48 protein-coding genes (1 of these 48 running past the window's edge) are annotated in these 57,671 nt (G+C 65.8%); 22 read left to right on the top strand and 26 right to left on the bottom strand.

The features are described 5' to 3' along the window. The 4 genes in view from K1X74_19385 to K1X74_19370 are tightly spaced (at most 30 nt apart) and all read left to right on the top strand, a layout consistent with a single transcriptional unit that may run on beyond the window. Window positions 1-294, top strand: partial view of a Gfo/Idh/MocA family oxidoreductase gene (locus K1X74_19385; GenBank protein ID MBX7168509.1) — the 3' portion only. Its footprint begins 948 nt before the window's first position; the window shows 294 of its 1,242 coding nt (coding positions 949-1,242); its start codon lies off the left edge, out of view; it ends in the stop codon at window positions 292-294. Further along, window positions 287-1,732: an aminotransferase class III-fold pyridoxal phosphate-dependent enzyme gene (locus K1X74_19380; GenBank protein ID MBX7168508.1), complete on the top strand. Its 1,446-nt coding sequence runs from the start codon at window positions 287-289 to the stop codon at window positions 1,730-1,732. Before K1X74_19385 ends, K1X74_19380 begins: the two co-directional genes overlap by 8 nt. A 30-nt stretch (window positions 1,733-1,762) precedes the next feature. After that, entirely contained in the window at window positions 1,763-3,106 is a 1,344-nt protein-coding gene (locus tag K1X74_19375; GenBank protein MBX7168507.1) for an FAD-binding oxidoreductase, read from the top strand. Then, window positions 3,103-3,945 carry a hypothetical protein gene (locus K1X74_19370; GenBank protein ID MBX7168506.1) on the top strand — a complete coding sequence of 281 codons (843 nt, stop codon included), beginning with the start codon at window positions 3,103-3,105 and terminating at the stop codon, window positions 3,943-3,945. The genes K1X74_19375 and K1X74_19370 overlap by 4 nt, the downstream gene beginning before the upstream one ends. A 29-nt stretch (window positions 3,946-3,974) precedes the next feature. On the opposite strand, the gene queF is transcribed toward K1X74_19370, so the two are convergent. Beyond that, window positions 3,975-4,334, bottom strand: a complete 360-nt coding sequence (queF, locus tag K1X74_19365; protein MBX7168505.1) for a preQ(1) synthase — start codon at window positions 4,332-4,334, stop codon at window positions 3,975-3,977. Window positions 4,335-4,396: 62 nt separating this feature from the next. Between queF and queC the strand changes: the two genes are divergently transcribed. Further along, the gene (queC, locus tag K1X74_19360) at window positions 4,397-5,098 is read left to right on the top strand and encodes a 7-cyano-7-deazaguanine synthase QueC (GenBank protein MBX7168504.1); all 702 of its coding nucleotides are present in this window, start codon (window positions 4,397-4,399) and stop codon (window positions 5,096-5,098) included. Next, window positions 5,095-5,781: a 7-carboxy-7-deazaguanine synthase QueE gene (locus K1X74_19355; GenBank protein MBX7168503.1), complete on the top strand. Its 687-nt coding sequence runs from the start codon at window positions 5,095-5,097 to the stop codon at window positions 5,779-5,781. Before queC ends, K1X74_19355 begins: the two co-directional genes overlap by 4 nt. Before the next feature lie 8 nt (window positions 5,782-5,789). Here K1X74_19355 and K1X74_19350 read toward each other — a convergent pair whose 3' ends face one another. The 14 genes from K1X74_19350 to K1X74_19285 form a co-directional block, all read right to left on the bottom strand. Beyond that, window positions 5,790-6,341 carry a hypothetical protein gene (locus tag K1X74_19350; protein ID MBX7168502.1) on the bottom strand — a complete coding sequence of 184 codons (552 nt, stop codon included), beginning with the start codon at window positions 6,339-6,341 and terminating at the stop codon, window positions 5,790-5,792. Window positions 6,342-6,444: 103 nt separating this feature from the next. Continuing rightward, entirely contained in the window at window positions 6,445-9,876 is a 3,432-nt protein-coding gene (locus K1X74_19345) for an ABC transporter permease (protein MBX7168501.1), read from the bottom strand. Continuing rightward, window positions 9,873-10,574 (bottom strand): ABC transporter ATP-binding protein, encoded by a 702-nt coding sequence (locus tag K1X74_19340; GenBank protein MBX7168500.1) that lies wholly within the window; start codon window positions 10,572-10,574, stop codon window positions 9,873-9,875. Before K1X74_19340 ends, K1X74_19345 begins: the two co-directional genes overlap by 4 nt. 170 nt (window positions 10,575-10,744) lie before the next feature. Beyond that, entirely contained in the window at window positions 10,745-11,167 is a 423-nt protein-coding gene (locus tag K1X74_19335) for an acyl-CoA thioesterase (protein MBX7168499.1), read from the bottom strand. Window positions 11,168-11,171: 4 nt separating this feature from the next. Next, the gene (locus K1X74_19330; protein ID MBX7168498.1) at window positions 11,172-12,512 is read right to left on the bottom strand and encodes a glycosyltransferase family 4 protein; all 1,341 of its coding nucleotides are present in this window, start codon (window positions 12,510-12,512) and stop codon (window positions 11,172-11,174) included. A gap of 10 nt (window positions 12,513-12,522) precedes the next feature. Beyond that, window positions 12,523-13,098, bottom strand: coding sequence for a hypothetical protein (locus tag K1X74_19325; protein ID MBX7168497.1), 576 nt, complete (start codon window positions 13,096-13,098; stop codon window positions 12,523-12,525). Between the two features lie 124 nt (window positions 13,099-13,222). Beyond that, window positions 13,223-15,166 (bottom strand): squalene--hopene cyclase, encoded by a 1,944-nt coding sequence (locus K1X74_19320; protein MBX7168496.1) that lies wholly within the window; start codon window positions 15,164-15,166, stop codon window positions 13,223-13,225. A 261-nt stretch (window positions 15,167-15,427) separates the two neighbouring features. Further along, on the bottom strand, window positions 15,428-16,732 hold the full coding sequence (locus K1X74_19315; protein MBX7168495.1) for a coproporphyrinogen III oxidase family protein: 1,305 nt from the start codon (window positions 16,730-16,732) through the stop codon (window positions 15,428-15,430). Between the two features lie 96 nt (window positions 16,733-16,828). After that, entirely contained in the window at window positions 16,829-18,112 is a 1,284-nt protein-coding gene (locus tag K1X74_19310) for a PQQ-binding-like beta-propeller repeat protein (GenBank protein ID MBX7168494.1), read from the bottom strand. A 103-nt stretch (window positions 18,113-18,215) separates the two neighbouring features. Continuing rightward, a complete protein-coding gene (locus K1X74_19305) occupies window positions 18,216-19,382 on the bottom strand; it encodes an iron-containing alcohol dehydrogenase (protein MBX7168493.1) in 1,167 nt (388 codons plus the stop codon). 69 nt (window positions 19,383-19,451) lie between these two features. After that, complete coding sequence (locus tag K1X74_19300; GenBank protein MBX7168492.1) at window positions 19,452-20,897, bottom strand: aldehyde dehydrogenase family protein; 1,446 nt, start codon at window positions 20,895-20,897, stop codon at window positions 19,452-19,454. A 58-nt stretch (window positions 20,898-20,955) separates the two neighbouring features. Continuing rightward, window positions 20,956-22,071: a hypothetical protein gene (locus tag K1X74_19295; GenBank protein MBX7168491.1), complete on the bottom strand. Its 1,116-nt coding sequence runs from the start codon at window positions 22,069-22,071 to the stop codon at window positions 20,956-20,958. 168 nt (window positions 22,072-22,239) lie between these two features. Further along, window positions 22,240-23,121 (bottom strand): alpha/beta fold hydrolase, encoded by an 882-nt coding sequence (locus tag K1X74_19290; protein MBX7168490.1) that lies wholly within the window; start codon window positions 23,119-23,121, stop codon window positions 22,240-22,242. Window positions 23,122-23,210: 89 nt separating this feature from the next. Beyond that, window positions 23,211-23,585: a hypothetical protein gene (locus tag K1X74_19285; protein MBX7168489.1), complete on the bottom strand. Its 375-nt coding sequence runs from the start codon at window positions 23,583-23,585 to the stop codon at window positions 23,211-23,213. 294 nt (window positions 23,586-23,879) lie between these two features. Here K1X74_19285 and K1X74_19280 point away from each other — a divergent pair, with 294 nt between their 5' ends. Together K1X74_19280 and K1X74_19275 are read left to right on the top strand one after the other, a co-directional pair. Next, window positions 23,880-24,455 (top strand): hypothetical protein, encoded by a 576-nt coding sequence (locus tag K1X74_19280; protein ID MBX7168488.1) that lies wholly within the window; start codon window positions 23,880-23,882, stop codon window positions 24,453-24,455. Further along, a complete protein-coding gene (locus K1X74_19275; GenBank protein MBX7168487.1) occupies window positions 24,452-26,242 on the top strand; it encodes a DEAD/DEAH box helicase in 1,791 nt (596 codons plus the stop codon). The genes K1X74_19280 and K1X74_19275 overlap by 4 nt, the downstream gene beginning before the upstream one ends. Before the next feature lie 11 nt (window positions 26,243-26,253). On the opposite strand, the gene K1X74_19270 is transcribed toward K1X74_19275, so the two are convergent. Beyond that, on the bottom strand, window positions 26,254-26,637 hold the full coding sequence (locus K1X74_19270) for an STAS domain-containing protein (GenBank protein MBX7168486.1): 384 nt from the start codon (window positions 26,635-26,637) through the stop codon (window positions 26,254-26,256). 136 nt (window positions 26,638-26,773) lie between these two features. On the opposite strand from K1X74_19270, the gene mnmG reads away from it, so the two are divergent. From mnmG to K1X74_19255, 3 genes are all read left to right on the top strand, one after another. Continuing rightward, a complete protein-coding gene (gene mnmG, locus K1X74_19265) occupies window positions 26,774-28,624 on the top strand; it encodes a tRNA uridine-5-carboxymethylaminomethyl(34) synthesis enzyme MnmG (GenBank protein MBX7168485.1) in 1,851 nt (616 codons plus the stop codon). A gap of 544 nt (window positions 28,625-29,168) precedes the next feature. Beyond that, window positions 29,169-29,750, top strand: a complete 582-nt coding sequence (locus tag K1X74_19260; protein MBX7168484.1) for a response regulator — start codon at window positions 29,169-29,171, stop codon at window positions 29,748-29,750. A gap of 91 nt (window positions 29,751-29,841) precedes the next feature. Beyond that, the gene (locus K1X74_19255; GenBank protein MBX7168483.1) at window positions 29,842-31,224 is read left to right on the top strand and encodes a HAMP domain-containing histidine kinase; all 1,383 of its coding nucleotides are present in this window, start codon (window positions 29,842-29,844) and stop codon (window positions 31,222-31,224) included. A 105-nt stretch (window positions 31,225-31,329) separates the two neighbouring features. Here the strand turns inward: K1X74_19255 and K1X74_19250 are convergent, their stop codons facing one another. Next, window positions 31,330-32,352, bottom strand: a complete 1,023-nt coding sequence (locus K1X74_19250) for a dihydrodipicolinate synthase family protein (GenBank protein ID MBX7168482.1) — start codon at window positions 32,350-32,352, stop codon at window positions 31,330-31,332. A gap of 180 nt (window positions 32,353-32,532) precedes the next feature. Here K1X74_19250 and K1X74_19245 point away from each other — a divergent pair, with 180 nt between their 5' ends. Next, a complete protein-coding gene (locus K1X74_19245) occupies window positions 32,533-34,647 on the top strand; it encodes a phospholipid carrier-dependent glycosyltransferase (GenBank protein MBX7168481.1) in 2,115 nt (704 codons plus the stop codon). A 33-nt stretch (window positions 34,648-34,680) separates the two neighbouring features. Continuing rightward, window positions 34,681-35,550, top strand: a complete 870-nt coding sequence (locus tag K1X74_19240; protein ID MBX7168480.1) for a hypothetical protein — start codon at window positions 34,681-34,683, stop codon at window positions 35,548-35,550. A gap of 31 nt (window positions 35,551-35,581) precedes the next feature. Here the strand turns inward: K1X74_19240 and K1X74_19235 are convergent, their stop codons facing one another. Continuing rightward, window positions 35,582-37,522, bottom strand: coding sequence for a hypothetical protein (locus K1X74_19235; GenBank protein ID MBX7168479.1), 1,941 nt, complete (start codon window positions 37,520-37,522; stop codon window positions 35,582-35,584). A gap of 278 nt (window positions 37,523-37,800) precedes the next feature. Here K1X74_19235 and K1X74_19230 point away from each other — a divergent pair, with 278 nt between their 5' ends. The 4 genes from K1X74_19230 (at window position 37,801) to K1X74_19215 (ending at window position 42,955) form a co-directional block, all read left to right on the top strand. Then, window positions 37,801-39,423: a glycine--tRNA ligase gene (locus tag K1X74_19230; protein ID MBX7168478.1), complete on the top strand. Its 1,623-nt coding sequence runs from the start codon at window positions 37,801-37,803 to the stop codon at window positions 39,421-39,423. Between the two features lie 207 nt (window positions 39,424-39,630). Next, a complete protein-coding gene (locus K1X74_19225; GenBank protein ID MBX7168477.1) occupies window positions 39,631-40,776 on the top strand; it encodes a beta-lactamase family protein in 1,146 nt (381 codons plus the stop codon). A 116-nt stretch (window positions 40,777-40,892) separates the two neighbouring features. Beyond that, window positions 40,893-41,714 carry a sugar phosphate isomerase/epimerase gene (locus tag K1X74_19220; GenBank protein MBX7168476.1) on the top strand — a complete coding sequence of 274 codons (822 nt, stop codon included), beginning with the start codon at window positions 40,893-40,895 and terminating at the stop codon, window positions 41,712-41,714. 140 nt (window positions 41,715-41,854) lie between these two features. Then, a complete protein-coding gene (locus K1X74_19215) occupies window positions 41,855-42,955 on the top strand; it encodes a tetratricopeptide repeat protein (protein MBX7168475.1) in 1,101 nt (366 codons plus the stop codon). An 18-nt stretch (window positions 42,956-42,973) separates the two neighbouring features. On the opposite strand, the gene K1X74_19210 is transcribed toward K1X74_19215, so the two are convergent. The 3 genes from K1X74_19210 to K1X74_19200 all read right to left on the bottom strand — a co-directional run bounded on the left by K1X74_19210 (window position 42,974) and on the right by K1X74_19200 (window position 46,152). Continuing rightward, on the bottom strand, window positions 42,974-43,900 hold the full coding sequence (locus K1X74_19210; GenBank protein ID MBX7168474.1) for a hypothetical protein: 927 nt from the start codon (window positions 43,898-43,900) through the stop codon (window positions 42,974-42,976). 166 nt (window positions 43,901-44,066) lie between these two features. Beyond that, on the bottom strand, window positions 44,067-44,489 hold the full coding sequence (locus K1X74_19205; GenBank protein MBX7168473.1) for a secondary thiamine-phosphate synthase enzyme YjbQ: 423 nt from the start codon (window positions 44,487-44,489) through the stop codon (window positions 44,067-44,069). A gap of 43 nt (window positions 44,490-44,532) precedes the next feature. After that, window positions 44,533-46,152: a Ppx/GppA family phosphatase gene (locus K1X74_19200; GenBank protein ID MBX7168472.1), complete on the bottom strand. Its 1,620-nt coding sequence runs from the start codon at window positions 46,150-46,152 to the stop codon at window positions 44,533-44,535. A 289-nt stretch (window positions 46,153-46,441) separates the two neighbouring features. Between K1X74_19200 and K1X74_19195 the strand changes: the two genes are divergently transcribed. Continuing rightward, window positions 46,442-47,392 (top strand): bifunctional riboflavin kinase/FAD synthetase, encoded by a 951-nt coding sequence (locus K1X74_19195; GenBank protein ID MBX7168471.1) that lies wholly within the window; start codon window positions 46,442-46,444, stop codon window positions 47,390-47,392. A 63-nt stretch (window positions 47,393-47,455) separates the two neighbouring features. Continuing rightward, on the top strand, window positions 47,456-48,445 hold the full coding sequence (locus K1X74_19190; GenBank protein MBX7168470.1) for a DHH family phosphoesterase: 990 nt from the start codon (window positions 47,456-47,458) through the stop codon (window positions 48,443-48,445). A gap of 58 nt (window positions 48,446-48,503) precedes the next feature. On the opposite strand, the gene K1X74_19185 is transcribed toward K1X74_19190, so the two are convergent. The 5 genes from K1X74_19185 to K1X74_19165 form a co-directional block, all read right to left on the bottom strand. Then, the gene (locus K1X74_19185; GenBank protein MBX7168469.1) at window positions 48,504-50,189 is read right to left on the bottom strand and encodes a TlpA family protein disulfide reductase; all 1,686 of its coding nucleotides are present in this window, start codon (window positions 50,187-50,189) and stop codon (window positions 48,504-48,506) included. 126 nt (window positions 50,190-50,315) lie between these two features. Then, window positions 50,316-51,629 (bottom strand): 6-phosphofructokinase, encoded by a 1,314-nt coding sequence (locus K1X74_19180; protein MBX7168468.1) that lies wholly within the window; start codon window positions 51,627-51,629, stop codon window positions 50,316-50,318. A gap of 134 nt (window positions 51,630-51,763) precedes the next feature. Beyond that, window positions 51,764-53,107, bottom strand: coding sequence for an acetyl-CoA carboxylase biotin carboxylase subunit (accC, locus tag K1X74_19175; GenBank protein ID MBX7168467.1), 1,344 nt, complete (start codon window positions 53,105-53,107; stop codon window positions 51,764-51,766). Window positions 53,108-53,168: 61 nt separating this feature from the next. Then, a complete protein-coding gene (accB, locus tag K1X74_19170; protein MBX7168466.1) occupies window positions 53,169-53,648 on the bottom strand; it encodes an acetyl-CoA carboxylase biotin carboxyl carrier protein in 480 nt (159 codons plus the stop codon). Window positions 53,649-53,758: 110 nt separating this feature from the next. Next, window positions 53,759-54,847 (bottom strand): Xaa-Pro peptidase family protein, encoded by a 1,089-nt coding sequence (locus tag K1X74_19165; protein ID MBX7168465.1) that lies wholly within the window; start codon window positions 54,845-54,847, stop codon window positions 53,759-53,761. A 375-nt stretch (window positions 54,848-55,222) separates the two neighbouring features. Here K1X74_19165 and K1X74_19160 point away from each other — a divergent pair, with 375 nt between their 5' ends. The 3 genes from K1X74_19160 to K1X74_19150 all read left to right on the top strand — a co-directional run bounded on the left by K1X74_19160 (window position 55,223) and on the right by K1X74_19150 (window position 57,655). Next, window positions 55,223-55,960, top strand: coding sequence for an FCD domain-containing protein (locus tag K1X74_19160; protein MBX7168464.1), 738 nt, complete (start codon window positions 55,223-55,225; stop codon window positions 55,958-55,960). A 130-nt stretch (window positions 55,961-56,090) separates the two neighbouring features. After that, the gene (gene larB, locus K1X74_19155; GenBank protein MBX7168463.1) at window positions 56,091-56,909 is read left to right on the top strand and encodes a nickel pincer cofactor biosynthesis protein LarB; all 819 of its coding nucleotides are present in this window, start codon (window positions 56,091-56,093) and stop codon (window positions 56,907-56,909) included. Beyond that, a complete protein-coding gene (locus tag K1X74_19150) occupies window positions 56,906-57,655 on the top strand; it encodes an NAD(P)H-hydrate dehydratase (GenBank protein MBX7168462.1) in 750 nt (249 codons plus the stop codon). Before larB ends, K1X74_19150 begins: the two co-directional genes overlap by 4 nt. Window positions 57,656-57,671: the final 16 nt, after the last annotated feature.

The raw sequence follows: 57,671 nt of genomic DNA, 5'->3' as shown, positions 1-57,671 counted from the left end.
GGCTACGGCATCGAGACCATCGAACGATTCTTTCGCGAGGTGGCCTACGTCGAGTTCGGCGGTTCGCCCGACACGCGCGTCGAACGTCGGCAGGCCATGCGACAATTGGCCTATGACGATCTCGCGGCCGACCGGCAAACCGTCGCCGCCGTGCAGGCGATGGAAGCACTTCTGGCGTGCCACGCGGCCGGCCAGCCGAACTGCCTGGTGACGGTCAACGGTCCGGCCGGTGGGCTGGCGCTGTGGCAGCCCGGCCGCGCTGCGCCGGAAGTTATCTACCATCCAAGTGTATAATCCGCACGCGGCACGACTCACGGGCCCCTTGAACATGCACGAGCAATATCCGGCGAACCCGGCCATTCAGCATCCGGGCGAAACGCAGTCGAATGAGTTGCGGCGACGTCTAGTCCGGGTCGAGCCCTTGGCCCAGCGGACCTATACGCCGAGCCTGGCGGCATTGGCCCGCAGCGCCGGTGCCTATCACTGGACGCCCGAGGGCCGCAAGCTGGCCGACTTCACATCCGGCGTGCTGGTGGCAAACCTGGGCCACAATCCGGCGCGTTGGTGGCAGCGTGTTTTCGGCTACCTGGGGCTGCCCCAGGCACTGCCGGACGGGGATTATTTTTCCGCCGCTCCGCTGACCGCTTACAACGCCTTGACCGAACTCGAGGTGCAGGCCTCGGAACGACTGCTGGCAAATCTGCGTAGCCAGCCCGGCGGGGCGCGGTGCGAACAGGTCGTCTGGTCGGCCAGCGGCAGCGAAGCGATCCAAAAGGCCCTCTGGACGGCTCTCGAGCGACGCCCCGGACCGCAAAACGTCATCCTGGCGACCCGCGCGGGCTTTCACGGCAAAAAGGGACTTGCCGGGGCGGTGACGGGCACCGAGAACGATCCGGATCGCGACCCGCGCGTGCGATTCATCAGCTTTCCCACCGCCGAGTGCATCAGCGTCGAGCGCCGGCGCCAGCCGCTCGACTTGCGGCCCTACGAGGCCGAGTTGCAGGCCCTGGTCGAGGAGTTCGGCGACCGCATTTGTTGCCTGATCACCGAGCCGTATCTCGGCGGCGGCGGCTCGTTCCATCCGCAACGCGAGTACCTGCAATTGCTCGAGCAGTGGTGCCGGCGGCACGATTGGATTTTGATCCTCGACGAAGTGCAGGCCAACTTCGGCCGGACCGGATCGATGTATGCGTTTACGCACTACGGCGTCGAGCCCGACATCGTCGTGCTCGGCAAGGGGCTGGGCAACGGCGTGCCGGTGAGCGCCGCGGTCGGTCGCGCCGATTTGTTTGCCGCGCTGCACTATGGCCAGGCTTCGGACACCTGGAGCGCCAACCCGCTGGCCAGCGCCGCCGTCCTGGCCACGCTGGACGAATTCGAGACCGGCGGCGTACTCGAAAACGCAGCCGAATTGAGCCTGGCTCTCGAGCGCGGGCTGCTGCGCCTGACCGAGTTGGGCCTGGTCGCCAACGTCCGCGGCGAGGGTTGCGTATGGGGCATCGAATGTGCGGGCGTCGGCACGCACGATGCCGCACATGTGGCTAACGCGTGCGTCGAGGCCTGCTACCTGGGCGATCGCTCAGGCCGGGCGATTCATCTCCTGGGGCCGCTGGCCGGACGCGTGCTGCGCGTGAGCCCACCGCTGACGATGGCCCCGCGCGACGCGACCTCCTATCTCGACGCGATGTACGAGATCTTTGCCGAGGTCCAACGGCGACTGTCGCCCGGCTGAGTTGTTCGACCCTTCGTGCCGGAATTCGTCATGACGACACAAGCTCGCCAGGCACGTGGCCACACCTATCGCCGCGGCGAAGCGGGTTATGAAGCCGCACGCCAGGCGGTGATGTGGAATCGCCGGGTGCCCGACCGGTTTCCCGACATGATCGTGCAAGCGAACGACGTCTACGACGTCGTCGCGGCAGTCGCTCTGGCCCGGCGCGAGCGACTGCGGCTCAGCGCGTGCTCGGGCGGCCATAGCTGGTCGGGAAACCATCTTCGCGAGGGCGGCCTGTTGCTCGACTTGTCCCGGCTCGACGAGGCGCATGTCGACGCGCAGCGACTGCGTGCCACGGTTGGGCCCGGGTGCACAGGCGCCGAGCTGGCCGGGATGCTCGTGCGGCAAGGGGTGTTCTTTCCGGCCGGACATTGCCGTGGCGTCGCCGTGGGGGGCTACCTGCTGCAAGGCGGTTATGGCTGGCACAGCCGGGCACTCGGTCCAGCATGCATGAGCGTCGAGGCCGTGGACGTCGTGACGGCCGACGGCGCGCTGGTTCATGCCAGTCCCGCGCAGAATGCCGAGCTGTATTGGGCCGCGCGCGGCGCAGGTCCAGGGTTCTTCGGCATCGTCACTCGATTTCACCTGCGGCTGTATCCACGGCCCAAGGTGATCGGGTTTGCCGCACAAACCTATCGCATCGAGCTGCTCGAGGATGTTTTCGGGTGGATGCACGAAGTCGGACCGCAGGTGCCGGTCGAAATCGAGCTGCAGGCGCTCATGTCGCGTCACACGCCGGGCGTGCGCGGCGCGGGGTTCACGGTCGTGGCCCCCATCTTCGCCGATGGCTATCGCCAGGCCTGGCGATTGTTGTCGTTTTTCAATCGCAATCCGCATCGCCGCCGCGCGAATTGGGCCGTGTCCTTCGTTCCCTCGGGCCTCGGACCGATGTACCGCGGTGTGATGTCGCACTATCCCGACGGCCATCGCTATGCGGTCGACAACATGTGGACTCACGCGACGTATGCCGAATTGCTGCCGGGATTGCGGCGGATTGCCGACACCTTGCCGCCGGCGCCGTCGCACATGCTGTGGATGAATTGGGCTCCGCCGAGCGAGCGCCCCGACATGGCCTATTCGATGGAAGACAACATCTACCTCGCGCTCTACTCGGTTTGGAAACACGCGCACGACGACCTGCAGTTCGTCGATTGGCCCGTCAGCCGGATGCGTGAAATGGAGCATCTGGCCACGGGCTGTCAGTTGGCCGACGAAAACCTGGGCCAGCGACCGGCGCGCTTCGCCACGGATAAGAACCTGACACGGCTCGACACTGTGCGCGCTCAATATGATCCCGACGGGCGATTCTATCCCTGGATGGGCCGGCCATGAGCAACACCCATCTGGCCGGACCACGCTACCTCGGCATGCGCCCTGGAGATCTTGACGGCAAGCCTTATGCCCGTCATTGGAACCCGACGTTGGGACCGCTCCCGTCGCATATCCACGAGGCGCTGCTCCAGGGTCCGATCGCTGGGCCGCTGTTGCCGCCCTGGGACGAAGCACCACGGATTTTCGAATCGGGCGAGCCGCTCGTGGACAACGCCTATTGCGTCGGGCCTGACGGCGCTCAGCGGATTGCGCTCGTGACCGACATGCCCGGCGTGTCGCCGAACATGATCGATTGGTGGTTCGGATGGCACAGCGACGAACCGCAGCGCTACAAGCTCTGGAACCCGCACGCCCATGTGCATGCCGAGTGGCGGACGCGGGCGGGGCGCGGCGCAGCCGGCCGTGACCGCTATGTCGGACAAACCTCGTGCGTCGACGAGTACGTCGGCAGCGAACTGGGCAGCTACGCGATTCAATTCCGGCCGCCGGAAGAATTCGGGCTCGATCCTCGCCTGCTGGCCGATCCGGCGCTCGCGACCGCCGTGTGCGCTCGCGTGGGCTTTGCCCGCGCGCCGATCGACATCGGCTATTTGATGCACTATGTCACGCGGACCGCGACGGGCTCGGTCATGCGTTCGCGGTTCTGGCTGGCGGGCTCGAATGCCGGCGCGCGAAGCGGCGGGCCGGTGGGAGCGCTGATGGTCGCGGCAGCCAAACGCGTGCTCAAGGCCCCGCCGGCGCTGAGCAGCGCTCTCTTGGTGCATTGCTCGCAGGAGATGTCGCACCTGGCGATCTTCTTGCCGGCGCTCTATGCAGAACTCGGCCAGGGCTCCTCCTAGCAGTCCGGCGCACGCTCCCCCGGGGGCTGCTAGGCTCCGCGGCGATACTCGACCACCACGCGGGTGGAAATGCCGCCGCGCGGCGTGAAGGCCGCGGTGAGCTTCATCCGCCGCGGCTGCGTGACACCGGCCACGTCGTCCAGAATGCGGTTGGTGATATGCTCGTAGAATACGCCCTCGTTGCGATATTGCTGCAAGTACAGCTTCAAGCTCTTGAGCTCGACGCACCGCCGGTCCGGCACATACTCGAACGTCAGGGTGCCAAAATCGGGCTGTCCCGTCTTGGGGCATACCGACGTGAACTCGGGACAAACGATTTCGATCGTGTATTCCCGCTCGGGGAACTGGTTGTCGAAGGTTTCGAGCATCTGGCGGAAGTCGGCGGGCATGCAGCAGGGCTCCTTTTCGGCTCGCGGCCATTCTGGCATGATGGCGCGCAACTGTGCAAACGATGACGACGAATGCTCCTCGAGCCGTGGTGTTATTGTCCGGGGGCCTCGATTCGGCCACCACGGCGGCGATTGCGCGCGCCGCGGGGTTCGAACTCGTCGCCTTGAGCGTCGATTACGGCCAGCGGCATCGATTCGAACTCGACGCGGCGCGGCGCGTGGCGCAGTCGCTGGGCATCGCCCGGCACCTGGTGCAGCGGCTTGACCTGTCGGCCTTTGGAGGCAGCGCGCTGACCGACGCGGCCATCGCGGTCCCCAAGGATCGAGCCGACGAAGAACTGACCGCCGGAATCCCTGTCACCTATGTGCCGGCCCGGAATACGGTGCTGCTGGCCTTGGGCTTGGCGCTGGCCGAGACGTGCGGCGCCGGCGACCTGTTCGTCGGCGTCAACGCGGTCGATTACAGCGGGTATCCCGACTGCCGACCGGAATTCCTCGCCGCGTTCGAGCGGCTGGCCAACCTGGCCACCAAGGCGGGCGTCGAGGGCCGGTTGCAGTTCCGCATTCATGCCCCCCTGGTGCATTGGACCAAGGCGCAGATCATCGAGCGCGGCACGCAATTGGGCGTCGATTATTCACTGACCCATACCTGTTACGACCCGAACGCACAGGGAGTGAGCTGCGGTCGCTGCGATGCCTGCGTCTTGCGGCTGCGCGGCTTTGCCGAAGCGGGCTTGACGGATCCGGTCCCTTACGCCCAATGAGAATCGCCGAAATCTTTCGTTCGCTGCAGGGTGAAGGACAATGGGCCGGCTCCGACAGTGTCTTCGTGCGCACCAGCGGCTGTAACCTGCGCTGTGGGTTTTGCGATACGCCGTATACCTCTTGGGAGCCCGAGGGCGACGATCTTGCGTTCGAAGAGATTCTCTCGCGAGCGTTGGAATTGGATGCCCAGCACGTGGTCATCACGGGCGGCGAACCGATGCTGCATGCCGAGCTGGTCCCGTTGACTGCGGCACTGCGCACCGCGGGGCGTGTGATCACGATCGAAACGGCCGGCACGCTCGATCTGCCGGTCACTTGCGACCTGATGTCGATCAGCCCCAAGCTATCGAACTCGACGCCCGATCCGTTGCGCGCTCCAAAGTGGCGCGAGCGCCACGAACGCACGCGTCAGCGGCCCGACGTGCTTCGCCGGCTGGTGCGGGACTACCCGTTCCAGTGCAAATTTGTCGTCGCAGCCGAGACGGATCTGGCCGAGATCGAAGACTTTCTCACGCGCATCCCGGAAATCGAGCGCGACCAGGTGTGGCTCATGCCTGAGGGTACCAACACGACTCGGCTGGCGGCGATCGGCACCTGGCTCGAACCTTACTGCAGGGCGCGTGGTTACCACTTCTGCCCGCGGCTGCACATCGCCTGGTTCGGGCCAGGCCGCGGCGTGTAGACCCGCACTCAGTGCGCCGAAGTATCGGTTGGTTGCGCTGCGTTCGAGGCCTCGGGTGCGGCGGCCGCCGGCTTGGGCCCATGTGGCACCAGCCGCGTCGCCGTCGTCAACACGAGGAATGCGCCGATCCCCACCAGGAGCAATCCCGCTAGATGCATGCCCAACAGCATGGGCTCATTACGATTCAATCCCTTGGTGGCGAACGAGAACATCGCATTGATCAGCGGGGCGAACCCAAACACCATCGGCATGACGTAGGCCGGCTTGCCACCGTAGTTGAAGGCCAGGATGATCCCCAGGGCCCCCACGGCGCCGGCGGTGCCCGCCAACAGGCTCCAACTCGTGCCCGAAAACGTCCAATGGCCCTGTTCGCCGCGCGTCATGAGCACGGCAATCGGCACCACGACGGCGATGATGAAATAGGCGATGCCCACGCACAGCAAAGGCCGCAACCGGCTGCCGGACATGCCCACCTGGCCGTTGTGCAACAGCGGTCCATAGAGCCCCCAGCACAACACCGTCAAGCCGATCGACGCCACCACCAGCACGGAATCTTTCATCGCTCTCTCGCAGATGGGTAAAGGTTCGGCGGGCGATTCTACCACCGCGGACGCCCGCTGGCGAACGCCAGGCACACGGCGGGAGGCCACGCGCCGCAGGGCGTTAATCTCCGCGCAGCGCCGCAATCAGTTGCTCCGACATCGCCGCTCGGACGGCGAACAAACTTGCCAGGAGTCCTGCCACGACCACGGCCGCCAGCGTCAGGCCAAGCGACTGCCAGGGCACCGTGGCGCGATGCAGGAGCCAGTGCGGCAGAACCGCCACGAGCGCCGCCACGACGCCGACGATCAGGCCCGTCGCCAGCAGCCACACCTGCTCCCAGAGGACCAGCTCGGCCACGCGTCCGCGGGCAAAACCGACGGCTTGCAACAGCGCCAGCTCGCCGCGCCGCTCCAGAACGTTGCGAAGCTGCACGGTGGCCAGACCGAGCGTGCCCAGCAGCAGCCCCAAGCCGCCGAGGCTTTGGAAGGTCGACAGGTACGTGTTCTGCACCGCCGCAAACCCGGCCAACCGGGTCAAGGTAGGCTGCGCGTCGACGCCGAAATCGCTCAAGTTCGATTCGAGGGCTTGTTGCACCGCCGCCGCATCCTGCGGTGGGGCGTCGACGAGCAAAATGCGAAACCCGCTCTGCGCGGGAAAAAGCCGCTTGAACTGCGACTCGGCAATCAACACGTCGCCTTGAAGAATGCTGTTTTGCAGCAGGCCGACGACTTCGAGCGTGATCGTGCCGCCTTGCCCGTCGTCGAGCGAAAACGTCGCCCCGACGCCTTGCCACAGGTGCATGCTGTACATGGCCGTATTGAAATCGATGACCGCGGGCACCCGCGGACGGCCGTGTTCATCCGCTGGTAACGAGCGTTCGAGCAGCCGCCAAGGATTGTCCGCCTCGTCGCGCGCGTGGGGGCCCACAGGCGGCGCCGTCTGCGCCCAGTCAAAGCCGCCGCGCTGGACCAGGTCAGGCGGCACGCCCAACACGCGCGGCTGGCGCGGCTGGTAAAGATTCAGGCAACTGGCGTCGTCGCCGGGCCTCACGCGCAGGGGAAAGATCTTCGCCCCGGCCAGCACCTGCTCGGCTTGCGGGCTGAATCCCAGATCAGCGCGTGCATCGGCGTCGTCAGGATTCACATACAAGGGATGATCCGATTCGGCCACCAGCGCAAAGCCGCCCGTACCGTCGGTGCGGCTGGGCACGTCGCCGGCCGGATCGATGCGAAACGCGCTCAGGGCCACGATCAAGAAGCACGCGACCGCCACCAAGGCAATCGTCAGCGCGCTGCGGCCCGCGGCACGCGCCGCGTTGCGCGCGGCAAGCAACAGCAGCCCACCGCCCGCGCCCAAGCCCAGCGCACCGCCCCCGGCGGCCAGCCACGACCAGATCCAGGCTAGCAGCGCGAACAGCGCCAGGGCACCGCTGCCAAAGAACGCTCCGGCCTGTTGTTCAGCCGTCAGCTCGCGCGAAAACACGGCCAAGGTCACGGCAGCCACCAGCGCCACCGCGCCCAGGGCCGCGGCCGCGAACGAACCGCGCGACGAACCCAACCGCGGCGCGGTCATCTCGCCGGCCAGCAAGCGACGCACCGACACCCGGCCCGCGCTCCACACCGACCAGGCGATCGCCAGCAGGGCGACGAGCGTACCGCTGGCCGCGCCGATGAGCAGGCTCTGCGGAGTCACCGTCAATTGCAGGGCATTGGTATTCACCGCATCGCGCCACCAGGTGCGCAAACCCGCCAGCATCAGCCAGGCGTAACCCACGCCCGCCGCCGCTCCGAGCAGGCCGCCCAGCACCGTCACGACGAGCGCCTCGAGGACGAACAAGCGGCGCACCTGCGCGGCGCGCAATCCGAGCGCCAGCAGCATTCCAACTTCGCTGGCGCGGCGTTCGATGCCCAACCGGAACAGCAACGCGACCAGCATCACCGCGGCCGCGATCAGGAAAAAGCTGAATCCCAGGAACAGTCCGGCGAACGGCGTCGTCCCTTGCGCGGCGATCAGCCCTTGGCGCTTGATCGGCGCAAACGACATGCCCAGCTCGGCGCTGTCGAACTGCAGGCGCCGGGCAATTTCCCCCTGCAACTCGTCCGCCGCTTCGGGCGTACGTTCGTCCGGCACCGGCATCGCCAGCGACGTCAGACGGCCAAAGCGGCTGCCCCAGAGGCGCTGGCCGGTGGCCAGGCTGACGAACGCTTTGGGAGTGCCCCGATGCTCGTCCCAATAGGTTTCGTCCTGCTCGCGCACGCGCTCGGCATGAAACGGGAAAGGCGGGTCCCAATCGGCGATCGACTCCTGATCGGTGACACCGCGGACCTCGGGGGTCAAAGCCGGATCGTCGGCCGCGCCGCTCATCGGGCAGACCGCCTTCAGGCTGAATTCGGCCGTTCGTTCGCGCACCTCGCCGTGGGTGCTTTCCGGCTCGAAGTAGGTGATCCGGACCACGTCGCCAGGCGCCAGGCCGCCCAGGTCGCCAGCGGCCCATTGATTGAGCACGATCTCGTCATCAGCCAGCGACCCGATCGGCTCACCCGCCGGATCGACCAAGGGTCCCCAGGGCGGCTGCTCGTCATAATCGACGGCCGCGATGGTCGAGTAGGGAATCTCCCCCTGGCCAGCAGCGATCGAATTCGCCAGGTAGGCGAGCACGCCGCGGGGTTCCCACGGCGCCAGTTGTTTGAGCGCCGTACGCTCGATCGCCGGTGCAATCATCAACCGGTCGCTTGCCAAACGCACGTAACCGCGTTTGGTCACCTCGACGGCCAGGCCGTAGTCGGATAGCTCAGGGCGGAGCGCTGCGGCCAACTGGGCATCGGCCGCCTCGGGGGCCGGCTGCTGCGGATCGTTGCCCAGGGCGAACAAGGCGTTCACGCGCCCGGGCTCCTCGAGCGCCGCCTGGAGCGTGGCCAGGCTGACGAAGGCCACCAACGATTGGCGCTGCGAAGGCCGGAGAGCGAATTGCCCCAGGCCACGATTGGGAATCACAGCTTTGATCTGCAGCCGCCGGCTGCGCACCGATTCCGATTTGCGTCCCCAGGGGCTATCGGGCGGTACGTCGGGCGAAACCGGGATTCGCAGCAAGAGCTCGTCCCCGATCTTCACGCCCAACTCGCCGGCCAACGCCTCATTGATCACGGCTTCGGTCGCCGCCAAGGGCAGGGGAGGGCCGCCCGCGCCGGCCTGCGCGAATTGCTCGTCGCACCCCAAGACGTTGACGCCGTTGGCCCGCGTGCCGGCCGCCGGGTTCTCGACCGTACCGCGCAACACGATCGCCGGCACCACCGCGGCGAAAGTCCCGGGCACGATCTTGTCGCTCGCGACCTCACCGGCCAAGGCCGCCCGGAAAAACCGGTCGGCGATGAGCGCCTGGTCGATGTTGCCAAGCCGTTCCAAGGTCAGCGAGCGCAGGCTGCCGGTCACCGAATCGCCGACGATCAAAGCGCCGGTCAAGACCGCGGTACCGGCGACGACGCCCAGTAGCACGGCGGCATGCATCGATGCGTAATGCACCAACCCACGTCCGGCCAGGGTCAGCAGATTCATGGCACGTCTCGCTCGAGCACCGGAGAGGCTTCGCGCAGACGGCCCGCGTCGAGTTCGAGCCGCCGCGGCATCAGCGCCGCCAGCTCGAGGCTGTGCGTGACCACCACGGCGATCATCTGTTCCTGCTGCTGCAGCTCCAGGAACAACTGCGAGACGCTCGCCGCGGTCGTCCGATCGAGATTGCCGGTCGGCTCGTCGGCCAGGAGCAGGGTCGGCCTCAACAACAGCGCCCGGGCAATCGCCACGCGCTGTCGCTCGCCGCCGGAGAGTTCAGCGGGACGATGATCGGTCCGGGCCGCCAGGCCCACGCGGTTGATCAATTCGCCGGCCCGTGCGACGTGCTCAGCCGTCGCCGATCCACCGGCCAGAGCGGGGACAAGCACATTCTCGAGCACCGAGCACTGCGGCAGCAGGTGATGGTCCTGGAACACGAAGCCGATACGTCGATTGCGAAACGCCGCCAGAGCCTGCGGAGCAAGCGTGTAGGGGTTCTCGCCGCACAGCTCAACGGTCCCTGAAGTGGGCGCTTCGAGCCCACCGAGCACATGCAGCAATGTGCTCTTGCCCGAACCGCTGGGGCCCAAGACGGCGACCGCTTCGCCGCGGGCCAGGGAAAGCGAGCAGCCGCGGAGGATCTCCAGCGGCTCGCCGCGAGTGGGATAGGCTTTGCAGACGTCGCGCACCAGAAGTTCCGTCATGCGTGATCCTCGACGCGTGATTCGCCAGCGCAACAGACGATCATCTCAACATAGCGATCGAGACCGTACTCCTGAAAGATGCGAGGCGCACGACCGACAGCGCACAGCTTGCCTAATCGCGCGCGCCGGTTGGCCAGCTTCAGGCTGAGCGGCCTATTCGGCCGGCCCGCCTAATCGAAGGGCCCGCCTAACCGACGGGCAATGTCGGCCGAAATGGCGATGGCCTCGATGCCGCCGGTCTCGGTGATCCGGCAACAAACGGCCGTGATGGTGCCGCGGGCGACTTCGCGCGCGCCGTGACGAAAGCGGAAGTCGTACGTCACGCTCTTCGTGCCCAAGCGGGCGATCTGAACCTCGATGTCCAGCAGGTCCTCGAACTTGACGGACCCGGTATAGTCGCAGTGTACGGCCACGCGGGGCCAGGACAACTGCTGCCCCAGGTCGTCGCGCATCAGCACGCTCAAGCCGCGCGACCGCAGCAGCTCGTGTTCGGCCTCCTCCATGTAGCGAAAGAAGGCCGTGAAATGCGCAATGCCTGCCGCGTCCGTGTCGTGCCATTCGACGCGCCGTTGGGTGGAATAGACTTCGCTCATCACTTCAACCGCCTCCCAGCGCGGTAGCCGATACCCCTGCGGGACCAGGCTCGCCCGCGACGAGCCTCCGGTAAACTTCGAGCGTGCGCAAGGCCATGGCCGGCGCCGTATAACGATCGCGCACCGCGGCTGCGGCTTGCAGGCCCAGGGCGTGGGCCCGGGGCAGATCGAGCACCAACTCGGCAATACAGTCGGCCAGGCTCGGCACGTCGCCTGCCCGCGACAGCAGCCCGCCGCCCGTGTCGCGAAGTAGTTCCGGAAAGGTGCCGTGGTCGGGCACGACGACCGGTACGGCGTTGGCCCAGGCCTCGAGAATCGAGAGGCCTTTGCTTTCGCGGTAGACGGTCGGCACGCTCATCACGTCGAGCGACTGCAGGAAGGCGATCTTCCCGGCGCGGTCGACTTCGCCGACGAAATCAAACTGGTCGGCCAGCCCAGCCGCCGCGATCCGCTGGCGTTGCGCCTCGAAATAGGCCCGGTCACCCGGTCCCAGGTAACCGGCGACGCGCAGGCGCAAAGGCGGCAGATCGGCGCGCTGGGCCAGCAGCAGAAAGGCGTCGACAAGCGCGTGAAGTCCCTTGTCCGGGCAGATCCGCGCCAAGTAGCCGATCTTCACCGGTTGCGCCCCACCCGGATGCGGCGCCCGGGGGGCATGTCCGGCCAACTTGAGCCCGTGCGGCACGACCGCGATTTTTTCGGCCGGTACCTGTAGGTAATCCTGCATGTAGTCGGCGTAGTAGCGGTTCAGCGCCACGAATGCGGCTGCGTCGGCGGCACGTTTCTGCAACTCGTCACGGGCACGCGAGCGATGCGGCTCGCGCAGTTTGTCGAGAAAGATGTCTTCGCCCGACAGCGTCGCGACGACCGGCACGCCGAGCTGGTGTCGAATCGCGCCGGCCATGCCCAAGAGCATCGCGTTGGACAGATGCACGACGTCGGGCCGCGCCTCGGCGGCCAGCCAGGTGACGAGCTTGTCGAGTTCCTTGCGCTGGTTGCCCTCGGCGCCGCGCAGCATCGACACAGTCAGCTCGCCCAAGTCGGCCGGGTCGGTCGCGCCGGCGCGTCGGGTAAGCCAGTTGATCAGCCCCGGCGAGTCGAGCCAGCGATCGACGAACCAGGGCGTCTTGCGAAACAGCGGAGAGAGCTGTTGGAGGTAGACGTTGATACCGCCGAAGAAGATCCGCCCCTGGCTCTGCGGCTCTTCGTCGACGCGCAGCGGCGTATACGTCGGCACCAGCAGGGCATCGGCCCCCTGGGCAATGAGCGCGGCCACCAGCGTGTTGTCGTGCAGGCAAGAGCCGCAGTACATGCCCCCTGCGCCGGCGCCCAAGTAAACGATTCGCATCGGCGGCTCGCTACGGTTGGTTGCCAGGAGCCGCAACTTCCGGCTCGGGCACGACAATCTCCAAGAGCTCGATTGCCGGGCGGCCGTCGACGTCGATCATCGCGGTCCGGCCAAAGGTTGTGCGGGGCCCCTGCAGCCCGAACATCTTTTGCAACTCTGGCCCTGGCTCGACGCGCCACAGCGACAGCAGATGGATCTGCCGCATGACGTTGTGTTTGATCAGGATGTGCCCCAGGGGCGTCTGCTCTTGCAGGATTTCGTCGCGGATTTCCGGCGCGATCAGGTCGAGCGCGATCCGCATGATCCCGAACTGCACGACCGCACCATCGCTCTTGCGCTCGAGCAAAATCTGCCGGGCGTAGTGGCTCGGCGTCGCTTTGCGCTGCAACACGCGGACGCCCACGGGCCCCCGATGGTGGCGCTCGACGGTGACCGTCATGTGGTGTTCGTGCGCCAGCAAGGTGCGATACACCGCGGGCATTCGATCCGGATCGACCGGACTGAACTTGCCCAGGTCCTCAACCTTGGCCGAAAAGAACAGGACCAGCGGAGTCAGCAGGGAGAAAGGATCGGCAAGCGCGTTCACGTCGGGAGGTTCTCGTCGCGCGAGAGGAACCCTGCTTGGCAAGCGGCCAGCCCGGGGGGGCGCGACCCCGGCGGTGCTTTCCGCCGCGGCGGGAACCGCCGGCCGGGACTTGCCGCGGGGGCTGCTAGGCGCCACTGTGCAGGGCGATCTTGGGGTGGGTCTCCGCGCGCCGCGCCCGGCTCAGGTAGGACCCCAATGCCAGAACCGCGGCAGCGACCGGGTACAGACGCTCATAATACCACAGATGGCCAAACGTCAGACCCAGCGGCGACGGCTCGCGATGGCGGCCGTCGATGGTCGCATCAACTAGCCAGTTCAAACCGGCATGGAGAACCTCGTCAGCGGCCACGTTATCGCCCGCGCTCATCAACGCCTCACATGCGGCGGCCGTTTCCTCGACGCTCGACACCAGTTCGCGCTTGCGCCGAGGCTGCACCGCGTCGCCTCGCCCCCCCCACCCGCCGTCGCGGTTCTGTCGGCCGACCAACCAGGCCAGGCCGCGCTGCGCTGCCTGAGACTTTTCCAAACCCAGCGCTTGGTATGCGGCCAGTGCGCGTGCGGTCCCGCAAAGGGCACCTGCTTCGCGCGGCTGATGGGGGTTGCCCAAGCTGTTGGCCAGCCAGCGACCATCGGGCTGTTGCTGCGCGGCAAGGTAGCTCAAACCACCGGTCAGCGCCGCCGAGATACGGGCCAGCAGCTCGCCGGCTGCCGCCGTCTCGACACGCGCGTCCGGCGCGGCGACGACAGTCGGAAATGGCAACGTCGCCACTTCGTCGGTATCGCTGGCCGTCCAGAGCCGCCGCCACGCGACCAAGGCCTCGATCGCGCGCGCGGTGGCATCGGTCGTGCTGCGATCGAAAGGACACCGCCCCTCGCCACGCGCGAGCAGCGGCCAACCGCCATCGTCATTTTGTTTCGCTAACAGCCATTCCAAGCCGCAACGCGCGGCTTCGCGCAGTCGATCGGTGTCGGCCTCGGCATCGTTGTCGATCCAATGGGCCAGCGCCAACGACACGCCGGCCGTGTCGAGCGAGTTCGGCAATGCGTGCTCAGATTCGCTCCAGCCCCAGCCTCCGGGCGCGACTTCGGCACTGGACCTCGGATCGCGCTGTTGTGCGGCCAAGAGCCAGGCCAGGCAATCCAATTGGGAGATGTGCTCGCCGCCTGCGGCCAACGCGTCGAGTGCCTGCGCAGTGTTGCGCACGGCCAGGTTCGCCGTCACCGGCCACGAACCGTCCGGTCGGGCCGTGGTCAACAACAGGTCGATGCCGCGACGGACCAGCGGATGATGAACTTGATTCAATGCAGCCAGGCTCATCACAGCCAGGCTCGCGAGCGGAATCGCCTCGAAAGTCCGGCCGCCGGGCTCAAGCTGCTCCAAGGTGTCGAGCGCCGGCTGCCGCGCGAAACGGCGCAACAGGTTCGTCAGCGGGTTCAGCGGACGGCGATGCGCGAAACGCACCAGACCCAAGGCGACCTGCGTTGCGGTCGCATACTCGTACCCTGCACGACCCAGCGCGCGGCGCCACGAACGAGGCGCGGCCGTCCACTCGAACGGCAGTGAAGGGATATCGTTCCAAGCGATCTGTCCGGCCAAGGCACTGCAAGTCATGACCGAAACGGACCACAGCGAACTCCGGCCGAGGCGTTTCTTGAGCGTGGACGTACCACCGGCCTGCTGCACGTAGGCACGCGCGCGGTCCAACAGGTTGGCATGCCCTGCCGGCACCGCGGTCAAACTGAACGCGGCCCGGACGAGGATCGTCGTCGCCAGGTTCGAGGGGCTGCAGTCGGTGTCGCCCCAGCCGCCATCGGCGTTCTGCCGATCGGCAAGCCAGCGCAAGCCTGCAAAGATCAGCCGGCCCCAGGCATCGGATTCGGCATCGGTGAAGCCGCCCGGCCCCTGTGCCGAGTGGCGCTGCACTAGCGACAAGGCACACACGGCCGTGGCCGTCGCCGTCGGCGAACTGCTCAGTTCGCCATGCCAGTGGCCGTCGGGCGTAACCGCGGCAATCAAGTCTCCACGGGCCACGTCGTAGGCCCGTTGCAGCCGATCAAGGTCGACCATGAAAACTGTCCGCTCGACGAGTCACACGTCGGAGCGTACCTGTTAGATAGGCGTTGTCCCGGGTGCGTGGCTGCAGGCGAATGCCGGGCGTTGAAAAGCGGTTTACCACGTCGGACGGGCGCAACAATCGAAGGTGAAGCCAGAAGACATTTTAAACCGTGGTGCCGAAACCTGTCGAGTTGCCGGGTCCCTAGCACTGGGGGGAAAGCTGCCAGCGGTGGCGCAAGCCCTACTGGCCCAAGGTAATGTGCGCGGTCTGGATCAGGTATAGCGAACGCCGCGGAACTGCGGTTCGAAGAGCTCGGCCATGAGACCGTCGACGCGCAACAAGCCAGCACGCGTCAATTGGATCGCGCCGTCGGCGATGTTGGCGTATTCGTCGGCAACCATGCGGTCCCAGACTTCGCGCCATTTCTCGACGATGTCGACGCCGAACTTGTCGCGGAAATAGCCGATTTCGAGCCGCCCCGTCTTGAGCTGCAAGACGGCTTCGCGAATCAATAACTGCTCCGGCGACAATCGCAGCCCACGGAACAGCGGCAAGCGTCCTTCGTCAATGGCCGCGAGGTAGGGCCCCCAATCGGGCAGGTTCTGATAGTGGACGCCCGAGGCATGCCCGAAACTCGCGACCCCGGTGGCCAACAGGTCGCTGCCGTGCCAAAGGTTGTCGCGATAACTGAAGTTGACGCCGCCGGTGTCGCGCACAATCGTGTAGCCGCTGGACACCTTGTAGCCGGCCGCGAGGAAAACGTCGTAGGCGTAATTGACCCACGCCCGCTTGGTCGTCCAATCAGCCACGGGACTGGCCGCTTGCTGTTCGAGAATGGCCCGCGAGTAGACCGTGTTGTACGGGAGTTCCATCTGGTAGATGGTCACGCTGTCGGGATCCATCGCCAGCGCTTTGTGGACGTTTTCGCGCCAGGTCTCGTCGGTTTCGCCGACCATGCCGGCGATCAGGTCGATGTTGACGTTGGGAAATCCCGTGGCCTTGATCCAGTCCCAGGCGCGTGTGATTTCGGCGCTGAGATGGGCCCGACCGTTTTCTTCCAGGATCGCGTCATTGAGATTCTCGACGCCCAGGCTCAAGCGCGTCACGCCCAGCTCGCGCAGGGTCTGCAGTTTGGGCTGCGAGAGCGTCCCCGGCTCGCACTCGAAGGTGACCTCTTCGGCCTGGTCCCAGTTGATGTTGGCGCGCAGCCGATCGACCAGCGAGGTGAGCTGACGGGCACTGAGAAAGCTCGGCGTGCCGCCGCCGAAATAGACGAACCGAAACGGCCGCCCGCCCATGACCGGCAGCCGGCTGACCAGTTCGATCTCGCGCGACAAGGCGCTGACGTAGGCCTCGACGTCCTGGGCGTTCTTGTCCGTATAGACGCGGAAGTAGCAGAACTTGCAGCGCTTGCGGCAAAACGGAATGTGTAAGTACAGTCCCAACGGCACTTCGCGCGGCGGGCTGTTGAGCGCCGCTTCGACCGCGGGCAGTTCCTCGGCGTTCCACTGCGAAAACGGCGGGTAATTGCTGACGAAGTAGCTGCCGACTTCAGTCCGCGCAGTCTCGGTAGCCATGCGTACACGCACCAGGTGGGGATCGTCGGGCGGGGGAGCAACTCGCTGTATTCTAGCAGCGCGTGCGACCGAAGCGGCGCGTGTGTCCAGCGGCGGTCAGGGCTTCGCTCCGAAGCAGAGCAAATCGCCCGAGTCGGTGCCGATCACCAGGTGCCCGTCGACCACGGCAGGCGAGCCGGTGAAACCCGCGCCGGCGTCGTAGTCCCAGACCACTTCGCCCTTGGTCACATCGACCGCATAGAGTCGTCCATCGGCCGAGCCGATCAACGCACGATCGCCGACCAGGACGGGCGAGCCGTCGATGCGCCCGCGCGTATTGACTGACCAGAGTTCGTGGCCTGTGGCGGGGTCGAGTCCGTGGATCATTTTGTCGCGGCCCCCAAGGACGGCGATCGTCGGCGTCAGAGCTGCCGAGCCGTGGAAGGGGAAGTTGCGCTTCGGGTGGCGCCACGTCCAAATCGCTTCGGCCTTGCGCCAATTGACGCAGTACACCGTCTCGCCCTGGGTGCCGAAGATCGCCACGTCGCCCAGGACCGCCGCGGTGCAACCGGTGGGGGCGAGAATGTCGACGGCCGCCGACTCTTGACCGGTCGTGAGATCGACGATGTGGAGCTTGCTGTCGCAACCGGCCACGAACGCGCGATCTTCAACCACGGTCGGCGAGCATTGAATCATGTCGCCGGTGGTGAACTTCCAGGCCTGCTCGCCCGATTGGGCGTCGAGACAATACAGGCTCGCGTCCTGTGAGCCGATCAACACCTTGTCGCGCCAGAAGTTTGCGCCGGCGTTGATCTCGGCGCCCGTTTGCAAGGGCGCCTTCCAAGCCGGTTGTCCCGTCGCGGCCGCCAGGGCATAGAAGCGCCCCTCGGTGTCGCCGGTGTAAACAATGCCGTCGCGAACCGCGGCCGGGGCATTGAAACCAAGCTCGCTGAAAAATTTCCAACGATCCGCGCCGGTTGCCAGATCGAGCGCGTAGAAATTGCCGTCGTACGAGCCGACGTAGACGACACCGTCGACAATGGCCGGGGTGCTCTCGAAGCCGCCGTTCTCGAAGGTGCGCTTCCAGAGCAATTCGAGTTTCTCGGGGAGCTTGGCGCTCGACACCCCGGTGCCGCGCGGCGTGCCGCGGAAGATAGTCCAGTTCTGACCGTCCGCCGCGTCGACCGTCGCCTGGCTGAGATCGGCCGAACCGGTCAGCCGTACCTGCGGCAAGACAGGCGGCCGCGAGCGGTTTTCCTCCGCCTGCGGAGTGTTCGGCGGCGCGCTCGCTGGCGGTGGCGCTGACGCCGGCGTTTGGGGCGCTGTGGCCGGCGCCGGGGCGCTGGGAGCTGCTGCGGCCGTCGCTGCAGAAGAATCGGCCGCCGGGCGTCCGCAACCCATGCAGAGCAGGCCTGCGATCAGCAGCGCGACGGACGTGGCAGGGGCCAGATACTTGCGACCGGGTAGCTTGGCGTGCACGGCCATGGGATCTGCCTCGCTTCGTTTAGCTCGCCCCCAAGGCGGCATTATAGAGGGCCAACAACTCGGCCTCGCCGACCGGGCGCGGATTGAAGGTGCCGGTCCATTGCTTGGCCGCCTCGACGGCCAGCTCGTACAGCGCGTCGGCCGGGACACCCAACTCATGCAGCGTCGTTTTCAGTCCCCCGCGCTGGGCCAGCCGGGTCAAAAACTCGCTCAGCCCGATCGAACCTTCGCTCGGCGACGGTGCATCGGGTACCGCGGCAACGGCGGCCAGCAATTCGCAGTACCACTCGAACACCTGCGCGTCTTCGCCGTTGAAGCGCACGACGTGCGGCAGCATCACCGCAATGGCCTGACCGTGTGGAATGTCGAACTTCGCCGTGAGTGGATTGGCCAGGGCATGTGTTGCGCCCAACATCGAGTTTTCGATGGCCATGCCGGCGATGCAGGCCCCCAACTGCATGCCGCCTCGGGCCTCGACATGATTGGGCTCGGCCAGCACGCGCAAGTAGTTGGTCGCCAGCAACCGGAACGCTTCGCGGCTGAAGACCAGCGAGAGCGCGTGCCGCCTGCGGGTCACCCAGGTCTCGACGGCGTGCGAAAGCGCGTCGTAGCCTGTCAGCGCCGTGACGCTGACCGGTTGCGTGAGCGTGGTCAGGGGATCGATCAGCGCCACGCGCGCGGCGGCCCGGCGATCGCCGCAGGCCATCTTGACATGGGTCTTCGCGTCGGAGATCAGCGCAAACGACTGGGTCTCGCTACCGGTGCCGGCGGTCGTCGGCACGGCGATCAACGGCAGCAACTTTCCTTGTGCCTTGTTCAGTCCCCAGTAGTCCTGCATCCGCCCGCCGCCGGCGTGGACGAAGTTGATCCCCTTGGCGCAGTCCATCGAGCTGCCGCCGCCCAGGCCGACGATCAATTCGGGTTGAAATTCCGCGGCCAGTTGCCGGCCGGATTCGACGTGCTCATCGGTCGGGTTTTCGTGCACCCCGGAGAACAAGCGCGTCTCGACACCGGCGGCTTCCAGGGCGTCGAGGCCGCGCCGCGCGTGGCCGGCGTGGATAACGCCCTCGTCGCTGACCACGAGCGCTCGCCGCGCGCCGAACTCGCGGGCCAACTCGCCCAAACCAGCCAATCGCCCCGGGCCGAACAAGACCCGGGTCGCCATTTGGAAGTCGATCATCTCCATGGGGGCAGGCCGTTCTCGTCCGTTTTCACGGTCGGGCGGAATCGCGGCAGGGCAGGGCGGCAGCGCGGCCTAACGCGGCGCTAACGCTGCGACGCGGTCGGCGGGCAATTGGTAGGCGCGGGCACGGAACAGGAATTCGACGATGTTCCCTTCATGCGGTTGCAGCCAATCGAGCTTGATCGTCGGGATCGGCCCGATATTCAAGCGATCGATGTGCGTGGCATCGCTCAGAGCTTGCTGCCACGCGGGATCCTCGGTGATGGCCGAACAGACGAGCGTCGGCCCGATCTTTTCGAGCATCTGTGCCTGGGGACACTCGACCACGGTGGCAAAGGGGAACATGAACTCTTTGCGGACTACGGCCGCCTCGGGCGAACGGCTGTGGATGATCGTCGGGCGGAGATATGCGCAGCGTTCGCGCTCGACCAACCGTGGGCCGAATCGCTCGGTGCAATGCTCGACGCCGGAATCCTTGAGATCCGCTTCGATCATTTTCCACACGGCCTGAGCGACACCCGGCACCGTGAACGCCGCCAGGCCGGCCTGCGGGTCTTCGGGCGGCAGGGGCTCGATGGGCCCGATCCGCTCGGCGAGCGCGGCGGCGATTTCGCGCGTGTGGCGCGAGGCCCAAATACCCGAGCAGTTGATGCACCCGCGGCCGCTGTTGGCATAGATGCTGTCGACCATCAGGTCGAGATACTTTTCCCACTGATCGACCACGTCGTCGCCCAGCAGAATCTTGCTGAAGCCCGGGCCGTGTACCTGGACGCGCGGATTGCCTTTGTAGCGTTCGACCGTGGCCTCGCCGCCGAAGATCATCGTCCGCTGGCAGGCGGAGACGACCGCTGCCCCGACGTCGGCACCGCCCGGATAGATCGAGATCGCTTCGGCCGGCACTCCAGCCTCGGCAAACGCGGCCGCCATGCGATACGGCGTCCAAGGCTCCTGGGGACCTGGCTTGAGAACCAGGCCGATTTGCATCGGGATCACCGGCAGCCAGAGCGTGTGTACGCCCGGCGAATTGCTCGGCAACACCAGCCCCAAGGCCGGCGACTGTGCCTGATAGCTGACGACGATCCCCCGGCTCTCCACGCCATAGCCGCGCGACAAGATCCGCAGATCGAGCCCGCGCGTGAGCGCGTCGAGCATTTGGCCCATGTGCGACAACACGAAGAAATTCTTCTGCATGTTGGCTTTGCACATGTGCTCCGGCAGACCGGTCGAAGCAGATTGCGCGCGGGCAAATTCAGCGGGGCTTTGCGTACCGTCGCCCAGCGCCAGCGTGCCGTTGAGGTACAGCTCGCCGGCGCGTGCCACGCGCTTGGCCAACTCGTCCGGATCGATTGCTCGCAGCACGTCGCGCGCCCGGGCCGCTTGCCGGATGTCGCGCTCGACGAGTCCGCCGGTGGCCTGGCTCACCTTGGCGATCGGCTCGCCCGTGGCGAAGTGCAGGACCTGGTCGACTTCGAGCGAGTTGTACGGCTTGCCCCAGCGCAAAACGGGAAGGTTCAACATGCTCTTGTTCCGTTCGTGCCCAAAAAGGACTGTCGACGAGGCGCCCGGCACCGGGCCGTTAGTAGACCCCGACCGTGGTTGCCTCGGCCAACTCGTGGAACGGACGCACGCCGCTCACGCCGTCCCAGGGATATTTCTCGTAGGGCAACTCGCGCTCGCCCTCGTCGCGTTCCATAAAGCCGGGCACGAAGAATTCCTTGGTCAAGGTGGTCAGCTTGACGCGTCCGGTTTGCCCATAGCCCACCGGTCGGCTGTAGTCTCCGAACTCGACGACCTCGATCACGGCCCGCGGTTGCGGCGCATAGTAGGTGATCTTGTAGCCATCGGCCGGCGTGACGGGCTTCGAGCAGGCCAGGCCCATCAACGTGTTGCCGTAGGTGGGCGTCATGTACACGCCGTCGAGGAACTCCTCCATCGCGAACCGCGTCCACTGCGGCGTGAACTCGGTGCCACCCGAGAAGATGCCCGTGATGCCGGCCTGACCGATCGACGAGCCCCGTTTCTCCAGCGCCAGAGCGAGTGACTCCAGCAGCTTCGGCGTGGTGAACATGCAGCGGATATCATGGCCCGCGCTGAGAATCGTCAGGGCCTGATCGATGCAGTGCTGCTTGTAGGCCTCGAGATGCTCCATCCACCCCTTCTTGATCAACTTGATCACCCACCGCGGGTCAAGATCGACGCAGAAGCAGATCCCGCCGCGGTGTTGGCACAAATGTTCGACGGCCAATCGCAACCGCCGCGGGCCCGAGGGTCCGAGCATCAGCCAGTTCGAGCCGCGGGGAAAGTATTCGTCCGGCAGCGTGTCGCTGAACAGCGAGTAATCGGTGCGGAAATCGTCGATCGCGATCCGGCTCTTGGGAATACCCGTGGTGCCGCCCGTCTCGAACACGTAGATCGGCCGGTCTTGAAACGCCTGAGGTACCCAGCGACGCACCGGGCCGCCGCGCAGCCATTCATCCTGAAACTCGGGAAACTTCTTCAGGTCGTCGAAGTTCTTGACCTCTTTGAGCGGATCGAACGACAGTTCCTTCGCCTGCTCGAGCCAAAACGGACACCCGGTCGAGGGGTGGAAGTGCCATTGCACGATTTCGTACGCGTGAGCGTCGAGCTTGGCACGGGCGTCGGCCACGGGTCCGGCCAACTTCGAATCGAGAGACGTTGTGGGGGTGGACATGCGCGGGGTTCAAGCAGGGCAGGTGAGGGAGTTGTGGCGCGGCGAAAACGGCATCGGCCTCAATCGCCAGGCCCGGCAGGCGACGATAGCCGACGCCTGCACGCCACGCAAATTGTTCTAGCCCGCACGGCTCAAGCTGGCTAGAGGCCGGAAGTTGGGCGCGGGGAATCAGCTTGCCGCGCCGAACGCTTTGACCAGCCATCGCTCGACAACCGCGGTCAATTCCTGGCGCGCCGAGGCATAGAAATGGTCCGCATCGGCGATCACCGCGACCTGCGTCGGCGCGTTTCGGTTCGCCGTGGCCGACAGCAGCCGTTCGGGCGCACCGTGAAACGCCACGTTGGCCGGCATCCGTACTTCGGCCGCGCCGAACGTGACCAGCAGCGGCCCCGAGTACCGCGCGACTGCAGCCAACAGCTCGTAGCGCCCGTCGGGACCGTACTTGTCGAGGAACCCCCGCGCCGTGACGAGATAAGGGAACGGAAAGGTCGCCTCGATCAGCCCGTCGGGCTCGCCGCGATCGGCCAATTGCCGTGCCTGTTCGTAGGTCGCCAGGAATTCCGCCCGCCTGGGTCCCGCCAAAAACGCGGCATGCGACAGCGACGGCGGTGAAATGGCGACGATGCACTGGGGCACGGGCTGCTCGCCGCCGGCTGCATAGTAGATCGACTTGAACCCGCCCAGGCTGTGTCCCAAGAGCCCCACGCGGGCGTATCCCAATGCCTGGGCCCGTGCCAGCCAGGCCCCCAGGTCGAGCCTGCAATCGTCGACGACTTCATAGGCCGCGCCACCTTTGCGCGGACCGAACGGCGTGGACAACGTGCACATCGCATCGTGGCCGCGTGTGTTGACGACGATGGTGGCGATGCCTCGTCCGACGAGCGACTCGGCCAGGTTCGTCAGGAGCGTCGAAGCGTAGAAGTTGCTCCCCGTGCCATGCACGCAGACCAGTGCGTCGAGCGCCAAGCTGCCGGCCGCGGCCGGGCGATAGTGGGCGCCATCGAGCCGGACTCCATCGGCAGCGGTTGCGGTGACCAGCTCGACTTGCATGACGGGGGTAACGCGAGACGAGGCCAATCAACGGGCCGGACAAGCGCACCGCCGCCCGGCAGGGCAACCGCACGGGCCAACGAGCACGATCAGCCGTCGGCGGTGGAAGCCGGCGCGCTCAGTTGCGAGAGCACCTGAATCACGCCATTGAGATGTGCCAACCGCGGTCCGAAACGATCGACGAATTCGGTCAGCATGAACTCACCGTCCATGAGCGTGTCGCCGTTTTCGCGGACCTCGGTCACGAGCGAGTCGAGAAACTCGGTCTGCACCCGGCTAAGCGTCTCGGCCGCCAGGCGACACTTCTGGGCCAGGCGGGGATTTGACTGCCGCCATTGGCCTAATTCCTGCTGCCGCTGGCGCTGGGCCGAGTTCTGGTGCGTGACCAGTTCCTCGAGCAGCTCGTTGTTGCGGTCGAGCGCCTGCAGGATTTGCCGAAGAAGTTGACTTTGAGCGTCGTGCAGGTTGGCCGACACGGGCTGGCTGGAGCTCGTGCCGGCAGAAATGTCGACTTGGGTGAACAATTCCGCTTCGGGCTGGCGATCGCGGCTCATAGGCTACGCAACTCCTTGAAGAACCCCGAGTATACCCAGCCGGTGCGCGAAAAGTCGAGTACTCGGCGCGGGCTGACGGTCGAAACCAGCGCTAGCATGGGGTGCTCAAGTCGACCGATCGGTGCGGTCGATACCCCCGGTTGACGTCCCGGCGGACCCGGGACGCCGCTGCCCCTTGCCGTCCCGCCCCCGCCGGAGTTCGACATGCTAGTGCGCGACGCCCGGTCGCCGGCGGCCCTGGGATTCTTGACGGTCGTCGATCTGCCCGAATCGGGGCTGGTCGGCGGCTATCTGGTCTTAAACGCGGCTGGCAGGCCGTTGGAATTCCACTGCACGGCCCCCGTGCGCCCCAACCGGGCCCAGGAGATTCTCTACGGCCCGACGCTACGGCCCTATCTCTATGGCGAGCAGATCGGCCGCACTTTGATGACCAAGTCAACGGCCGACGTGCGACTGATTTGCACGGACGAAGAGCCGGTCCTGGCGCTGCGCGACCACGCCAAGGTGCCGGTCGTGCTGGTGGAACAAGCCGGCGAACAGGTGCCCGCGAGCAGCGAGGCCTCCGCGACGAAAAAATTCCGCGTCGACGCGCCCCACGCCGGACTGCCGCGCTTGCACTATGTCGCACTGGGCAGCGCGCGGGTGGCGGTGGCCCCGCAGCATGCCGCCGACGCCACGCTCTGCGCCGGCCTTGGCGAGCTGGTATCCGCGCTCGATTTGAGCGAGCCGTTCGGACGCATTCGCGAGGCGCTCGTCGAGACGCAGCGCGGCAACCGATGAACGGGCCTCACGGATGGCTCGCGAGCAGGTCGGCCGGCAAATCCACGTCGGCAGAGCCGCGCGTCGCCTCGCTCGATTGCCGGCTGCCGGTGGCGACCGAGGCGACCGGCTGGCAAACGGCCCTGGCGCGGCCACCCAAAATCCGCTTGCTTTCGGCGCAGCTTGAGCTGACCCGACCGGCCGTGACCAGCGGCAACTTTGCTGCGCCCGCGGTGCGCGTGCGGAGTTTTCAATTCGCGCCGCCGGCGGGCAACCCGTTCGCCCCGCAGCAACCCAACCCACCCACTGCGCGACCAGCCCCATCGACGGCTGTTCCGGCCGGCGGAGGTGCTGGTGCGCACCACACTCGACTACGCCCGCCGGCCGACGTGATCAAGCTCGAGGACCGGCTGTACTACGTGCTACAGCCTTCACTTGAGGCGGTGGTCTCGCGCCAGGCGCTGCACTTTCCCTTCCAGCCGTTTCCCTACCAGTACGAAGGCATTGCCTTTCTCTATCCACGGCATGCGGCCATCCTGGCCGACGAGATGGGCCTGGGAAAGACGATGCAGGCCGTGACGGCGATCCGCCTGTTGCTACACGCCGGCGAAATCCGCAACGCGCTGTTGATCTGTCCCAAGCCGCTGGTGACCAACTGGCAGCGCGAGTTCAATCTGTGGGCGCCGGAGATCCCATTGACGGTCATCGAAGGCGATCAGGCCCGGCGCCGCTGGCAATGGCACCTGGCCGACGCCCCGGTGCGGATTGCCAATTATGAGTTGTTGCAGCGCGACCGCGACACGCTGCTTGCGCCCGAGCGGCACTTCGACCTGGTCGTGCTCGACGAATCGCAACGGATCAAGAACCGCTCGAACCAGACGGCCACGATCGTCCGGCAGATGCACCGCGACCGTAGTTGGGCCCTGACCGGCACGCCGGTCGAAAACAGCGCCGAAGACCTGGTCGGAATCTTCGAGTTCGTCTCGCCCGGCACGCTGCATGCCGACATGAAGCCCCGGCGGATGGGGCAAATCGCTGGCGGCTACGTGTTGCGGCGCACCAAGGACCTCGTGTTGACCGACATGCCGCCGCGACTGGATCGCGACGCCGAAGTCGAGCTCTCGGACGAGCAGCGCGAAAGCTACCGGCTGGCCGAGGAAGAAGGCGTACTGCGCCTGGCAGGGCTGGGCGCCGGAGCAACCATCCAGCACGTCTTCGAGCTGGTGCTGCGGCTCAAACAGATCTGCAACTTCGATCCCGCGACGGGCGAAAGCGCCAAGCTCGAGCGGCTGGCTGCCGATCTCGAGGAGGTTGCCGCCAGCGGTCAGAAGGCGCTCGTCTTCAGCCAATGGGTGCAAACGCTCGACGAGCTCGCCGCGCGGCTGAAGCGGTTCGGCACGCTCTCCTATCACGGGCGCGTCCCGGCTGCGCAGCGCGACGGCGTCCTGCAGCGCTTTCGCGAAGATCGCAGCCGCCACGTGCTGCTGATGAGTTACGGCGCCGGCGGGGTGGGGCTGAACCTGCAATTCGCCAACTATGTGTTCTTATTCGACCGCTGGTGGAATCCGGCCGTCGAAGACCAGGCAATCAACCGGGCCCACCGGATCGGCGTCGCGGGGCCGGTCACCGTGACGCGCTTCGTCACGCGGGGCACGATCGAGGAACGCATCGACCAGGTGCTGCGCGACAAGCGGGAGCTGTTCGATACGATCTTCTCTGACGCCCAGCCTCAGGCTCACCTGGGCCTGTCGCGCGACGAGATCTTCGGCCTGTTCGACCTGCGCGTCCCCGGCGGCAAGCGAGCCTAGCCGCGGCGCGGCTACCGGCCGAACCAGCCGCGCTTCGCGCCCCCCGCCTCGAAGGCGGACAGCGCCGCTTCTTCGTCCGTCACGATGTCCAGCACCTTGTTCAACCGGGTGATCGTGAAGACCTCGAGCACCTGCGGGCAGATGTTGCAGAGCTTCAGCTTGACCTTGTCGGACGTGCATTGCTTGTGCAGCCGCATGATTTTGCCCAGCATCGACGAGCTCATGAAGTCGACACCCTTGAAATTCAGCAGCAGCTTGCGCGTGGCGGCGGCCTCGAGCGTGAGCTTTTCGAACTCTCGGCCGATGGCCGTGATCGTGGTTTCGTCGAGAATTCTCGCCTGGGCGAAGGTCACCATGATCACCTCGCCGCGTTCTTGAATTGTCAGGTGTGCCAAGGCGCGTTCCTTTGTCCAATGCCTTGCGGCGGCGACCGCCGCGGGCGACGCCCTGCGGTCGGGAATCGCTAATGTACCACCCGGCCGCAAGCCCTGCCTGCGGAAGCGCCCGGCCACCGCGTGTATGATCGTCGGCATGGCCGAGTGCATCTATGACTTTGACGTGGTGGTGGTCGGTGCCGGGCACGCCGGGACCGAAGCGGCGCTGGCCGCCGCGCGGCTGGGCGCGCGCGTGGCGCTGCTGACGATCAACTGCGACACGGTCGGGCAGATGAGCTGCAACCCGGCCATCGGCGGCGTCGCCAAAGGGCAGATCGTCCGCGAAATCGATGCCCTGGGCGGGGCGATGGGCCAGGCCATCGACGCCACGGGCATCCAGTTCCGGCTGCTCAATCGCCGCAAAGGGCCGGCCATGCACAGCCCGCGGGCGCAGGCGGATAAGAAGGCGTACCAGTTCGAGATCAAGCGGCTCGTCGAATCGCAACCGGGCCTGACGCTGCGACAGGAAACCGTCGAAGCTCTCGTGACCGAGCCTTTGCCGCACGCGGAGCAACAGCCGCAACTGGGCCGCGCGCAGCGCGTCTACGGAGTTCGGGTGCGCGGCGATGCCGTGTACCGGGCCGGTGCCGTGATCCTGACCACGGGCACGTTCTTGCAGGCGCTGATGCACACGGGCGAAGCCCAGACCCCCGGCGGCCGGGCCGGGGAGGGGACCACCGGCGGCTTGAGCCGGTCGCTCGCGGATTTGGGCTTCGAGCTGCGCCGCTTCAAGACCGGCACACCGCCGCGCCTGAACGGCCGCACGATCGATTACCAGCGCTGCGAGCTGCAACCCGGCGATGAAGAGCCGCAGCCGTTTTCTTTTCTCACCGACCGCCTCACAGCCCCGCAGCTGCCCTGTTGGATCACCCATACGAACCAGGCCGCGCATGAATTGATCCTCGCCAACCTGCACCGCGCGCCTATGTACAACGGGCAGATCAGCTCAGGCGGCCCGCGCTATTGTCCATCGATCGAGGACAAGGTCGTTCGCTTTGCCGACAAGTCATCGCATCAACTGTTCCTCGAGCCGGAAGGCCGGCAAACGCACGAGGTCTACGTCAACGGTATCTCCACCAGCCTGCCGCGCGACGTGCAAGATGCTTTGTTCCGCCTGATCCCCGGCCTGGAGCGGGCCGAAATCATGCGCTACGGCTATGCGGTCGAATACGACTATGCGCCGCCCGAGCAGTTGTTCGCCTCGCTCGAAACCAAGCGCGTCGCCGGGCTGTACTTCGCTGGCCAGCTCAACGGCACCACCGGCTATGAAGAAGCGGCGGCACAAGGGCTGATCGCCGGCGTCAATGCCGCCCGCGCGGCGGCCGGTCGCGACCCGGTCACCCTCGGGCGAGAACAGGCGTACATCGGCGTTTTGATCGACGATCTCGTGACCCGGGGGGTCGACGAACCCTATCGGATGTTTACCAGCCGGGCCGAGTACCGCCTGCTGTTGCGGCACGACAATGCCGATCGACGGCTCACGCCGCTCGGCCAGCAATGGGGTCTGGTCGACGCCCACCGCTGGCGCCGGTTCTCGGAGAAGCTGGCGGAGATCGAGCGAATGCTAGAGATGCTGCGGACACACAGGGTGGATAATCTGACCCTCGAACAACTCTTGCGTCGGCAGGATGTCCGCTTTGCCGGTCTGGCCGCACGCGTGCCGGAGTTGGCCCAGGTGGGTCCCGAGATTGCCGACCAGGTCGAGATCGACGTGAAGTACGCCGGCTATATCGAACGTCAGGCCCTCGACGTCGAGCGGCAGCAGCGGCTGGCGGTGAAACGCATCCCGGCAAACTTCGATTACCAACGCGTGCCTCAGCTCCGAGCCGAGGCCCGAGAGAAGCTGGTACGCATTCGACCGGCGAGCCTGGACCAGGCCGGACGGATCAGCGGCATCACTCCCGCGGACCTGGCGATCCTGATGGTTCACCTCGAAGGGAGAAGTTAGGCGGCGCGACTCTCACCGGTATGTTGCCCCACTCGGTGCGCAATGCGCGTTGGCCGAATCGCGTCCGCCCCTCACATTCGGGAACGTGGGCAAGCAGCGATGACCCGCATTTGGCAACAAACCGAACGCCGAAAGGCCGGCCGGGTTCTCAGGCTATTGACCGGCCGATCAATACAACCACTGATCCCACAATAGGTTACTTCAAAAATACTCATATTGACTGGCCCTGAGCGGTGGCTATAATCCCTGCCAGTGGAAAGCTCGGTAATTCTGGCAGGCTTTAGCGAGCCTGTGGGTTACAAAAGCCTAGCGGACTAAAGGCTTTACGGACGACGCGAACTCTCCGTCGGGTGCTCGGTCGGCGTGAACTGTCGCCATACGCAGGTTTTCGTCGTCGGTATGCCCTGCTGAGTTCGGGTCCGTTGGGTGGCCCCCTACATGGACGACGCGGCGGCCCTGCGGCTCTTCGGAAGAGCCGCGACGAGGGACGCCCTCCTTAACTAGCCCAGCTTCAAGCGGCTAGGGAGAGGGGTGGTAATCGACAATGAAGACTGTGTTCACGACCGGTGAAGCGGCCAAGATTTGCAAGGTCAGCCAGCAGACGATTATTCGCTGCTTCGATTCGGGGCAGTTGAAGGGATTTCGCGTGCCCGGGAGCCGCTTCCGCCGGATTCCCCGCGACCAGTTGTTCATCTTTATGCGCGATAACGGCATCCCGACCGATGCCCTCGAAAGCGGCAAGCGCAAGGTCCTCGTCGTCGATGACGATGCCGAGTTGGTCGAATTGATCTGCGACGTGCTGGAAAAAGACGGCCGCTTCGAGATCCGCACGGTCAACAACGGCTTCGACGCCGGCATGATGGTCAAGGACTACCATCCAGACCTGATCGTGCTCGACGTCATGCTTCCCGATATCAACGGCAAGGAAGTCTGCACCCGCGTCCGGAGCGACCGGACCATGGACGACGTGCGAATTATCTGCATCTCGGGCATGGTCGAGGCGGACAAGGTCGAAGAGCTGCGTGCCGCGGGCGCGAACGACTTCATGCAAAAGCCGTTCGAAGTCGAGAAGCTGGTCGAGCGGATGTGCCAGCTGCTCGACATGGAAGTCTTCTCGGCCAGCTAAACACAGGCTCGCGGGACCAGGCCACGGCCGACACTGCCCGGGCTTTCGCACGGGCCGAAGGTCTATTGCCGCGCCCTGCTGAGGCGCCCGTATGAGCGCATGGCTGCCGCTGACGATCGCCGGGCAAACTCAGCCCTGGGTGTACCTGTCGCACGGCGCGGCAAACGCCATGCTGGCTGCGCTGGTCTCCGAGGAATCGGGCGACGAGTTTCGGGCGACGCTGGCTTGCGATCCGCCGCTTGCCTTATGGTTGCTGGCGGTTGCGCACCAGCGCGGAAACGACGCGCTGCGCTCCGTGGCGGCGCTGGCCGACTGGGCTCTGGCCAATCAGGCCGCCGTCGCCGCGCTCGAACCGGCATCCCCGGCGCCGCAGCGCGCGGAATTCTCAGGCGAGGAAGCGTGCCGGCTCGCTGCGCTCTCAGTCGCTGTCGCGCGGCGCGCGGCGAACACAGCGCCCCTGATCGCCGACGAGGCCTATCTCCTGGGCCTGACGCATGCCGCGCGGCAATGGCTATACAGAAGCCAGGCCCAGGCTCCTCGCGCGCGGTTACCGCTTCCCGACTGGTGGCGCCGTGCGCTGGTCAATCGTAAGACGACCCCGCAGTCTGGCCCCGCCCAACAAGCGCTACGGCAGGCCTTGGCCGAAATCGGCTCGCCGCCTGCCGAGTTGGTCGAGTCGCTTCAGGCGCATTGGCACTGGCCCGGCCCAGGCCCTGCCGAGCGGTTTGCAGCGCTGGGGCGCTACCTGCTCGTCGCGCGGCAAACTGCTGCGGAGCAGCAAGCGCGCATGGAAACGGAGAAGCTGGCGTCGCTCGCCGAGCTGGCCGCCGGCGCTGGGCATGAAATCAACAACCCCCTGGCCGTCATTTCCGGTCGGGCTCAGTTGCTGGCCCGTGACGAGCGCGACCCCGAACGCCGGCGCGAACTGGCCGGCATTCACGCGCAGGCCCGCCGCGTGCACGAGATGATTTCCGATCTGATGCTGTTCGCAAGACCCCCTTGGCCCGAGCGCGAGCCGGTCGAACTGAGCAAGTTGCTCGCACGGCTGGTCGAGGGTCTCGTGCCCGAGGCGGCCCTGCGCCAAATCGATCTGCTCTCGAACATCCAGGGCGGTCCCTTGGTCGTCATGGCCGATCCGACGCAATTGCTCGTCGCGCTGCGGGCCGTGGCCGACAACGCGCTGCAAGCCATGGCGCCGGGCGGGCGGCTGGAGATCGATGCCCGCCGGCACGAGGCAGGAATCGTCGAAATCAGTCTGCAGGACACCGGACCGGGAATCTCTCCGGAGGTGCGCCGGCACTTGTTCGACCCGTTCTACTCGGGCCGCTCGGCCGGCCGCGGATTGGGCTTCGGCCTATCGAAGGCCTGGCGCATCGCCACGCTGCACGACGGCCGGCTGACGGTCACCAGCGAACCGGGGCAGGGGGCCCGGTTTAGCTTTTTCTTGCCGGCGACCGAGCCACTCGCCACTTGAACAGCCGACGGGTGCCAGCCCGCGGACGAGTGTCGCCGCGCTGCTGTCCGTCGGGAAACCGTTGCTTGTCGGAGAAACCTGCGACGCAGCCGGATGGGCGAGGGGTCAACTCATGCCGCGGCGTTTTAACTCGGCCACGACGCCCTGCACGATGGCGCTCAGCTCCTTCGGGTCGACCGCGGCATTCGGCGCGGGACAGCCCGTCGATGGCGGCTCGGCATACCCCATCTCGGCCAGGTGGCACTGCAACACGTTCGACAGTACGCTCAAATCGATCTGCTGCGAGACATCGAGCGGCTGGCGACCACGGCCGACGCGGAAACCGCGCAGCGCCAGCGCCGCGCGAAAGCCTTCAGGAAAATCGGCCGCCGAAAACATCGTGTCGAACAGCGTCACCACGCGGTATTGCACCTGCCGGGCCTCGTCCAGGCGGCCGGCGAGCGTGAGATCGTAAAGCTGACGCGTGATTTCGGGCACGATGCCCGAGGTGGCGTTCGTGCCGCCGTCGCAACCGATCAACAGCATCGGCATCAGCGCGGCGTCCCAGCCGGTGAGAAACGCGAAGTCGGGGCGCGCCGGCCGAACCGCCTGAATCATGCGGATCATGTGCGGCAGATCGCCGGACGAGTCCTTGATGGCGACGATGTTCGTGAATTCCTTGGCCAGCCGCTCGACCGTCGCCACGTCGATCGGCGAGGCGAACAACGGGATGTTGTAGAGCGTGATGTCGATCGGCGAGTGCGCCGCGATCTCCTTGAAGTAGGCGTACACCCCCGCGGGAGCCAGCCGGTAGTAATACGGCGATACGATCGCCACGGCGCGGACGCCCAGCCCGTGATAAAACTCACAGGCCTTGATCGTCTCGCGGGCATTGGCCTCGGCCGCGCCGGCCAGGATGGGCACGCGCCCGGCGGACTGCTCGGCCATGATCTGCACGATCCAGCGCCGTTCGTCGGCCGTGAACCGCGTGAATTCGCCGGTCGATCCGTTGGGATACAGCCCGTGGACTCCCTTGGCGATCAGCCAATCGGTATAGCGGCGCAGTTCCGCCTCGTTGATCCGGCCGCGGTCGTCGAGCGGCACCACGTTGGGAGTAAAGATTCCGGCGAGCCGAGTCGATGCGGGCATGGCAGGGTGGGGACGCGAGTCCCGGACCAGGTGATGCGATTGCGGGGCAGGCCAACCGAGGGCAGGTAAACTAGCATAGCTGCGCGGCTTGTCCGGCACCGGGCAGGTCTTGACGATCGTGCCGGCCGTGCCACGGCCCGGCAGCCTTTTTTTGATGCGCCACGGGCGCAGCGATCCTCGATGCCCCAACCCGCTCAGGCCACATCGGGACGTCCGCACGTTGCCAGGGTGCCCGAGCGCAACTGGCCTCTGCCGCTGGCCGCGGCGGCACTGTGCGCGTACTTCGCATGGTTCTACAGCCAGTCTCTGCCGAGCCTGCCGCCTACGGAGCAGGGCCACCCGACGACTCGCGGCAATCTCGTCGGGCTTGTGACGCTCTACCCGGAGGAGCTGGCGCGTACCTGGCTGGGCGACCACGGCAACTGGTCGCTGGCCGATCGTCTGCCGGCCTTGGCGTGGTCCCTGGCGATTCAAGCGGCCGCGCTGGTGCTGGGCAGAGCAGCGCTGCGCCTGGCGCGCGTCGACCATTTAATGCCCGCCGGTGAGCGACCGGTGTATTGCTTCGCCGTCGGGGCGAGTCTGGTGTCGCTGTTCATGCTGGCCCTGGGCCTCGCCGGGGCCCTGCACGCCGCGCGGCTGATCGCCGTATTCGTGGTTGCGGCCGTCGCGTACGAGTTTCACGCGCGCCGGCGTTCGACCGAGCCGCGCCCGGACCGGCGCTGGCCGTGGGCGGGCGGCGGGCGCTGGGCGTGGGCCGTGGCGCCCTTTGCTTTGGTCATCGTCCTGGGTGGACTACTGCCGCCGGTCGACTTCGACGTGCGCGAGTATCACCTGCAAGCCCCCAAGGAGTTTTTCCTGCGGGGCCGAATCGAGTTTTTGCCACACAACGTCTATGCCAACATGGCCCTCGGCAGCGAGATGCTCACCTTGGCAGCCATGGCGCTCAGCGGCGATTGGTGGCTGGGCGGATTGGCCGGCAAGACAACCACGGCCTGTTTCACGCTCTGGATTGCCTGGGCCTTGGCGGCATTTGGCACGCGGTACGCTAGCCCGCGCGCCGGGGTCATTGCGGCTCTCGTCTATGTTTCGATTCCCTGGGTGGTACAGACCTCGTGCCTGGGGCTGATCGAACCGGCCGTGGCGCTGTTCACGTTGCTGGCCTGCCTGACGGCGCTCGATTGGCGTGCGCGGCTGGCAAGTGGCCAGGACGCGTGGCGGCTGTTGGCGTTGACGGGCTTTCTCGCCGGCAGCGCCGTGGCGTGCAAGTATCCTGCGGCGCTGTTCGTGCTGACGCCGCTGGGTCTGTGGACGAGCGCCATGGCCTGGCAGCACACGGGACCGCGCCGGACCATGGCGCTTGTGCTGTGTTTTGCCACGGCGGCCGCGCTGGCATGCGGGCCTTGGTTCGTCAAGAACGCCCTATCGACGGGCAATCCGAGCTATCCGTTGCTTTACGGGCTGTTCGACGGCGCCACGCGCACTCCGGAACTCGCGGCGCGCTGGGCCGCAGCCCACGATCCGCCGAATTTCGCAGGCGCGGATCTGGCCGGACGGATCGTCGACATCGCCGGCAGGAGCGAATGGCTCAGCCCGTTGGTGGTCCCTTTGGCGGTCTGGGGGGCATCGGTCTTCTGGCGCGATCGCGGCGTGCGCTGGCTCGTCGCGTACCTTGGCTTTTATCTAGCGGCTTGGTGGCTCGCGACGCACCGCATCGATCGCTTTTGGGTGCCTATGCTGCCGATCGCCGCGCTATTGGCCGGTTTGGGAGCGGGCGAAGTGATCACACGGCGCGGCCGCTGGGTGCTTGGCGCGATGCTGGCTGCCGGTCTCTGGGGAAACCTGGTGTTCGCGACGTCGGGCGTGTCGGGCTGGAACCGGTATTTCGCTCCCTTGGCCGAATTACGCTCCGCGCCCGAGCGGCGCCCCGAGCCTTGGCATCGCTGGATCGACCAGCATGTTCCGGAAGGCGAAGCCGTGCTGCTCGTGGGCGATGCGGCCGTCTATGATTTTCGAGTGCCCGTGTTCTACAACACGACGTTCGATCCGTCGTTGCTCGAACAGTGGGCGGCGGGCCACACGGCGGAAGAGTTTCGCGGAGAGTTGGAGCGGCGACGGATCACCCATGTCCTGGTCAATTGGGCCGAGATCGATCGCTACCGCAGTCCCGGCAACTACGGATTTAGCGATTTTGTCACGCGCGAGCGGTTCGAACAGTGGGTGCGCGAAGGCGTACTGGAGCCGTTGGCCCCGCTGGCCGACAGCCGCGCCTTGATGTACTCGGTGCGAAGGCCCTGAGCCGAACCCTGCGATCTTGGAGCATCCGTTACCGTGTGGCAAGCGCTGATCGGCAACTGGATCAAGCGGCGCGCGCAAGCGCAGCTCTATGAGACCCTGCTCAATCAGGCGCAGGTAGCCGCGGGCGCCGAGGCGAGCGACTCCGACAGCTCTGAGCCTGCTGGTCCCGATCGCTGCTCGGTGGGCCTGGTCTTCGCCATGGGGGGCGAGCTGCGCGGGTTACAGGATCGCATGGAGGGGCTGCTGCACACCCGCGCGGCGCGGCTGAAGCTCTGTACCGGTCGCTTCGCCGGCCGGCGCATCGCCGCGGTCGAGACCGGCATCGGCCGCGAGGCCGCCTCGCGCGGAACCCTGGCGATTGTCGACGGTCATACCCCGGACTGGATCGTCTCGGCTGGTTTTGCCGGGTCGTTGCAGCCCGAACTGCGGCGCGGCGATTTCCTACTGGCCAACGAGATCGTCGACGAGCAGGGGGCGCGCTGGTCGGTCGATCTGAAGATTCCGCCCGAGGAGTTGGCGGCGCGCCGCGAATTGCACGTCGGACGGCTATTGACGGTCGATCGTGTGGTGATCGATCCTGCGGACAAGCGCCGCTTAGGCGCCGAACACGGCGCGCAGGCGGTCGACATGGAGACCTCGGCCGTGGCCGAGGTTTGCCGGCAGCATCGGGTGCGGTTCTTGTCGGTCCGCGTGATCAGCGACGCCGTCGACGATGCCTTGCCTGCCGAGATCGAACACATCAGCCGCCCGCAGTCGGTCGTGCGCAAGGCGGGGCTGGCACTCGGCAGCGTCGTCCGCCGCCCGGGCAGCGCCAAAGACTTCTGGCGGCTCTACCGCGACGGCCTCGAGGCTTCCGACCGGCTGGCCGGTTTTCTCGCAGGTATCCTGCCGCAGTTACCCTAGCAATAACGGCACGCGGCGCAGCCGGTCGTTTTTACTTCGCGGCCGGCGGAGACTGCGGCAGCGATTTGAGCTGTTCGGCAAACTGCTGCATCAACGGATCTTCGATCGTCGCATACTGCGCAAGCGTGGCGGCGCGCTGCTGGGGCGTCAGTGTGCCGGCTTCGACAAGCCGGACGTTACGCAAGCCATCGGGGAAGAGAACCTTGGCATAGTCGCTCAAGAGCAACTGGAAGTTGGCCTTGCGCCACTCCGGATCGTGCTGGCGCGGCGGATGCACCGCACCACGACCGACGAACACCAAGAGTTCGATGGTCACCTCCGAATTGACCAACGTGTAGGTCTGGCCCGCTCGGTGGGCGGCGTTTTCGCTTGCCGAAAGCGCCGCGGCCACCTGCCGATGCGCTTCCAGGCTGCCGTCCCAGGTCCACCGCATCGGGTTGTTGCGACGCGCGAGCAACTGCTGGGCGTCGGCCAGATCGGCGGCCGTCCATTCGCGGCCCGACACGATCGTGATGCCGGCTTGGCCCTGAGGATAGGCCACGGCCAGCAAGCGGCGCAAGGTATAGCGTGAAGGGCGCTGCAGCCAGGTGAAATCCGCCACCCGCACGGGTTGGCCACGTTCGCGCCCCATGCCGGCCAATGCGCCGGCGAGTTGTACCGACTGGTGGAAGGCGTTGGCCGACAGCGCGATGACGTACCGTGTTTCCCGGGCCACCTGTTCGGTGACGCGGAATTGCTGAAACGCGAGCCAAGGGGCCGCCGCCACGAGCAGTGTGGCCACGATGCGCGCGAATCGGCCTGTGCCGCGCAGCCAGGGGTGAGCGACGAGTGCCGCCAGCACGCAACACCAGCCCCACACGGGCAGATAGGCATAGCGTCCGGCGCCCAGCGAGTATTCAGCCGGCATCACACTGCGCGCCGTCTGCACGAGCACCGTATAGACGAACACCACCCCAAGCACCAACAGTACGAAGCGGCGATTCGGCCCGGCCAGGAACAGCGCCCCGGCAACGAGCACGACTCCGCCGGCAACGCGGAACGGCAAGCGTGGTTGCGGATCGCCCTCGGCCCGCCGCGCGACGAGATTCTCGGCCGTGAGCTCCCAGGAAGCCACGGTTCGCAGCACGCCGGCCAGTGCATCGTGCCCCGTGGGCTGCGGCGGCACCTCCAGAAACACGCCCCGCGCCGCCGCGACGGCCACGACGCCTAGCACCAGGAACGGAATCAACCAGGCCCACAACCACGGCCCGCGGGGCAGCCAAGGATCGGTGGGCCGGCGTTCCAACAGCCACCATTGCGCGGCCAGTGCCGGAGTCAGGATCCACATCGCACTCATATTGCCGACCGCCAACAAGACGCACAGCGCCATGAGCAAAGGCCAGGTCCAACCGCGGGTGGCGCGATATTGCGTCAAGCAAGCCATCGCGCCGAGCAGCCAGGTGATACCGAAGACGAGGTGCGACGCCGGCAACCAACTCAGCGGGCTGTCCCAACCCGCGACACCGGCCAGCGCCCACAGCGAGGAGCCGGCCAGGGCGGGCAATAGCTGTCCGGTCGCGCGCCGCAAGACGAAGAACAAGAACGCCGCCCCCAGGCCGTGCATCAGCGAAACACAGACATGCCAGCCGGTGGAATCCAGGCCAAAGATCCGCCAGCAGCCCAGGTACCACAACCGCCACAACGGCAGCAGATGTTCGTTGATCGGGCACAACAGGTAGCGCAGCAGGCTGCGCTCGCCCAGCAGATACTGGGACAGGTAAAGCAGATGATCGAGATCATCTTCGGCATGACGGCTGGCCCAGTAGGGCCGCTGCCAGGCGAGCGGCAACAGGCACAACGCCACCGGCACGAGCCATTCGGCTCGGCGTAGCGGAGCCGGTCGATCCACCTCCGGCGGATCGGTGTCGAGCGACGGCGCTGCCGGTTTGCCGCTCGCCGACGCCGACGTCCGTTTAGTTTTGCGGTCATTCATGAAACGAGTCGCTGCGTGCGAGGCCCACGGGTCCTTCGCCAAGAGGCCATCGGCGAAGCACAGTAGCAGGCGCGACGCGGCGAAGCAAAACGGCTCGCCGCCGTGCGGCATCTCGGAGCGGGCCGTTGCCGTGCTGTTCCGCGGGCGGAATTGCGGCTGCGGCATCGAGCGGGGGCTGACCGAATCGCGGGCAGTGGAGTAAACTGCGTCTTTTTCGCACGCTTGGCCGAGCCCAAGATGGGCCCCCGCAGTTCAACAAGGCACGCATCCTCATGGATATGGAACAACTGGTCTCGCTGTGCAAGCGGCGCGGCATTCTCTTTCAGTCGAGCGACATTTACGGCGGCCTGAACGGCTTTTGGGACTACGGCCCCCTGGGCGTCGAGCTCAAGCGCAACGTACGCGAAGCCTGGTGGCGCGACATGGTGCTGGGGCACAACGAGCTGGTCGCCCCCGCGGGCGCGCCGTCGCCGTTCCAGATGACGGGCCTGGAATGCACGATCATCATGCATCCCCAGGTCTGGAAGTGCTCAGGGCATTACGACCTGTTCCACGACTACATGGTCGATTGTCGCGAGTCGAAGCGCCGCTACCGCCACGACCAGGTCTACGGCCGCTGGGTCGAATGCAAGGGCCAGCGCATCTTTGCCACGGCCGAAAGCGCCAACGCCGAGGGCCTGGCACACCTCGAACACCAGGCGATGAAGTTCTTCAACCTGCGCGGCAAGGACGCCGACAAGCTGCACTGGGACGGCGATGCCGCGTCGTTGACCACGGTCAGCGATTTCGCGACGGTGCTGGCGCCCGATGCCAAGTCGCTAGGCACGCTGACCGAGCCGCGCGAGTTCAACCTGATGTTCAAGACGATCATCGGCGCACTGGCCGGCGAAGAGGGCACCGCCTTTTTGCGGCCCGAGACGGCCCAGGGCATGTTCGTCAACTTCAAGAACGTGGTCGACAGTTCGCGCGTCAAGGTGCCGTTCGGCATTGCCCAAATCGGCAAGAGTTTTCGCAACGAGATCACGCCGCGGAACTTCACTTTCCGCTCGCGCGAGTTCGAGCAGATGGAAATGGAGTTCTTCTGCCACCCGAATTCGTCGCCCGAGTGGTATCGCTACTGGCGCGACCGGCGCTACCAGTGGTACATCAATTTGGGGCTGGCCAGCTCGCGGCTGCGGCTGCGCGATCATGCGGCCGACGAGCTGAGCCACTACTCGTGCGGCACGGCCGATATCGAATATGCGTTTCCATTCCTGCCCGAGGGTGATTTCGGCGAGCTCGAAGGTGTGGCCCACCGCGGCGATTTCGATCTGCGCAGCCATATGGAGGGCAAACTCGTGCGCGAGGGGGACCAATTGGTCGTCGAGAAAGGCCCCGACGGCAAACCGAAGTATCGCGGCAGCGGCAAAGACCTGAGCTACTTCGACGACGAATCGCGCGAACGGTTCATTCCGCATGTGATCGAGCCGGCGGCCGGGGCCGATCGCGCCACGCTGGCCTTCTTGTGCGAGGCCTACCAAGTCAAACAGGTGCCCGACGCCAAGGGCGAACTGCAGGAGCGCACGTTCTTGCGGCTGCATCCGCGGCTGGCGCCGATCAAGGCAGCCATTTGCCCGCTGGTCAACCGCGACGGCATGCCCGACATCGCTCAGGAGATCTACGCGGCACTCAAGCCCGACTACAACGTGTTTTACGACGACAAGGGGGCGATCGGCCGGCGCTATGCCCGGCAGGACGAGGCCGGCACGCCGGTGTGCATCACCGTCGACAGCCAGACGCTTAGCGACCGCACGGTTACGTTCCGCGACCGTGACAGCCTGCGCCAGTGGCGCGTCAAGATCGACGACTGCGCAGGCGAACTGGCGGCCCGCATCCGAGCAGGTCTGGAGACGGTCGACTAGCCACGGACCGTGCGAGTTGAAACTCCGGCTGGTGCGCTCGCTCGAGGGCGGGCCTCGGGATCGGGTTGCTCGGGTGCGCGATCGGCACGTTACTCGGTACACCCAGGCGTGGCGAGCAGGTAAAAAATCCCAGTCAGACGAATTGCCCTCTGCGCGGCCGGCGATCAGGCCAGGCGAGCGGACCCTCGAACGCAGGACGTCCATTTGATGCGTGTAGCGATCTGGTGCAGTGTCGCCTTGCTGTGCGGCGAATTGGCGCTTTGTATTCCTGTCCTCGCCGCAGCGCCGGACTGGCAGGCCAGCGTCGACGCGAAGGCCCAGAAGATTATCGATCAGCACCGCGCCGTGGGCCTGGTCATCGGCCTGCTGCACACCGACGGCCGTCGCGAAACTTTCGCCTACGGGCATACTCGGGCCGACGCCGGGACGCCTGACGCGCAGACCATTTTCGAGATCGGTTCCATCACCAAGACCATGACCACGCTGGTGCTGGCCGAACTGGTCACGCGCGGCGAGCTGACCCTTGATACGCCGGTCAAGAGCCTGTTACCGGCCGACTACAAGGTGCCCCGACGGGGCGACCGCGAAATCACGCTGCTCGATCTGGCCACGCACACTTCGGGTCTGCCGAACAACCCACCGTCGATCATTGCCCGGCTGATCAAGGACCCCAAGGTGCAGCTCAATCCTTTTGCCGCGTTCGACGAAACAGCGCTGCGCGACGATCTGGGCCAGGTCTCGATCGAGCCGCAATCGACCTGGCCAGTTACCTACAGCAACTTCGGCATGGGGCTGCTGGGCTATGCGCTGTGCCGTAAGACGGGCCTGGGCTACGAGGCGATGATCCGCCAATTCATCGGCGAACCGCTGCAGTTGCCGGATACCCACCTGACGGGCACCGACGAGCAACGCGCGCGGAGGACGACCGGGCACACCAGCGACTTGCAGCCGTGTCCCGATTGGGACTTTCAAGACACCAGCGCCGGCGCAGGCGCGATCCGCTCGACGTTGACCGACATGCTGCAATATCTGGCCGTGCAGTGCGGCCAGGTCGAAACGACACTACGGCCAGCGATGCGGCTCGCGCAAGAGCAACGCTACGACGCCCTGGGAGTCGGGCACATCGGCCTGGGATGGTTTCTGCTGCCCGGCCCGGACCAGACTACAGTTTTCACGCACAACGGCGGAACCAACGGCCAAGCGACCTACGCGGCGTATTGCATGGAACCCCGGGTCGGGGTGGTGGTGCTCTGTAACACCGCGTGCCCCGCGGCGAACGACTTGCTGGGCAGCATCGGCGCACGGCTAATTCGCGAATTGATTTCGGCCGAAATTGCCGCCGGGAATCGTTAGGCTGCGATTGGTTTCGCCATGAGTTTTCGGGGGGGACTGCCTTTCCGCGCGGCGCCACCTTAGAATCGGTGAGTTCGCTTGACCTTATCTCACGTGTGCAGGGTCGCCACGCATCGATGAAGCCTGCATTGGCTCAGGTCTGTTCGCTGAACGCGCCCTTCGAGAGCGACCTCGAAGAATACGCGGCGGGCAAAGTGAACGCCATCGAGCTGTGGCTCGGCAAGCTTGAGAACTACCTGGCCACGCACAGCGTCGACGACGTTCGCCGTCTGCTGGAACGCCACGAACTCGTGGCCCCGGTCGCCAGCTTTCAGGGCGGGCTGCTGATCACCCAAGGCGCTGCCCGGGCCGAGCACTGGGAGCACTTTTCCCGCCGGCTCGAAATCTGCCGGCAGCTCGGCGTGCAGACGCTGATCGTCGCGGGCGATATTACCGGCCCGCTGAGCCACACCGACCTGGAACGCGCGAGCCTGTCGCTGGGGCAGGCCGCGACCCTGGCGGCGGACAAAGAGGTGCGGATCGCGTTGGAGTTCAGGGCCGAGGCCACGTTTGCCAACAATCTGCTGACCGCCGCGGCTATGGTCGCCGAGGTGGGGCACCCGAATCTGGGGATCTGCTTCGACGTCTTCCACTACTACTGCGGACCCAGCAAGCCTGACGATCTGGCCTACCTGACCACCGACAACCTGTTCCATGTGCAGCTTTGCGATCTGGCCGGGTTACCCCGCGAACTGGCCAAGGACGAAGATCGTATCCTCCCGGGCGAGGGGGATTTTGTGCTGGAGCCGATCCTCAACCTGTTCCGCGAACTTGGCTACGAAGGCTACGTTTCGATCGAACTGATGAACCCGCAGATCTGGCAGGTGCCGCCCCGGCAGTTTGGCGAAGTGGCGATTACCGCGCTTCGCAAGCTGCTGGGCCAGGCCAGCATGGTCTAAGTTCTCGAACGATCCCGGGCGTCGAGCCCGGGCGGACGTGTTTGCGACGGAACGCTGCGATTCTCGCTTGCTGCGACCAGGGCGCGACGGAATAATCCGGTAAGGGTCACGAGCGGCTGGAGGCCGCAGGAAAGGGGTTTATGCATTCCGCGCACTCGTTCGGCCTGCGCGTCTGCGCGCTGGCCGCGTTGGCCAATCTCGGATTGACCGTCGGCTGGGCCTGGGCACAAGGCCGTAGCGTTCCCGGCATGCGTCAGGCCGAGGTGCACAATCCCTTCTCACCGCGGGGCATGCCGAACACGGCGACGAAGTCGCCCGCTGAGACGACGCCCCCGAGCAACGACAACGGCAACGGTGGCAATGGCACGGGCAACGGCAACGTGCCGAATTGCCCGCCCATGATGTGGAGTAACCGACCTGGCATTGCGATCGGTTACGGCTACCTGAACAACGGGCTGTCTTACGGCTACAACCCGTACGGCTATTACCCCTACGGCTATGGCACCGGCGGTTACGGCTACCCCTACAACTACGGATACTCGAACAACTGGACGAGCTACCAGGCGATGCTGCCCAGCGCGGTCGTCAGCGACTCCGGCGCTTCTGATCCAGTCGACGTCGCCAACGACCTGACTGACCTCAACGACCGGCGCAATGAGCTGGCCGCGCGATACATCGAGTTTGGCGACAAGCAATTCGCGCAAGGGCGCTACGGCGAAGCGCAATTGCGTTATCGCAAGGCGATCGAAGCCGCGCCGGCGCAAGCGCTTGGCTACCTACGCAGGGCCCAGGCCTTGATTGCGGTGGGTAAGTTCGAGGCGGCCGCCGACTCGCTCGAGCAAGGCTTGAGGCTCGACCCTGATTTCGTCAAATCGCGGTTCCGCCTGCAGGCGTTGTATCTCGATCAAGGCGACGACCTGACCCAGCATACCGAACGGCTGCGCCAGGCCACGATTGCCAGCCCCGACAATGCGGACCTGGCGCTATTGCTGGGATGGCAGCTCTATTTCTCGGGAAATAAAGCAGCGGCGCACGAGGAGATCGCAAGGGCGCTCGCCAATGGCGGCCGTGCCGATTCGCTCCACACGCTGTTTGCGGCGACAGAGCCCGACAAAGCGGCCGCAGATAAACAAGCCGCCGAACAGCCGGCCCCCGCAAAGCGCGTCCAGCCTGCCGGGCGGGCCGCACCGGCGTCGCCTCCCGCCTCGAATGCGGCCGCCGACCCGGGAATCGACATCTGACTTAGCGCCAGAGGAGAGTCAGCGCCCGCTGCGCGGCCGCGCCAGATGCACGGCCAACAAGTCGAGTTGCGTCTTGACGTCGGTCAACAGCGTCTGCGGGTTGGCCCCGGCGCTGAGATGTTGATAGAAGGCCTCGGTGGCTGTGAAGTAGGGTCCGCCGATCAGGTGCGTCGTTTGTTGCAGGTCTTCCAACTGACGGTCGACGTCGGCCAGCTTGCCAACCGTTTCTCGGTTCTCCATCCAGATGCGCTCCAATTGCAGCCCGAGCGCGAACAACAGCCCCACCTGACCGGTCAGGGTCATCGGCACGCCGAGTTCCCACAGGTCGGACCGATGCTCGAGATAGGCAAAAGCAAGCAGGCTGCCGCCGCAGGCAAATGCCGCCAAGCCCAGCCCGACGGAGAGCCACATCAGAACCGCCCGGCGCAGCGGCGCTGGGCCGCGGCCCGTCTTGGCGAGTGCCGTGTCAGACGCCGCGGTCTGCACGGCGGCGCGGTGCGGCGGATCGAAGCGCAGGCCATCGAGCAGCCGGGCCAAGGTTAGCTCTTGACCGGCCCCGGCCTCTGGTCCTGGTGCGAGCGGTCCGACCCCCAGGAGCCTTTCCGCCTCGCGCAGCTTCGCTTCGATGGCCCACGCGTCGAGCGGTGCGGCGGCCGCGAAGGAAAAGTCGGACTTTGCTGCGCTGGCTTCGCGCGTCTCGGACAGGGGTCTTGCGCACGTCGCGGCCGGCGCCTCGACGGCGTCGAGCTCCGCGACCAACGGTGGCGCAGCGGCCCTTTCCGGCTCGGTCGCGGCGGTGAGGACGAGGTCGTCGAGCTCGAGCGCCTCGTCGATCTGCCGCTGCGGCCAGGGTTTTTCCAGCGGCTCGCCGCAGCGCAAACAACACGTGCCCACGTCGGCCGCGGAAACGCCGGGCACATCTTGCTGGCAATGCCGACACCACATGGCAATCTGGCGTCCGTAGTTCGTGCCCCATCGTGCCGCGGCCCGGAATCATCCGCGCGCGACAGCACCGTTTCCTCGATCGGCCGGCCAGCGCGCGAAACTATAGCGATTCTGACGATCGTGCGACCCGCTAGCTGCGACTGCCAGCGTTTGACGCATGGCGCGGCTACTCGCCGATCACTTTGACCAGCACCCGCTTGGGACGCCGGCCGTCGAACTCGCCGTAGAAGATCTGCTCCCAGGGGCCGAAATCGAGCCGGCCCTCGGTGATGGCCACCACGACTTCGCGCCCCATAATCTGGCGCTTGTGGTGGGCATCGCCGTTGTCTTCGCCCGTGCGATTATGGCGATAGCGCTGCGGCGAGGGGTCGAAAGGCGCCAGTTGCTCGAGCCAGCGTTGATAGTCGTCGAGCAAGCCGGGCTCGTCATCGTTGATGAACACGCTGGCGGTAATGTGCATCGCGTTGACCAGGCATAGCCCCTCTTGCACGCCGCTGTCCCTGACGAGGGCCGTGACCTCGGGCGTGATATTGACGAACGCCATGCGCTTCGGCGTCGAGAAGGTCAGGTACCGCGTCAGCGATTTCATGCGCTCTGCGTCCTCAGCCGCCCCGAGGGCGACGACGCGCCGCTCAGGGCGCGGCCGGTGCCGTGAGTTCGGCGGCGGTGCCGTTAGTGGCCGTGGACGCACCGGCCCAGTTGATGTCGATCGGCACCTCGAAGTAGCGCTCAAACAACTCGGTGCGCCGACGCGCACCCCAAAGATCGACTTCCGGAGACTGCCGGCTGTGGGCAAGCAGTTCGACGCGGCCGGGGTGCACGACTACCGTGACCGACTCGACTTGCTGACTGTGCGTACGATCGAAGCCGCCGGCGAGCCGCAAGATGGCCACCAACTTGCGAATCCGCTTGCGCTCCGCCGGTAGAAACTGCCCGAACTGCTCGTGTTTTTTCTTGGGCCGCGCGCCGCGGTGATACCGGGCCAGGTTGGCGATCAGCTCAATCTCACCGGGCCGTAGCCCGCTCAAGCGGCTATTGAGAATCAGTTGATAGCTGTGCTTGTGGTGCTGGTCGTAGTTGATGACGTAGCCGACGTCTTGCAGCAGCGCGGCGATCTCCAACAGCGGCCGGTCGGCTGGCTCCAAGCCGAAATGCGGGGCCAGCTGCTCGTGCAGTTGACCGGCCAGCCGCGCCACGTGCCGAGCGTGATTCAAATCGGTGCCGCACGCCGTGGCGAATCGTTCGGCCGCGGCCCAGCGGTCGTGTGGATCGTCGGTCGGCGGCCCGAGCGAACGGTCGACCATCGTCAACAGCAGGCCGTCGCGCACACCGCCCGCATGCACCTGCAGCAGGTTGAGCTTCAGGTACTTCATCAGCCGATCGATTACGGACAATCCGGCGACGATGATGTCCGCCCGCTCCGGACTGAGGCCAGGCACGCAGCGCCGCACCTTGGGCGTCATCTTGCGCAGTGCATCGAGCAGGTGCCGCACCTCGGCCCGGGAAACCTGGTAGCCGCGCACCGGCAGGGCCTGCTTGCCGCGGGCAGCCATGATCATCGCTGCCAGGCTGGTGAACGTTCCGCCGGAGCCAACCAGCAAGTGTGGCCACAGCACGGGCTTCTTGAGCGTCTTTTCGAGGGTCGTGTCGATCGACCGCGTGAGCTCGGCAAATTGCTCGTCGGTCCAGGTCTGGCCGCCGCCGTGCGCCTCGCTCAGGCGCACGGCGCCCAACCGCGTGGCGTAGGTCTTTTCAACCAGCGGCCCCAACGCCAGGACGATTTCGGTGCTGCCCCCGCCAATGTCGGCCACGGCGACGTTCTTGTTCGAGAGATCGAAATGTCGGGCCACGCCGAAAAAGGCCAATTGGGCCTCTTCCTCCGACGAGATCACTTCGATGTTCAGGCCGATTTCCTCGCGCACCTTTCGGCAAAATTCCTCGCCGTCGCTGGCTTCGCGCAGGGCGCTGGTGCCGATGATTCGCATCATCTGCACCTGGTAGCCTTCGGTGATTTGCCGCATTCGGCGCAACGTGTCGAGCGAGCGTTGCGCGGCCTCGGGATCGAGTTTGCCGGTGCTGCCCAGGTTGCGGCCCAAGCGGGTGTTCTCGCGTTCGTCGTCGAGAACACGGTAGGTGCCGTCGGCCAAAGGTTCGGCAATGATGAGCCGAATGCTATTGGTGCCGACGTCGATGGCTGCGATCCGTTGGACCAGCTCGGGCGAGATCACAAACTGGCGACGTTGCATCATCATTCGCGGTAGACCGGCCGATACCTCGGGCCGGATGCCAGTTCGCGGGGGCGTAACATCCTGTAAGGATAGCATAGAACTGAGCTTGCGCGCCGCGGCCTCCCGTGGCTCGTTCGCCCTTGATCGACACGATTCACACAATCGCAGAGATCCCGCGAGGGCCGGGTCGCGTTGACGCAGCCTTGCTGGCCGTAGGGCGCTCGTCGGACCGCCGTGCCGGCCCTAACATATGGTGAATACTACCTGGGAAGTTCCCGGCGGGCCCGCCAGCCGGAACGTTCGGCAACGACCCGTGAAGCTGATCCGCGATTTCCACAATCTGCCCGAACAGCTGCGCCACGGAGCCGTGACAATCGGCAATTTCGACGGCGTCCACCTGGGCCATGCGCGGATCGTTTCGCGGCTGATTGCGCAGGCCAGGGCCGTGAAGGGCCCTGCCGTGGTGTTCACGTTCGACCCGCACCCGGTGCGTTTGTTGCGACCGAGCGAGGCCCCGCCTCCGTTGACCTGGACCGACCGCAAGGCCCAATTGCTCTTTGAGCTTGGCGTCGACGCGGTGATCGCGTATCCGACCGACGAGGCCTTGTTGAAGCTCACGGCCCAGGAGTTCTTTGGCCGTATCCTGCGCGATCGACTCGCGGCCCGGGCCATCGTCGAGGGGCCGAACTTTTTTTTCGGACTCGATCGCGGCGGCACGATCGACGTGCTCCGCGGCTACTGCGAACAAGATGGGATCGTGCTGGAGGTCGTCGAACCCATCGTCAGCGGCGGAGCATTTGTGTCGAGTTCGCGCGTCCGCAGCTTGATCGTCGAAGGGGATGTGGCCGCCGCCGCGCAAATGCTGACTCGTCCCTACCGCGTTCGCGGCATGGTGCGGCACGGGGCGGGGCGGGGGGCCAAGCTCGGATTCCCGACCGCCAATATCGAGGCCATCGACACGCTGTTGCCAAAATTGGGCGTCTACGCGGGCCTGGCACATGCCGGCGGAGTACCCTGGCCCGCGGCGATCAACCTCGGCCCAAACCCGACGTTTGGCGAGCAAGCCGTGAAAGTCGAGGTCCATCTGATCGATTGGGAAGGCCCGCTCTATGGGCAACCATTGGAGGTTGACTTCCTCGGGCGGCTGCGCGACATTCAGCGATTCTCGGGAGTGGACGAACTGCTCGCCCAGTTACGTCGCGACGTCGCCGCGGCCCGGGAAATGGCGGTCGACTACCTGCAGTCGACCGGCCGGGCGAGTTAAGCTGGGCAAGTCCGCACTTCGTTCCTCCTCCCGTCCCAGACCCCGTTTGCACTGCACTTCTTCATGAGCATCAACTGGCCGCGGTTTGTCGAAATCGTTCAGCAGAATCAGCGGTTCCTGCTGACCAGCCACATTCGCCCCGATTGCGATTGTCTGGGCAGCGAGTTGGGCATGGCCGGCGTGCTCGAGGCGCTCGGCAAGCAGGTCCGCATCGTGAACGGCCACAAGACGCCGCCCAACCTGCAATTCATCGACCCCGACAAGCGGATCGAGGCACTGGGCGTCGACGTGCAAGCCGACCAGCTCGCCTCGGGTTTCGACGTGCTGATGGTGCTCGACACGAGCGCCTGGGCCCAATTGGGCGACATGGGCCAAGTGGTGCGCGCAACATCGGCGCGCAAGATCGTGCTCGACCACCACGTCAGCGAAGACGACCTGGGGGCCGAGCCGTTCAAGAACACCTCGGCCGAAGCGACCGGGAGACTCGTCGTCGAGGCGGCCGATCAGCTCGGCGTCAAACTTTCGGCCGCCATCGCCGCGCCCCTGTTTGCAGCCATTGCGACGGACACCGGCTGGTTCCGCTTCGGCTCGACGACCGGCGACACGATGCGCTTCGGCGGCCGGCTGATCGACGCCGGGGCCGTGCCCGCGCGCATCTACCACCATCTTTACGAACAGCACACGCTGGCCCGGCTGCAATTGATCGGGCGGATCCTGGCCCGGACGCAAACCGAGCAAGGCGGCCAGCTGGTGCACACGGCGGTGCTGGCCGAAGACTTCCAAGCGACGGGGGCGCTGCCCTCCGACACGGAAGACGTGGTCAACATGACGCTCGAAGTCGGGGGCACGCAAGTCGCCGTGATCCTGGTCGAGCAGCAAACCGGCGGTTTCAAAATCAGCTTTCGCAGCCGCTGTGCAGTCGATTGCAGCAAGCTGGCCGAGCAGTTCGGCGGCGGCGGCCACAAGGCGGCAGCCGGGGCCTTCGTTAAAGGCAGCTACGATGAAGCCAGCGGGCGCGTGCTGGCCGCGGTGCGGGCGGCAATGGCCTCCTGAGGGGCCAGCGGCCCGTGTCCTGAAGGGCCATCGGCCTGAGCGACCCGTCGGCGGATAGCTATTGTTTGCCGACCAGCTCGTGAAACTTGGGCAGCACTTCGTGCAGCATGCCGGTGGCTGCGATCCGCCCGTCACGGTCGACGACCACGGTATGCGGCACGCCGTGTACCCGTAGCGCCGCAGACAACTCGCCGAATGTGCCGCCTGAATCCTTCGCTGCCGGCGCATCGACGCACACGGGATACGCGAGCTTCTCTTTCGTCAGGAAACTGGAAATCATCTCGACATCGTCGTCCGCGGTGTGAACTGCGACGACGGCATAAAGGCCGTCGGTGGCCCCAGCGTGGAGCTGATTCAACAGACCAAAATCATTGCGGCACGGCCCGCAAAACGTGCCCCAAAACTCCAGCAGCACCACCTTGCCGCGTAGTGCGTCCCAGTCGCGCGGCGGGCCATTGAGCCAGTGCGATTGCGGCAATGCCGGTGCGGCCTGACCGACCAGTTCATGCTGGGCCGCAGCAATCCGCTTCCACTGGGCATCGCGCGCCTGATGCTCGGCGACGATCGCGGCCCACTCCTCGGGCGAGTAGCTGCGCTTGAATTTGTAGCGCAGGGGCAAATCGCCGGTGGCATCGTAGACCTCGGCCCCCTCGACCGGCTCGAGCGCAAAGCGGGCGTCGTCCAGTGGCTGGTTGACCGCCAACTCGACGATCTTCGTGGTCGTTACGCGTCCGACCAACGGTGGCTCTTGGCGTCGATCGTAAAGGTAGCTCTCCGCTACGTTCGCAAAGGGAAACCAGAACCCGGGCGCCACCTCGCGATAATCGTCCATGGAGAATCGGAACATGGGCGTCCATTGATCGAAGCTCGCGATTGCCAAGCGCCGAGAAGCTTCAAATCGCTCGTGCTCGTCGAGCGATTTCACCCATTGCGCCCAAGCTTGGCCATCGGCCGCTGCTCCGTTGCTGGCAGCGCGATAGTGGTCAGGCTGCAGATCGACTCCGCGCGGCCGGACGAAAACGGTGCAGGCATGGAGGCGACCGTCGTCGATGCCGATATGGAGTTGCTTGCCTCGCCAACGATTGAGCACGACCCAGCAGTCGCGCCCGGCAAGCCGCTCGCGGCCCACGAGCTCGTAATCTTCCGGAAGCCCCGCCAAGTCTCGCTGAACTTCCGTCGTCCAGCGTGGCTCGTCGGGGTACCACCAGAACGGATGCGCGCCCGTGCGAAAGCAGCCCACGTCGAGCCAGAGATATTCGAACGACTTGCCCCGCGTGCGGGCCAACTGGAATTGTTCGAATCTCAGCTTGTCGGTCGCGCGATCGAATTGCTGCACGTGCCCGACGAAGCGTTGACCGTCCCACACGGATTCTTGCCGGGAGAATTCCGCTTGTTCCCGACACATGATCCGCGCGCGATCGTAGGCAAACTCCTTGGACCGCTTTGAGCGCACGCCGAGGCGCCGCTGCGTACGCATCTGCGGAAACTGGGGTTCCTCGGGCGGCCAAAAAAACTCCTCCAGCCCGGCCGGCGTGAGCACGGTCGTCGCTTCGAGCCGCAAGTGCAGGCTCGCAACCCGATCGATGGCCGCTTCCTGATCGATCACCGCGCGCACGAGGTCGGCCGCTACCGGCTCCGCGGCGCGCAGCGGCGCAAGACACGGTACCCCGATCAAGACCGCGACTGCCCCCAGCGCTCGAATAGGGCTCAACTCGCCGCGCACGCAACGATTCGCGCAATTCATGACGTCGCCCCCAGCGGACCAAATGCCCGGCTCGATCTGAGCTCCCGAAGCAGACAAGTGGCAGTAGCGTAGCGCCGAACCGAGCGGCCCGTCAACTTTTTTCAAGCGCGCGGCCGCCGCTAACCGTCAATCGTTCACAAAGGTTTCCAAGAACCTTGCAAGTTTGTGAAAATCGCTCTGCGGGTTCACATAGCGCACGACCGTAACCAAGGTCTCGGGATCGACCAGTTTGTCGAACGGCACATAGTGCAGTTCCAATTGGCCCGACACCGAGACCATCACGCCGTTGAGCGAGCGCTCGACCAGGGCCCGGTAGGCACCGACACCGAGCTGGCTGCCCAACATGACGTCGAAGGCGTGCGGCTTAGCGCAGCGCGTCTCGTAGCCCAACTGCAGCCCAGTCACTTTGCGCTTCCGCCCGGTCTGGCGTTTGAACTCATCCATGACGAGGCGTGAGAACATTTTGCCCAGATTCACCTTCGAGATGGCGATGTGGCCGTGTTCGTCGCGCTCGATGCCTTCGAGGTACTTGTTGGGCAGGTATTCGGCAAGCCCTTCGGCAAGCACGATGACGCCGAAGTCCTTGTTCTCGGCCTCTTCCCGGACGCGCATCGTGGCGACGATGCGCTTGACGACCTCTTCGACCTTCATCACGGCGCGGACCGACTTTTCGCCGGTTTCCGCATCGGTCGTTTCTTCCTCGTCGCGGTATTTGCCGATCACGTCTTCGACGCTGATCACCAGGCTCGCTTCGCCGGCGATCGCGGCGCCGTAGGCGAGCCAGCCGGCCGAGCGGCCCATCGTCTCGGTGAGGAAATAGCTGCGCGTCGCTTCGGCATCGGCGAGCAGATTACGGACTTCGCCGGCCAGGAATTCGACGGCAGTGAAATAGCCGAACGTGAAATCGATGCCCATGTAGTCGTTGTCGATTGTCTTGGGCACGTGCACGACCGGAATTCGCGGGCTGCCCGCCGGCAGTTGCTCCTGAAACGCCTTGAACTTGTTCGCGGTCTTCAGCGTGTCGTCGCCACCGATCGAAACCAAGGCATCGACGTCGAGCGAGCGCAGCGCGTCGTAAACGGCCTTTAACGGCGCCGTGCGTTCGGGGTCCTTTAAGTGGGACGGGTGCGACACATGCTTGCCGGGATTGGCCCGGGCCGTGCCGATCATGATGCCCTGCGTGTTGCGCGTGCGCTTGAGCATCTTGTGGTCAATCACCAGATAGTCGCGCCCCAAGGACAACGGGTGGTCGGGCGTGTACTCGACCAACCGGGAATAGCCGTGGAGGACGCCCACGACCTGGATGTTGTTTCGCAAGAACGAGACGGCCGCCGTGGAAATCACGGCGTTGGCTGCGGGCGCGGGCCCCCCGGCAAACAGGATCGCGGCGCGACGGATCGGCGTCGGTACCGCGGGCGGACGAGAAAGACTGGTCATCATACGACTCCGTTCCAATCGGGCGGACCGGATGCGTGGTCCGAGTTGCTAGACATTCTAGCGAAGAAACGCCGGCCGTCAGCGGCGGGCCGGCAGCCGGGCAAACACGACCCGGCAACTCGACAGGGCGCAGGTTTTCAGTGCGTCCAGGTCCGTTCGATGAAGGTCGTGTCGACACGCCCCTCGACAAACGCGGCGTGGCTGAGGATTTCTTGCAGCCGCGGGACCGTGGTTTTAATCCCCTCGATCTTCAATTCGTACAAGGCACGCAGCATCGAATCGATCGCTTCGCCGCGCGTCGGCTGATGGACAATCAACTTGCCGATCATCGAATCGTAATACGGCGATACCGTGTAGCCGGTATGAGCATGCGAATCGAAACGCACGCCAAAACCGCCAGGCGGAATCAGGTTTTCGATCCGCCCTGCGCACGGCTGAAAGTTCCGCGCCGGGTCTTCGGCGTTGATGCGGCACTCGATCGCGGCACCGCGCACCTGGATATCTTCTTGCCGGAAGGGCAAGGGCTCGCCGGCGGCGACGCGAATCTGCGTCTTGATCAGGTCGACGCCGGTCACCAACTCGGTCACGGGGTGCTCGACCTGAATGCGGGCATTGGCCTCGATGAAATAGAACTGGCCCGAGCGGTCGACGATGAACTCGCAGGTGCCGGCGTTCGTGTAGCTGGCCACCCTGGCCAGCCGGACCGCCGCCTCGCAGAGGGCGCGGCGCGTCGCGTCGGGCAGATTGATCGCGGGGCTCTCTTCGACGAGCTTTTGGTGGCGGCGCTGCATCGTGCAGTCGCGCTCCCAGAGATGGCAGACGTTGCCATGATGATCGGCCACGAGCTGCACCTCGATGTGGCGCGGATGCTCGATGTATTTCTCGAGGTAGATGCTCGCGTCGCCGAAGGCGGCCTGGGCTTCGGTTTGGGCCTGCTGCACCGCCGACTTGAGCGCCAAGTCGTTGGCGGCCACGCGCATGCCGCGCCCACCGCCGCCGGCCGAGGCCTTGATCAACACGGGGAACCCGATTTCATGCGCCACGCGCATCGCCTCGGCTTCGGTTTCGATCAGACCTTCACTGCCGGGTACGACCGGCACTTCGGCCTCGCGCGCCAGGCGGCGAGCTTCGTTCTTGTCGCCCAGCATCCGCATCGCTTCGTGCGAAGGGCCGATGAAGACGATGTTGCAGGCCTTACAAACTTCGGCGAAGTGCGCGTTCTCAGCCAGGAAGCCGTAGCCCGGGTGAATCGCCTGCACGTTGCCCACTTCGGCCGCGCTGATCACGCGGTCGATTTTCAAGTAGCTCTCAGACGCCTTGGCCGGACCGACGCAATAGGACTCGTTCGCCATCCGCAGGTAAGCGGCGCCGCGGTCGGCCTCGCTGTAGATGGCCACGGTCTCGATGCCCAGTTCGCGACAGGCCCGCATCACACGCAGGGCGATCTCGCCGCGGTTGGCTACCAGAATTCGCTTAAACATCGGCCGATTCGCCAGGTGGGTCGTTCGCGGCAGGAGGGAAGCGCACAGTGCCGGTGGCCCGCTAACCGCGGGTATCAATCTTGAACAACGGATGGCCGAATTCGACTGGCTCGCCATTGCCGACCAGCACGGCCACGACCTTGCCCGACACCTCGGCCGGAATCTCGTTGAACACCTTCATCGCCTCGATGATGCAGATCGTGGTTTCCGGGCCGACATGATCGCCGACCTTGACGAACGGCGGCGATTCCGGCGAACTCGAGGTGTAGAAGGTGCCGATCATCGGGCTCTTGATGACAGCCACGTTGCGCTCATCGACCGGTGCCGCTGGCGCCGGAGCCGCGGGGGCCGCCACGGCTTGCGCCGGGGCAACGGGCCGGACTTCGGTCGTTACCACGCCCGATTGCTTTCGCAGGCAAATCCGCACGCCGGCTTGCCGCAGATCGATCTCGCTCAGCTCGTATTCGCGCATCAGTTCCGCCAAGCGGCGGAGCTTGCGGACGTCGAAGTTGTCGGGGGCGTTAGCAGCCGGACCAGCCATGCGTTTACTCCCATCGACCTCGCGCGCTGCGCTTGCAGGACCTGATCCGGCATGCAGAGATGCCGTTCACGGGAGACCTCCCGGGTCCATCGAACTCAGAGCAGCGCGGGTCAGGTCAGGACGATTTCGTCAAAGTTTTTGGGCACGTTAGTGAGCACTTCGTGACCCGTACGGGTCACCAAAACGTCGTCCTCGATCCGCACCCCACCCCAACCCGGCAGGTAAATTCCCGGCTCGACCGTCACGACCATGCCCGGCTGCAGCTTGAGCCGGTTGCCGGTGGTCAGCCTGGGTCCTTCGTGGATATCCAGGCCAATGCCGTGGCCTAAACCATGACCAAACTGCTTTCCGAAGCCCGCCTTGACGATCACTCCGCGCGCCACGGCGTCGACCTCTTCACAGGTGACTCCCGGCTTGATCGCGGCAATCGCCTTCAATTGAGCGTTTAACACAACTCCATATATGCGTTCGAGTTTGGGCGGGATTTTACTGGTGACCAAAACACGGGTCAAGTCGCTCTTGTACCCGCAGTCGGCACCCCAATCGACCAACACGAAGCCGGCCGAATCGATACGTTGCTCGGTGGGACGGGCATGAGGCAGTGCAGCACGCGCACCGACCGCGACGATCGGCGGAAAGCTGCAACCCTTGGCGCCAAAGCCCCGGATGGCGTGTTCAAGATCATGGGCGACCTGCCGTTCGGTTTGGTCGCCGCGGATGCTGGCCCGCAAAACCTCGAAACCCTTCTCCGCACAGCGGATGGCGACGCGCAAGGCTTCGACCTCGTCCTTGTCCTTCACCTGGCGCAAGGTTTCCACCAGACCGGACGAGCTGCGCAATTCGACACGCTCGAGCTTGGCCCCGATCCGCTCGCGAAGGCCCACGGTCATCGAATCGGCCTCGACCGCCATTCGCCGGACCTTGGCCTTGGCCGCCGACTGCTCGATGGCCGTGAGCATGTCGATGCCGGGCGTGCGAATGAGCAAATCGAGCCCCGGGCACTCTTCTTCGAGCTGGGTGGTATAGCGGGCATCGCTGAGCACGATCTGCCCGTCGCGAAACACGAGCAGGTAGCTGTCGTCGCCGGTGAATCCGGTCAGGTAGCTGACGTTCGTGAAGTTGGTGACCAAGAGACCGTCGAGTTGCTCCTTGGCCAACGACTGGCGCAGCTTTTGACGGCGTTCCGCGAAGCGATCCATAGAGCGCAAGTCCTCGACAGGTGAACGATTGGGCGGAGCCAAGGCGGCAGCCTCCCGGGTGCCGTCCATCACCGCGTGGGCTCCTTTGCTATCACTAAACAACGCGCGACGCAATGGGGTTGGCGCGCGCAGAATGTGCCGGATTTTCCGGGAATTTCCAATTTCCTCCCACCGCATGGGACTTTCTTCTGGCGGCGGAAGCTGCTCGAATTACAATACGATTCGTACCGAGGGAATTCGGTTTGAAGAGGGTCCTGTGACCGGACGTCGGATGGTTGTACCGCGTCGGGTCACTGCTGTTTCGGGCAAACGTGGGCCGCGAGTCACCGCGCAAAGAGGCGATTGTGCGGTGACCGGGCCGGAGTAAAGGCTGCCTTGAAGTCTCCGCATCGCTCTGCATTACCTAGCCCTGCGCCGGTGCGCAGGGCCAGCCTGACCATTCTGATTCTCGATCAATTGCGCGACTATGTCGTGGCTCACGGGCTGACCGTTGGCGATCGCCTGCCGGCCGAGCGCGAATTGGCCGCGCGGCTCGGAGTGAGCCGCCCCACGTTGCGCGTCGCGCTGAATCAGCTTTCCGAGCGCGGCGCCTTGCGACGCGTGCAAGGTGGCGGCACCTATCTCGAACAAGGCTTTCTCACCGCCATGGTGCAAAGCCAGGTGGCCGCCGAAGGCACGAGCGTGCCCCTGTCGCAAATCATCGAAACGCGCGTGTGCCTTGAGCCCTTGTTGGCCCGGCTGGCCGCGCGACGCGCGTCGGTCGAAGAGGTCGCCGCCTTGGAAGAAGACGTCGAGCGGGCCGGACAGGCCCTCGATGATGTCGACGCCTGGCGGCAGCACGATCTCCGCTTCCATGCCAGGCTTGCCCAGCTCTCGGGCAACGCCATCCTGGCCAACGCACTCGATTCGGTCGTATCGCACCTGCCGAGCGTCTGGGTGCGCTTCCAGGACGGCATCAACGTGTCGACGGCTCATGCCGACCATCAAGAGATCGTGGCGGCCCTGCGCCGCCGCGACGGTGTCGCAGCGGCCCGGCAGATGAAGAACCATCTGCGCATGTTCGAGCGCAGCGTCGCGGCGAAATCGCGCGACAAGATCACGATCGGCGCCTAGCCGCCGGTCGCCATCCGTCTGCCGCTGCAACCCTGCGAACGTGCAGGCCGGCGCGGATCGGCAGGGCAGGCCACCCCCTGGTGACGACCATCTCTCGTAGCCGCCCGCGCCGGCGGCTACGATTGAAGGCATGAACCCTCAGCGCGTGCACGAGCTCGCCCGACAGTTGCTCGACGGCCATCTGGACGTCGAGGCGTTTCTCGGCCAGGCGTCCCATTGGACGATGGCCAACGTCGGCGCAGCGCACGTCGATCTCGATCGACAACGCCGTTGCGGCTTTCCCGAGGTCGTCTATGCCGAGGGTAAGCCGGTCGAGCTGATTGCCCAGATCTTCAGGGCACAGTTGGAACACGGCCACCACGTGCTGGCGACCCGCGTTGCGGTCGGCCCAGCCCAGGCGCTCGCCGAGATATTCCCCGACGGGCGCTACAACGCCGTCGGCCGGACGTTTACGGTCGATCGACGCTCGCCGCGCGACCGAGATACCCACAGCGACCGCGGCCGCGTGCTGATCATCACGGCCGGGTCGACCGATCGCCCCGTGGCCGAAGAGGCCCTCGAAACGGCCCTCTGGATGGACGTCGAAGCGCGGCTGCTGCAAGACCTGGGAGTCGCCGGACCGCAGCGGCTGCTGGCCCATCTGCATGAGCTACGCGACGCGGATGCCGTGGTCGTCGTGGCCGGCATGGAAGGCGCGCTGCCGAGCGTCGTCGGCGGGCACGTCGCCTGTCCCGTCGTGGCCGTGCCGACGAGCGTGGGCTACGGCGCCAGCTTCGGTGGACTCGCGGCGCTCTTGGGCATGCTCAATAGCTGCGCGTCGAACGTGACCGTGGTCAACATCGACGCCGGATTCAAGGGGGCCTACATCGCCGGCATCATTGCCCGCAACGTGGCCCAGGCCCGCAACATGGCCCATGACCGCGCAGCAGGCGGCGCGATAGAGCCATGAACCACGCAGGCGCCGACGACGCGTCGCTGCTGCCACGTCTTCCCGAGCGGCACTCGGATTCGCACAAGGGCGACTACGGTCGCTTGCTCGTCGTGGGCGGGTCGACCGGAATGGCCGGGGCCGTGGCCCTGGCGGGCATGGCCGCGCTGCGCGCCGGCGCGGGCCTGGTGCGGCTCGCGGTTCCGGCCGCCTGCCAGGCGACTGCCGCCGGCTTCGAGCCGGCACTGATGACCGTCGGTCTCGCGCACGACGACGCGGGACGAATCGCCGCGACGGCGCGGCAAGCGCTCGCCGCGCAGCTCGACTGGGCCACGGTGGTGGCATGCGGTCCAGGGCTGGGCAGCTCGCCGGACCTCGTCACGCTGGTTCAGTGGATCTACGCCGAGGCGCGGTGCCCGGTGGTCGTCGACGCCGATGGATTGAATGCCCTCGCGGCAGGCGCCGCGCCGCTCGACCGGCACGCGGCCCCGCGCGTGCTGACACCCCATCCCGGCGAGTTCGCACGTCTCGCAGGCCAAACCCAGGCACCAGCCGCCGCCGAGCGCCGCGACGCTTGCCAGCAGCTTGCCTTGCGCGCCGGCGCGGTCGTCGTGCTCAAGGGACATGGCACCGTGGTCAGCGACGGCGCTCGTGCAGATATCGTTCGTACTGGCAACCCGGGGATGGCAACGGGCGGGACGGGCGATGTGCTGACCGGAGTGATCGCCGCGCTGCTGGCGCAAGGGTTGCCGCCGTTCGAGGCGTAGATGCTGGGCGCCCACC

Source organism: Pirellulales bacterium, assembly GCA_019694435.1.
Classification (GTDB): domain Bacteria; phylum Planctomycetota; class Planctomycetia; order Pirellulales; family JAEUIK01; genus JAIBBZ01.
The sequence above is the reverse complement of the archived record's forward strand: the minus strand, read 5'-3'. Positions and strand labels throughout refer to the sequence as shown.

Coding starts and splice junctions, on each gene's coding strand:
- K1X74_19375 (MBX7168507.1), top strand. CDS start 1,763: ATGACGACACAAGCTCGCCAGGCACGTGGCCACACCTATCGCCGCGGC.
- K1X74_19370 (MBX7168506.1), top strand. CDS start 3,103: ATGAGCAACACCCATCTGGCCGGACCACGCTACCTCGGCATGCGCCCT.
- queF (MBX7168505.1), bottom strand. CDS start 4,334: ATGCCCGCCGACTTCCGCCAGATGCTCGAAACCTTCGACAACCAGTTC.
- queC (MBX7168504.1), top strand. CDS start 4,397: ATGACGACGAATGCTCCTCGAGCCGTGGTGTTATTGTCCGGGGGCCTC.
- K1X74_19355 (MBX7168503.1), top strand. CDS start 5,095: ATGAGAATCGCCGAAATCTTTCGTTCGCTGCAGGGTGAAGGACAATGG.
- K1X74_19350 (MBX7168502.1), bottom strand. CDS start 6,341: ATGAAAGATTCCGTGCTGGTGGTGGCGTCGATCGGCTTGACGGTGTTG.
- K1X74_19345 (MBX7168501.1), bottom strand. CDS start 9,876: ATGAATCTGCTGACCCTGGCCGGACGTGGGTTGGTGCATTACGCATCG.
- K1X74_19340 (MBX7168500.1), bottom strand. CDS start 10,574: ATGACGGAACTTCTGGTGCGCGACGTCTGCAAAGCCTATCCCACTCGC.
- K1X74_19335 (MBX7168499.1), bottom strand. CDS start 11,167: ATGAGCGAAGTCTATTCCACCCAACGGCGCGTCGAATGGCACGACACG.
- K1X74_19330 (MBX7168498.1), bottom strand. CDS start 12,512: ATGCGAATCGTTTACTTGGGCGCCGGCGCAGGGGGCATGTACTGCGGC.
- K1X74_19320 (MBX7168496.1), bottom strand. CDS start 15,166: ATGGTCGACCTTGATCGGCTGCAACGGGCCTACGACGTGGCCCGTGGA.
- K1X74_19315 (MBX7168495.1), bottom strand. CDS start 16,732: ATGGCTACCGAGACTGCGCGGACTGAAGTCGGCAGCTACTTCGTCAGC.
- K1X74_19310 (MBX7168494.1), bottom strand. CDS start 18,112: ATGGGTTGCGGACGCCCGGCGGCCGATTCTTCTGCAGCGACGGCCGCA.
- K1X74_19305 (MBX7168493.1), bottom strand. CDS start 19,382: ATGGAGATGATCGACTTCCAAATGGCGACCCGGGTCTTGTTCGGCCCG.
- K1X74_19300 (MBX7168492.1), bottom strand. CDS start 20,897: ATGTTGAACCTTCCCGTTTTGCGCTGGGGCAAGCCGTACAACTCGCTC.
- K1X74_19295 (MBX7168491.1), bottom strand. CDS start 22,071: ATGTCCACCCCCACAACGTCTCTCGATTCGAAGTTGGCCGGACCCGTG.
- K1X74_19290 (MBX7168490.1), bottom strand. CDS start 23,121: ATGCAAGTCGAGCTGGTCACCGCAACCGCTGCCGATGGAGTCCGGCTC.
- K1X74_19280 (MBX7168488.1), top strand. CDS start 23,880: ATGCTAGTGCGCGACGCCCGGTCGCCGGCGGCCCTGGGATTCTTGACG.
- K1X74_19275 (MBX7168487.1), top strand. CDS start 24,452: ATGAACGGGCCTCACGGATGGCTCGCGAGCAGGTCGGCCGGCAAATCC.
- mnmG (MBX7168485.1), top strand. CDS start 26,774: ATGGCCGAGTGCATCTATGACTTTGACGTGGTGGTGGTCGGTGCCGGG.
- K1X74_19260 (MBX7168484.1), top strand. CDS start 29,169: ATGAAGACTGTGTTCACGACCGGTGAAGCGGCCAAGATTTGCAAGGTC.
- K1X74_19255 (MBX7168483.1), top strand. CDS start 29,842: ATGAGCGCATGGCTGCCGCTGACGATCGCCGGGCAAACTCAGCCCTGG.
- K1X74_19250 (MBX7168482.1), bottom strand. CDS start 32,352: ATGCCCGCATCGACTCGGCTCGCCGGAATCTTTACTCCCAACGTGGTG.
- K1X74_19245 (MBX7168481.1), top strand. CDS start 32,533: ATGCCCCAACCCGCTCAGGCCACATCGGGACGTCCGCACGTTGCCAGG.
- K1X74_19235 (MBX7168479.1), bottom strand. CDS start 37,522: ATGAATGACCGCAAAACTAAACGGACGTCGGCGTCGGCGAGCGGCAAA.
- K1X74_19230 (MBX7168478.1), top strand. CDS start 37,801: ATGGAACAACTGGTCTCGCTGTGCAAGCGGCGCGGCATTCTCTTTCAG.
- K1X74_19225 (MBX7168477.1), top strand. CDS start 39,631: ATGCGTGTAGCGATCTGGTGCAGTGTCGCCTTGCTGTGCGGCGAATTG.
- K1X74_19220 (MBX7168476.1), top strand. CDS start 40,893: ATGAAGCCTGCATTGGCTCAGGTCTGTTCGCTGAACGCGCCCTTCGAG.
- K1X74_19215 (MBX7168475.1), top strand. CDS start 41,855: ATGCATTCCGCGCACTCGTTCGGCCTGCGCGTCTGCGCGCTGGCCGCG.
- K1X74_19210 (MBX7168474.1), bottom strand. CDS start 43,900: ATGTGGTGTCGGCATTGCCAGCAAGATGTGCCCGGCGTTTCCGCGGCC.
- K1X74_19205 (MBX7168473.1), bottom strand. CDS start 44,489: ATGAAATCGCTGACGCGGTACCTGACCTTCTCGACGCCGAAGCGCATG.
- K1X74_19200 (MBX7168472.1), bottom strand. CDS start 46,152: ATGATGATGCAACGTCGCCAGTTTGTGATCTCGCCCGAGCTGGTCCAA.
- K1X74_19190 (MBX7168470.1), top strand. CDS start 47,456: ATGAGCATCAACTGGCCGCGGTTTGTCGAAATCGTTCAGCAGAATCAG.
- K1X74_19185 (MBX7168469.1), bottom strand. CDS start 50,189: ATGAATTGCGCGAATCGTTGCGTGCGCGGCGAGTTGAGCCCTATTCGA.
- K1X74_19180 (MBX7168468.1), bottom strand. CDS start 51,629: ATGATGACCAGTCTTTCTCGTCCGCCCGCGGTACCGACGCCGATCCGT.
- accC (MBX7168467.1), bottom strand. CDS start 53,107: ATGTTTAAGCGAATTCTGGTAGCCAACCGCGGCGAGATCGCCCTGCGT.
- accB (MBX7168466.1), bottom strand. CDS start 53,648: ATGGCTGGTCCGGCTGCTAACGCCCCCGACAACTTCGACGTCCGCAAG.
- K1X74_19165 (MBX7168465.1), bottom strand. CDS start 54,847: ATGGATCGCTTCGCGGAACGCCGTCAAAAGCTGCGCCAGTCGTTGGCC.
- larB (MBX7168463.1), top strand. CDS start 56,091: ATGAACCCTCAGCGCGTGCACGAGCTCGCCCGACAGTTGCTCGACGGC.
- K1X74_19150 (MBX7168462.1), top strand. CDS start 56,906: ATGAACCACGCAGGCGCCGACGACGCGTCGCTGCTGCCACGTCTTCCC.